General features: G+C 64.8%; 49 protein-coding genes, 1 tRNA gene and 1 pseudogene (1 of these 51 running past the window's edge). 19 read left to right on the top strand and 32 right to left on the bottom strand.

Translation table 11 applies throughout. From position 1 onward, the window contains the following. From VNN77_11480 to VNN77_11465, 4 genes are all read left to right on the top strand, one after another. A protein-coding gene (locus VNN77_11480) for an acetate--CoA ligase family protein (GenBank protein ID HXG52012.1) crosses the window boundary here: on the top strand, window positions 1-94 show its end. The gene continues 2,057 nt to the left of window position 1, outside the view; 94 of the gene's 2,151 nt are visible here — the last part of the coding sequence; its start codon lies off the left edge, out of view; it ends in the stop codon at window positions 92-94. 101 nt (window positions 95-195) lie between these two features. Beyond that, the gene (locus VNN77_11475) at window positions 196-1,215 is read left to right on the top strand and encodes an extracellular solute-binding protein (GenBank protein HXG52011.1); all 1,020 of its coding nucleotides are present in this window, start codon (window positions 196-198) and stop codon (window positions 1,213-1,215) included. 57 nt (window positions 1,216-1,272) lie between these two features. Next, a complete protein-coding gene (locus VNN77_11470) occupies window positions 1,273-2,655 on the top strand; it encodes a CapA family protein (GenBank protein ID HXG52010.1) in 1,383 nt (460 codons plus the stop codon). A 196-nt stretch (window positions 2,656-2,851) separates the two neighbouring features. Further along, a tRNA-Sec gene (locus VNN77_11465) sits at window positions 2,852-2,946 on the top strand. Window positions 2,947-3,803: 857 nt separating this feature from the next. Here VNN77_11465 and VNN77_11460 read toward each other — a convergent pair. The 14 genes from VNN77_11460 to VNN77_11395 all read right to left on the bottom strand — a co-directional run bounded on the left by VNN77_11460 (window position 3,804) and on the right by VNN77_11395 (window position 17,706). Further along, on the bottom strand, window positions 3,804-4,559 hold the full coding sequence (locus tag VNN77_11460; GenBank protein HXG52009.1) for a CoA-transferase: 756 nt from the start codon (window positions 4,557-4,559) through the stop codon (window positions 3,804-3,806). Between the two features lie 11 nt (window positions 4,560-4,570). Continuing rightward, window positions 4,571-5,482 carry a CoA-transferase gene (locus VNN77_11455; protein HXG52008.1) on the bottom strand — a complete coding sequence of 304 codons (912 nt, stop codon included), beginning with the start codon at window positions 5,480-5,482 and terminating at the stop codon, window positions 4,571-4,573. 124 nt (window positions 5,483-5,606) lie between these two features. Next, on the bottom strand, window positions 5,607-5,927 hold the full coding sequence (locus tag VNN77_11450) for a hypothetical protein (GenBank protein HXG52007.1): 321 nt from the start codon (window positions 5,925-5,927) through the stop codon (window positions 5,607-5,609). Beyond that, window positions 5,911-7,341, bottom strand: a complete 1,431-nt coding sequence (locus VNN77_11445) for a UbiD family decarboxylase (GenBank protein ID HXG52006.1) — start codon at window positions 7,339-7,341, stop codon at window positions 5,911-5,913. The genes VNN77_11450 and VNN77_11445 overlap by 17 nt, the downstream gene beginning before the upstream one ends. Next, window positions 7,334-8,674, bottom strand: a complete 1,341-nt coding sequence (locus tag VNN77_11440) for an AMP-binding protein (protein HXG52005.1) — start codon at window positions 8,672-8,674, stop codon at window positions 7,334-7,336. Before VNN77_11440 ends, VNN77_11445 begins: the two co-directional genes overlap by 8 nt. A 40-nt stretch (window positions 8,675-8,714) precedes the next feature. After that, window positions 8,715-10,388, bottom strand: a complete 1,674-nt coding sequence (locus tag VNN77_11435; protein ID HXG52004.1) for an FAD-binding protein — start codon at window positions 10,386-10,388, stop codon at window positions 8,715-8,717. Window positions 10,389-10,395: 7 nt separating this feature from the next. Beyond that, a complete protein-coding gene (locus tag VNN77_11430; GenBank protein HXG52003.1) occupies window positions 10,396-10,614 on the bottom strand; it encodes a 4Fe-4S dicluster domain-containing protein in 219 nt (72 codons plus the stop codon). A gap of 12 nt (window positions 10,615-10,626) precedes the next feature. After that, on the bottom strand, window positions 10,627-11,592 hold the full coding sequence (locus VNN77_11425; GenBank protein HXG52002.1) for an amidohydrolase family protein: 966 nt from the start codon (window positions 11,590-11,592) through the stop codon (window positions 10,627-10,629). A gap of 25 nt (window positions 11,593-11,617) precedes the next feature. Continuing rightward, entirely contained in the window at window positions 11,618-12,604 is a 987-nt protein-coding gene (locus tag VNN77_11420) for an ABC transporter substrate-binding protein (GenBank protein HXG52001.1), read from the bottom strand. 29 nt (window positions 12,605-12,633) lie between these two features. After that, on the bottom strand, window positions 12,634-13,578 hold the full coding sequence (locus tag VNN77_11415) for an ABC transporter substrate-binding protein (GenBank protein ID HXG52000.1): 945 nt from the start codon (window positions 13,576-13,578) through the stop codon (window positions 12,634-12,636). Next, the gene (locus VNN77_11410) at window positions 13,575-14,273 is read right to left on the bottom strand and encodes a GntR family transcriptional regulator (GenBank protein ID HXG51999.1); all 699 of its coding nucleotides are present in this window, start codon (window positions 14,271-14,273) and stop codon (window positions 13,575-13,577) included. Before VNN77_11410 ends, VNN77_11415 begins: the two co-directional genes overlap by 4 nt. Window positions 14,274-14,337: 64 nt before the next feature. Beyond that, entirely contained in the window at window positions 14,338-15,426 is a 1,089-nt protein-coding gene (locus tag VNN77_11405; protein HXG51998.1) for an ornithine cyclodeaminase family protein, read from the bottom strand. Window positions 15,427-15,482: 56 nt separating this feature from the next. Then, the gene (locus VNN77_11400) at window positions 15,483-16,574 is read right to left on the bottom strand and encodes an ornithine cyclodeaminase family protein (GenBank protein HXG51997.1); all 1,092 of its coding nucleotides are present in this window, start codon (window positions 16,572-16,574) and stop codon (window positions 15,483-15,485) included. 31 nt (window positions 16,575-16,605) lie between these two features. Beyond that, window positions 16,606-17,706, bottom strand: a complete 1,101-nt coding sequence (locus VNN77_11395; protein HXG51996.1) for an ornithine cyclodeaminase family protein — start codon at window positions 17,704-17,706, stop codon at window positions 16,606-16,608. A gap of 429 nt (window positions 17,707-18,135) precedes the next feature. Here VNN77_11395 and VNN77_11390 point away from each other — a divergent pair, with 429 nt between their 5' ends. Both VNN77_11390 and VNN77_11385 read left to right on the top strand, forming a co-directional pair. Next, window positions 18,136-18,930 (top strand): VOC family protein, encoded by a 795-nt coding sequence (locus VNN77_11390; protein HXG51995.1) that lies wholly within the window; start codon window positions 18,136-18,138, stop codon window positions 18,928-18,930. 67 nt (window positions 18,931-18,997) lie between these two features. Then, window positions 18,998-19,993 (top strand): ABC transporter substrate-binding protein, encoded by a 996-nt coding sequence (locus VNN77_11385; protein ID HXG51994.1) that lies wholly within the window; start codon window positions 18,998-19,000, stop codon window positions 19,991-19,993. Window positions 19,994-20,003: 10 nt separating this feature from the next. On the opposite strand, the gene VNN77_11380 is transcribed toward VNN77_11385, so the two are convergent. Next, a complete protein-coding gene (locus tag VNN77_11380) occupies window positions 20,004-21,095 on the bottom strand; it encodes an amidohydrolase family protein (GenBank protein HXG51993.1) in 1,092 nt (363 codons plus the stop codon). Between the two features lie 38 nt (window positions 21,096-21,133). Then, the gene (locus tag VNN77_11375) at window positions 21,134-22,225 is read right to left on the bottom strand and encodes an amidohydrolase family protein (GenBank protein HXG51992.1); all 1,092 of its coding nucleotides are present in this window, start codon (window positions 22,223-22,225) and stop codon (window positions 21,134-21,136) included. A gap of 554 nt (window positions 22,226-22,779) precedes the next feature. Between VNN77_11375 and VNN77_11370 the strand changes: the two genes are divergently transcribed. Both VNN77_11370 and VNN77_11365 read left to right on the top strand, forming a co-directional pair. Further along, window positions 22,780-24,024 (top strand): M24 family metallopeptidase, encoded by a 1,245-nt coding sequence (locus VNN77_11370; GenBank protein ID HXG51991.1) that lies wholly within the window; start codon window positions 22,780-22,782, stop codon window positions 24,022-24,024. A gap of 25 nt (window positions 24,025-24,049) precedes the next feature. Next, on the top strand, window positions 24,050-25,177 hold the full coding sequence (locus VNN77_11365) for an amidohydrolase family protein (protein ID HXG51990.1): 1,128 nt from the start codon (window positions 24,050-24,052) through the stop codon (window positions 25,175-25,177). A gap of 236 nt (window positions 25,178-25,413) precedes the next feature. Here the strand turns inward: VNN77_11365 and VNN77_11360 are convergent, their stop codons facing one another. The 15 genes from VNN77_11360 to VNN77_11290 form a co-directional block, all read right to left on the bottom strand. After that, entirely contained in the window at window positions 25,414-26,589 is a 1,176-nt protein-coding gene (locus tag VNN77_11360; GenBank protein ID HXG51989.1) for an aminotransferase class V-fold PLP-dependent enzyme, read from the bottom strand. Window positions 26,590-26,617: 28 nt separating this feature from the next. Next, complete coding sequence (locus VNN77_11355) at window positions 26,618-26,977, bottom strand: pentapeptide repeat-containing protein (GenBank protein HXG51988.1); 360 nt, start codon at window positions 26,975-26,977, stop codon at window positions 26,618-26,620. A gap of 20 nt (window positions 26,978-26,997) precedes the next feature. Then, on the bottom strand, window positions 26,998-27,579 hold the full coding sequence (gene pal / locus VNN77_11350; protein HXG51987.1) for a peptidoglycan-associated lipoprotein Pal: 582 nt from the start codon (window positions 27,577-27,579) through the stop codon (window positions 26,998-27,000). A 136-nt stretch (window positions 27,580-27,715) separates the two neighbouring features. Next, a complete protein-coding gene (locus VNN77_11345; GenBank protein ID HXG51986.1) occupies window positions 27,716-27,892 on the bottom strand; it encodes a hypothetical protein in 177 nt (58 codons plus the stop codon). 82 nt (window positions 27,893-27,974) lie between these two features. Beyond that, a complete protein-coding gene (locus VNN77_11340; GenBank protein ID HXG51985.1) occupies window positions 27,975-28,214 on the bottom strand; it encodes a hypothetical protein in 240 nt (79 codons plus the stop codon). A gap of 199 nt (window positions 28,215-28,413) precedes the next feature. Beyond that, window positions 28,414-28,797, bottom strand: a complete 384-nt coding sequence (locus VNN77_11335; protein ID HXG51984.1) for a hypothetical protein — start codon at window positions 28,795-28,797, stop codon at window positions 28,414-28,416. A gap of 793 nt (window positions 28,798-29,590) precedes the next feature. Beyond that, window positions 29,591-30,673 carry a sigma-54 dependent transcriptional regulator gene (locus tag VNN77_11330; protein ID HXG51983.1) on the bottom strand — a complete coding sequence of 361 codons (1,083 nt, stop codon included), beginning with the start codon at window positions 30,671-30,673 and terminating at the stop codon, window positions 29,591-29,593. A 296-nt stretch (window positions 30,674-30,969) separates the two neighbouring features. Continuing rightward, complete coding sequence (locus VNN77_11325) at window positions 30,970-31,647, bottom strand: HAMP domain-containing sensor histidine kinase (protein HXG51982.1); 678 nt, start codon at window positions 31,645-31,647, stop codon at window positions 30,970-30,972. A gap of 277 nt (window positions 31,648-31,924) precedes the next feature. Beyond that, complete coding sequence (locus tag VNN77_11320) at window positions 31,925-33,505, bottom strand: NADH-quinone oxidoreductase subunit C (protein ID HXG51981.1); 1,581 nt, start codon at window positions 33,503-33,505, stop codon at window positions 31,925-31,927. Then, complete coding sequence (locus tag VNN77_11315) at window positions 33,502-34,959, bottom strand: proton-conducting transporter membrane subunit (GenBank protein HXG51980.1); 1,458 nt, start codon at window positions 34,957-34,959, stop codon at window positions 33,502-33,504. Before VNN77_11315 ends, VNN77_11320 begins: the two co-directional genes overlap by 4 nt. A gap of 21 nt (window positions 34,960-34,980) precedes the next feature. Further along, complete coding sequence (locus VNN77_11310) at window positions 34,981-35,640, bottom strand: hypothetical protein (protein ID HXG51979.1); 660 nt, start codon at window positions 35,638-35,640, stop codon at window positions 34,981-34,983. Window positions 35,641-35,646: 6 nt separating this feature from the next. Further along, complete coding sequence (locus VNN77_11305) at window positions 35,647-36,585, bottom strand: NADH-quinone oxidoreductase subunit H (GenBank protein HXG51978.1); 939 nt, start codon at window positions 36,583-36,585, stop codon at window positions 35,647-35,649. Window positions 36,586-36,587: 2 nt separating this feature from the next. Next, on the bottom strand, window positions 36,588-38,621 hold the full coding sequence (gene hyfB / locus VNN77_11300; protein ID HXG51977.1) for a hydrogenase 4 subunit B: 2,034 nt from the start codon (window positions 38,619-38,621) through the stop codon (window positions 36,588-36,590). A 27-nt stretch (window positions 38,622-38,648) separates the two neighbouring features. Beyond that, complete coding sequence (gene nuoB / locus VNN77_11295) at window positions 38,649-39,164, bottom strand: NADH-quinone oxidoreductase subunit NuoB (protein HXG51976.1); 516 nt, start codon at window positions 39,162-39,164, stop codon at window positions 38,649-38,651. Then, window positions 39,164-39,505 carry a metalloregulator ArsR/SmtB family transcription factor gene (locus VNN77_11290; GenBank protein ID HXG51975.1) on the bottom strand — a complete coding sequence of 114 codons (342 nt, stop codon included), beginning with the start codon at window positions 39,503-39,505 and terminating at the stop codon, window positions 39,164-39,166. The genes nuoB and VNN77_11290 overlap by 1 nt, the downstream gene beginning before the upstream one ends. A 203-nt stretch (window positions 39,506-39,708) precedes the next feature. Here VNN77_11290 and VNN77_11285 point away from each other — a divergent pair, with 203 nt between their 5' ends. After that, window positions 39,709-40,068: an energy transducer TonB gene (locus tag VNN77_11285; GenBank protein HXG51974.1), complete on the top strand. Its 360-nt coding sequence runs from the start codon at window positions 39,709-39,711 to the stop codon at window positions 40,066-40,068. 21 nt (window positions 40,069-40,089) lie between these two features. Here VNN77_11285 and VNN77_11280 read toward each other — a convergent pair whose 3' ends face one another. Then, window positions 40,090-40,479: a VOC family protein gene (locus VNN77_11280; GenBank protein HXG51973.1), complete on the bottom strand. Its 390-nt coding sequence runs from the start codon at window positions 40,477-40,479 to the stop codon at window positions 40,090-40,092. A 152-nt stretch (window positions 40,480-40,631) separates the two neighbouring features. On the opposite strand from VNN77_11280, the gene VNN77_11275 reads away from it, so the two are divergent. The 10 genes and pseudogenes from VNN77_11275 to VNN77_11230 form a co-directional block, all read left to right on the top strand. Beyond that, the gene (locus VNN77_11275; protein HXG51972.1) at window positions 40,632-41,822 is read left to right on the top strand and encodes a diadenylate cyclase; all 1,191 of its coding nucleotides are present in this window, start codon (window positions 40,632-40,634) and stop codon (window positions 41,820-41,822) included. Between the two features lie 219 nt (window positions 41,823-42,041). Beyond that, window positions 42,042-43,997: an alpha-1,4-glucan--maltose-1-phosphate maltosyltransferase gene (locus VNN77_11270; protein HXG51971.1), complete on the top strand. Its 1,956-nt coding sequence runs from the start codon at window positions 42,042-42,044 to the stop codon at window positions 43,995-43,997. A gap of 4 nt (window positions 43,998-44,001) precedes the next feature. Then, window positions 44,002-47,370 (top strand): maltose alpha-D-glucosyltransferase, encoded by a 3,369-nt coding sequence (treS, locus tag VNN77_11265; GenBank protein HXG51970.1) that lies wholly within the window; start codon window positions 44,002-44,004, stop codon window positions 47,368-47,370. Beyond that, window positions 47,367-49,484 (top strand): 4-alpha-glucanotransferase, encoded by a 2,118-nt coding sequence (malQ, locus tag VNN77_11260; protein HXG51969.1) that lies wholly within the window; start codon window positions 47,367-47,369, stop codon window positions 49,482-49,484. Before treS ends, malQ begins: the two co-directional genes overlap by 4 nt. Beyond that, the gene (gene glgB, locus VNN77_11255; GenBank protein HXG51968.1) at window positions 49,481-51,379 is read left to right on the top strand and encodes a 1,4-alpha-glucan branching protein GlgB; all 1,899 of its coding nucleotides are present in this window, start codon (window positions 49,481-49,483) and stop codon (window positions 51,377-51,379) included. Before malQ ends, glgB begins: the two co-directional genes overlap by 4 nt. Window positions 51,380-51,391: 12 nt before the next feature. Next, window positions 51,392-51,565: pseudogene (locus VNN77_11250) on the top strand (hypothetical protein). Window positions 51,566-51,697: 132 nt separating this feature from the next. Further along, entirely contained in the window at window positions 51,698-53,149 is a 1,452-nt protein-coding gene (gene glgA, locus VNN77_11245; GenBank protein HXG51967.1) for a glycogen synthase GlgA, read from the top strand. Window positions 53,150-53,159: 10 nt separating this feature from the next. Next, on the top strand, window positions 53,160-54,404 hold the full coding sequence (glgC, locus tag VNN77_11240; protein ID HXG51966.1) for a glucose-1-phosphate adenylyltransferase: 1,245 nt from the start codon (window positions 53,160-53,162) through the stop codon (window positions 54,402-54,404). A 25-nt stretch (window positions 54,405-54,429) separates the two neighbouring features. Then, entirely contained in the window at window positions 54,430-56,259 is a 1,830-nt protein-coding gene (gene treZ / locus VNN77_11235; protein ID HXG51965.1) for a malto-oligosyltrehalose trehalohydrolase, read from the top strand. A gap of 5 nt (window positions 56,260-56,264) precedes the next feature. Beyond that, window positions 56,265-57,671 (top strand): DUF3536 domain-containing protein (locus VNN77_11230; protein HXG51964.1); only part of this gene is annotated, 1,407 nt, incomplete at its 3' end.

Below are 57,671 nucleotides of genomic sequence, written 5' to 3'. Positions count from 1 at the left end.
GGAGATCAATCCGTTGCTCGTCACCGACGACCGGCGGACCTGTGTCGCCGTCGACGTTTTGTCGCTCAGGAGGAGGGACGTCCCGATGGCATGATCCTCACCGGTTCTGACCTCCGGTTCCGCGGGCGAGCCCGGACGACGAACGCGCTTGCAGCCAAGAAACCGGGATTTGGGCAACCGAAAGGAGAAGCTCCCATGAAAGCTCGAAACAGAATCGCTGCCTTCCTGCTTCAGGCCCTTTGCTGTTTCGCTCTCGCGATCTCCTCGCCCGAGGTGCGGGGAGCCGATGTCCTGGAGGCCGCGAAGAAGGAGGGCGAGGTCGTCTTCTACGCGTCGATGGAGGTGCAAAACTCCCAGGCGCTCGCCGGCGCCTTCGAGAGGAAATATCCCTTCATCAAGGTCACCGTGACGCGCATCGGCTCCGAGCGGATGGCCACCCGCATCGTCGCCGAGGCGCGCAGCGGAAAGGTCAGGGCCGACGTCATCCACCAGTCGGGCTTCGATTTTTACGGCGTGCTGCAGAAAGGCTTGCTGGAAGCCTACGATTCTCCGGAGCGGGCGTTCTTTCCTGCGGACCACAAGGACGAGCAGGGGTTGTGGACGGCGGACAGCAGCACGCTGAACGTCATCGCCTACAACACCCGCATGGTTCCCGCCGCGGAGGCGCCCAGGAGCTTTTGGGACCTGACTCAGCCCAGATGGAAAGGCCAGCTGCTGATGGACGAGAACGAAAGCAAGTGGATGGCCGGCGTTTTCCACCACTATGGCGAGGCCAAAGGCACCGAGCTCATGCGCAAGCTGGCGGCGCAGAATCTCCAGTTCCGCACCGGTCACTCCCTGATCGCCACTCTCGTCGCCGCGGGCGAACGGCCCGTCGGCGTCGTCGCCTTCGCAAACGGCGTCGAACGGTTGAAGAAGGAAGGCGCGCCGATCGAGTGGGTGGCGGCCGAGCCGCTGATCGGGCTCACCTTCGGCCTGGGTATTCTGAAGAACGCGCCGCACCCCAACGCGGCCAGGCTGTTCGTCGACTTCGTGCTCTCCCGGCCCGGGCAGGAGGTGATCGCGGCGGCCAACTACTACGTCGCGCGAAAGGATGTCCAGTCGCCGATCCTCAAGCGGGTGCCGGGGGCGAAAGTGATCCCCCTGCCGATGGAGATGGCGAAGAAGTACAACGACTACTTTCAGACGTACCGGCGACTGATGGGGCTGAAGTGAGGGCGGCGCGCCAAAGGCGCGCCCTGCGGTGCCGAGCGGCGTCCAGGGGAGGAAAAAATGATTTACGATTCGGAGAGCGGCGATTTCACCATTGCGCTGACCGGTGACAGCATGCTCACCCGGCGCCTGTCCGTGTTTCGCGAGCAAAGCTATCTCGCTCTCGCGAACCTTTTGCGCGCCGCCGACGCGGCCTTCACCAATCTCGAGACGACCGTCCGCAGGTGGGACGAAGGCGCTCCGGGGATAACGCAGGGAACTTTCATGACCACGGACCCTTGCCTGCTCGAGGAGCTGTCCTGGGCGGGGATCAAGATCGTCTCCTGCGCCAACAACCATGCTTTCGATTACGGCGAAGGCGGAGTCCTGGCGACCATCGACCATCTGGACCGGGCGGGACTGGCGCACGCGGGAAGCGGGAAGAATCTCGCGGAAGCCAGGGCGCCCGGTTACCTCGACACGCCGCGCGGGCGGCTCGGGCTGGTCGCCGCCACCGCAACGTTCAGGCCATGGAATCGCGCCGGCGAACAACGCCCCGACGTCAAAGGCCGCCCCGGGATCAACCCGCTCGGCTTTGAAACCGTTTATTCGGTCGACCCCTCGGCTTTCCGCGAGCTGCGCCGCATCTCGTCGGCCCTGGGGCTAGATGCGGGGAAGGAGAGAAACCGAAGGCACTTCTACAGCTCCAAGGAGATTCCGCAGGAAAAGGAAAACGACATCGATTTTCTCCGCCAGCGATTTGTTCTTTCGGACCGCTTTTCCGTGTCGACCCGGCTGAATCCGAGGGACCTCGAGGAGAACCTTCGATCGATCCGCGAGGCGCGGCGCCAGGCCGACTGGGTCCTTGCGAGCCTGCATTGCCACGAGTTCGGCGGCGAAAGCCTCCTCAAGGCGAGGCGGCGGAGCGAGCTCGAAGAGCCGGCGGACTTCGTCAAGACCTTCGCCCGCGAGGCTCTCGATGCCGGAGCCGACGTTTTCGTCGGCCACGGCTCTCATTTCCCTCTCGGCATCGAGATCTACAAAGGCAAGCCGATTTTCTACAGCCTGGGGAACTTTATCTTTCAGAACGAGACGGTCCCTTTCTTCCCGGCCGAAGCCTACGAACGTTTCGACCTCGACAGCAAGGCGACGCCGGCCGACTTCCTGGACGTGCGCACCGACGGAGACAGGAAAGGCCACCCGAGCGAGCCCGCCTATTGGGAAAACGTCGTGGCCGTGTGCGATTTCGCGGGGAAAAAACTTCGCGAGGTCAGGCTCTACCCGATCGATCAGGGCCATGGGAGGCCGCGCCCTCAACGAGGAAGGCCGGTTATGGCCTCTGCGGAGGTCGGCGCCCGAATTCTCGATCGCCTGCGCCGCCTTTGCCGCCTCCACGGCACCGAGTTGACGATCAGGGACGGAGTCGGCGTGATCCGGCCGGAGAGCTCCACGAGCGAAAGATAGTGCGCGGCTCGCCGCCCCTTGCGCCTTCTTTACCCCGGTTCGTGGCCGTGCTAACGATTTAACTCTACGACGCGGGTGCCGTAAACTGCGACCGCGTTTCTGGAGGGCATGCGCGTTCGGCGTTCGTGGACGCTGAGCGCCCTGGTCTTCCCCGCCGCATCCCGCGGCACAACGCGTCACGGTTCCGGCTCGATGCGGAGAAGGAAGGTGCCCGGTGGCGCCGCTGGTCTTCAAAACCAGTCTGGGAGCCGTAAGGTTCCCGGAGGGTTCGACTCCCTCCCTTCTCCGCCACCTCATTCGCCTGATTCAGAAAGACACCGGCGCAAGCCCGGCCTGATTTCCGGCCAGGACCGCGAAAAGCTGGGCCAAGGCTCATTTCGATTTCTTCCAGCGAACCTCCATCCTCTGGCTCGTTCTTGACCGCTTTTTCAAACCCGGGACCTCCACCCGGCAGCGCCGAAAAAGAATCGCCGACCTTCGTTCATTTCTTGCGCAGAGTTTCGATTTCGAGAACCACCCGCGGTCTCGAAACGTGGCGTGTAAACCCCCGCCTCGCTCTCCAGCCCGCGCTCGGAAAAAACAACCCCGCTGCTCTTCCACGTTTCGAGAATTCTCGAAACATGGAAGTGGCTAATCAAGCCAAAGTTTTCCTGCTTGCCCTCGGCCGACCAGGCCGAAGGAGGATCAGGCTGCTGCTGCTGATTGCGGGGGAGAACTAGGTGGCGGTTCTCTTGTTAACGTTTCCGGGCAACAACTTGACCGCTCTGCCGGAGACAGGTATGCGCGCAGGCACGAGCGGTCCTACGGGGCGGCCTTCGCTGCTCGACGCAAGACGCCGACGGTCCCAGGCAACTCGTCAGGTGTTCTCCCTTTGGCGGTTCGCTTCGCCGGCCTCGCTCCAACAAACGTGGTCTTCTCGAAACGGCGGTTTGTGGCGCTCCGGTTTTTCCGGAGAGCCGACGCCCGCGTCAAGGGAGCCTGCCGAGGCGCTCGGTCACGTTTCCGGCGATTTTACCCGGCGCTGACAGGCCGATTGGAGTCCCGGAGCTAGTTTCGTTCGCCGGTTCCCGCAGCCCCATGCGCCTGGACGAGAAGCACGTGCTTGACGCTGAAGGCGCCGAACGGGATCCCTGCTGCAAGTCCCGGCATCACCGGGTCCAGACGCCCTGAGGGTCGTATTTTCTCACCGCGGCGAGCTCATCCGCCGAGGGCGGCCGGGTTTCCCCGGCGTCGGCGGCTACCTTGAGCTCCCAGCCGGTTTCCTGCCGGATCTTTTCGACCGAAACGCCCGGGTGATACGAGTCGAGAACCATCTCGCGGGTTTCGGGATCGAAGGAAAAAATTCCGAGGCTCGTGATCACCCGCGCCGGGCCCCTGCCTTTGAGCTTTTTCATCTCGCGCCAGCCTTTTCCCTCGCCATGCCCGGGCGACGTGATGAAGCGCGCCTTTTCCGGAAAGCGCCGCCGCTCGTGGTTCATGATCACGACGCAGCGGCCGGCCAGGCTCGCGATGTCCGCCGCTCCGCCGCTCCCGGGAAGCCGCACGCGGCGGCCGCCTTCCTCGACCCAGTGCGTGTTCAGGTTCCCGTAGCGGTCGATCTCCGCCCCGCCGATGAAGCCGAGCTCGACGCGGCCGCTCTGCAGAAGCGCCATCACGTCCAGCAGGCCGCAGCAGCAAAGCGCGCGGCTTACGTTCGGCGGGTCGCTCATGGTGAAGATCGGCGCCAGCGCCGGCCAGTCGCGAATGACGCCGTTCTCGAAAAGGCCGATCGCGTTGGGCGCGTGGAGCTCCTTGGCGACGGCGAAGCCCAGGAGCGGAAGCCTCATGCCGACGAACACCCGCTCGCCGTCGCGGATCTCGCGCGCCGCGGCCGCCACCATCAGCTCCTTGAGCGTATAGTCCATGCTGCAATCCCCTAGACGCTGAAACTGACGGCGGGCGAGCAAAGCTCTTTTCCCGGGATGAGCTTCTCGCGCCGTTCGCGGCCGAGAAGCTCCAGGTAGCCCCGGTGGTCGCGCGCGCCGAAGACCCACTTTTCGAGCCATTCCTCGAATCCTTCGCGGCTGCGGGTCCGGCGATGGTATTCGAAGTAAAACTCGTCGTCGCGCCGCGCGTAGCCCTGCGTGGGCGAAGGATGCGAGCCCAGGGGCGCCAGCACCACGTGAGAAACGAGAAACCCGGGAACCAGCGTGCGGTTGGGGTCGGCGAGAATCATCTCGTGGTCGACGATCTCCTCGCAGGTCAGGATCACCCGCTTGGCCGCGTGGGCCGCTTCGCGCACCACACCGAGATTGCCCCAGAAGTGAGCGTTGCCGTCGCTGTCGGCGCGCTGGACGTGGAGGATCGCCACGTCCGGCGCGATCGCCCGCACCGCGAGCAGCGTTTCGCCGGTGAACGGGCAGGTGACCCGCTGAAAATGCGGCTGCAGGCTGAAGTCGCTTCCGAGCGCCGTGCGCGTGGGCAGATAGGGCAGCCCCATCGCCGCCGCCTGGAGGCCGAGGCCGATCGTGAAGTTCGAATGTTCCTCGATCTCGATCGCCCGAGGGATCCCCTCTTCTACTGCGCGGCGGAAGTTATGCCCCAATCCGGCGGCCACGTTCCCTACCCACGCGGCGACGATTTTCTTCGCGCAGCCCGCGCCGACGAGCTGGTCGAACTGGATGTCGGAGATCGGGGCAACCAGCGTCAGATCGCGCTTCTTCTGCCGGATAATCTCGTAACCGGCGGCAAAAGGGATCACGGACTCGAGCCCGCATCCCATGACAACTGTCGCGCCGTCCCGAACGCCGTCGCGAATCGCTTCCTCGAGGCTGCAGACTTTGCTCATGCCGATGTCTTTCTCTCCGGATTGCTCGTTCCGCCCGCTTGCAGTTTTTTTGCTGAAACCCTTGAACCTTGGAACTCTCGAGCCGCCGCGAAGCGACCGCCGCTTCGCGGCAGGGCTTGAACAGTCACTTTTCGGCCGCGGCCTTGAGCGCCTCGTAGAAATCGTGGTACGGCCGGCCGGGCAGCTCGATCGGCAGCTCGCGGAGGATCTCGATACGCCAGCTTTCCGGCAGCTCGACGCCGACGACGGTGCGCACCCGGAGCCGGTCCTTGAAGCCCGCGCCTGCGCCTTCGCGCGCGACGACGGCGACCACGTGGCGCATGCTATACTTCGTTCTTCCCGGCGTGAGGTCGCGCAGCACCATCGGCGTCGCCTCTCCTTCTTTCAGGTCGCCGGGGCGGCGCACGAAGGTTTCCCATACCCGCTCTTCACTCTTTGAAGCCATACGATTTCCACCTTGCGAGCACTTTTTCCCGGATCGAGCGGGGAAAGATGGTCTCGAAGGTCGCCTTGACCGGAATCTCCCACTCGGCCGACCACTCGCCCGGCCACGTGCAATCGTAGAGCACCGTGGCTCCCTTCTGCGCCGCCCGCTCCCCCTGGCTGTAACAGGGCGTCAGCGTGTTGGCCCGGCCCTCGTAGTGCACGACGTGGATCCCGTGGGCGGGATGGCATTTCGTGGAAAAGGCGTGCAGCACCTGCCCGATGTCGTAGACGTCGACGTCGGCTTCTACCAGAAAAATCTTCGAGATCAGCGCCCGGCGCGAGGTGAGGATCTCGAGGATCTCCCGCGCCACCTGTTTGCCGCCGTGCCGGACGGCGATGACCGCGGCGTGGACCGCCCCCTCGCGCGGGATGTTGACGGCGAGAACCGGCAGTCCGTGACGTTCGAGCCTCCGCTTGATCGCCACCGCTCCCGTGAGCGCGGTAATGGTGGAGCTGTCGTCCCGGTAACCGGTCGCGTCCACGGTGAGGACGGGATTTTCGCGGCGCGTGATTGCGTTCACGCGACAGAGAACTCCGTTTCCCATCTCGCCGGTCCGATAGCCCGGATACTCGCCGTAGGGCCCTTCCAGCCCGACGTAATCCGGCAGCGCCTCGCACTCGATAACGATTTCCGCGTTGGCCGGGACCAGGAGATCGCTGGTCTCGCAGCGCACCAGCTCCACAGGGGCGCCGCGCAGCCCGCCTGCGAGCGCCGCCTCTTCCCCTCCGATGTGATAGGTGGCGGACGCAGTGAAGTGCGATATCGGATCCGCGCCGATCACGAGCGCCACCGGCATCGGCTTGTTGCGCGCGACGTAATGGTCCTGGAACACCTTGCCGAAGTGGCTGGTCGGCCTGGGGAAGCCGCTGAGGTGGCGCGAATCGTAAACCATGAAGCGATACATCCCCCAGTTCACCCATTTCGTCTCGGGATCGTAGGAGACCACGATATCCCAGGTGCCCAGGTACCGGCCGCCGTCGCCGTCGTGGAGCATCGGCGCGGGAAGATCGTAAACGTCGGCGTCGTCCGCGAGCTTCACGTTCTCCTTGCATGGGCCGTCTTTGACCGTGCGGGGCGGGATGGGGCTCCCCTCGCGCTTCTCGTACTCGGAGTGGATTTCCTCGAGGGTGGCATCCGGCCGCAGGCCGAAGGCCACGGCGACCCTGCGCCACGTCGCCATCGGATTGGCGAGTGCGGTCATCGCCGGCGGATAGTCGGCGATCCGCTTGAACCAGAGCGCCGGGCCGTCCTTTTCGCACGCGAGCCGGCTCACGGCGCCGAGCTCGAGATCCCAGTGGACCTCTTTGTCGATCTCGAGGAGATCTCCGCTCGCGCGCAGGGCTTCGATGAAGTCTCGGGTGTCGTTAAACATCCTCGCTTCCTCTCCGATCCCAGACGCGCTTCACCTTGACCCGGCCCTCCACCTCGAGGGCGCGGCCGAGCGCACCCGGCGCCAGCAGCTCCGCGTCGATCGAAAGACCGATCGCCACCTTCAGTGCCCGCTCGAGCCGTTCGCGAAGCGAGTCGTCCCCGCCCGCGTTCGAGCGCCGCTCCGCCTGCACCAGCACGCGGTCCTGTCCGCCCGCCCGGTCGAGGACCAGGCGATACTCCCGCGTGAGCTCCGGAAACCCTTCCAGCACCGCTTCCACCGCCGACGGATAGAACGGCACCCCGCGCACCTTCAGCATCTCGCTCGTGCGTCCCTTGATCTTCGCCAGCCGGCGAAAGCTCCTCCCGCACCGGCACGGCGCGTCGATCATGGAGCTCACGTCCTCGAGGTTGTAGCGAATCACGGGAGCCGCCTCTTTGAACAGGCTCGTCACCACGACCACTCCTTCTTCCCCTGCACCGACCGGCGCCAGCGTGTCACGGTCGAGGACCTCGAAGAGGTAGGCGTCCTCGTTGACGTGGTAGCCGTCGCGCTCCTCGCATTCGAACGTCGGCGCTCCGGTCTCCACGCTGCCGAAGTTGTCGTAGGCCCTCACGCCCCAGCGCGCTTCGATCGACCTCCGCGCCGCCTCGCTCATCGGCTCGGCCGTGTGGACGGCGATGCGCAGCTTGAAATCGCGTCGCAGGTCCATTCCCGCCCGTTCGGCAACGTCGGCGAGGTGCAGGACGTACGACGGCGTGCCGGCCACCACCGCGGCTCCCCATTCCGAGAGCAGTCTTACCTGCCGCTCGCTGGGCGTGACCGCGCCGCTGCCCGCCGGGACAACCACGGCGCCGAGCTTCATGGCGCCCTCGGTGCAGGTGAAGCCCGCGATGAACAACGAATAGGTGAACGCCACCTGGAGAACGTCGCCCGGCCGGACTCCCTGCGCGTACAGACGGCGCGACCAGAGATTGGCGATCGCCTCCCAGTCGCGACGCGTGTGGAAAAAGGGCTTGGGATTTCCCGAGCTGCCGGAGCTTGCCTGGACCCGGACGGCAGGAAAGTCCCCCTGGTAACTGCCGAACGGCGGATGGTCTCGCAAGTCGGCCTCGAAATCGCTCTTGCCGACGACGGGGAGCCTCGCAAGATCGCCCATGGTGCGAACGGAGCCGGCATCGAGCCCCGCTTCCTGCCAGCGCTTGCGGTAGAAAGGGACGTGCTCCCAGGCGCGCCGGTAAAGCGCGACGAGCCTTTCCTCCTGCCACCGCCGGATCTCGGCCCGCGTCGCCCGCTCGACGGCCGCGCTTTCGGGCGCTGGGAGACAATGGGTCATGGTCGGGGTCCCGTCGCCGGCAGCTTAGCCGAAAGAGGTCCTACGGGGAAGCCTCCCTCGGCGGCGGTACCAGGGGAGTGGCGATCGGCTCGGTCGACACCTCGGCTTCGCCGCCGCGCCGGCGCAACAGCACCCAGCGGAGCCAGTTGCGGTCGTCGCGTTTCGGGAAGTCTTCCCGGATATGGCTGAGGCGGCTTTCCTGCCGGGCGCGCGAGGCGATGAAGATGAGCTTTGCCGCCTCCACCATCGCCTCGGTCTCGCGCAGCCGCACGAAGCCGTGCGTGTGGCCCGCTTTGGTCGCGGCCAGCTTCTCCTCGATACCCGCCAGAGCCCCGACCGCTTCGGACAAGCGCTCCTCGGTTTTCAGGATCGACAGATCGTAACGGAAGATCAGCTTTTGCAGCTCGAACAACAGCTCGTCTTCCGCCCGGTCATGGCCCTCGCCGAAGCCCCTCCGGATCTTGTCCTTCAGCGACGCCGCCCCGGCCTCGCTGACCGCAGGCGCCTGCACCTCCCTCGCCAGAGCCGCCGCGCTTCGGCCGGCGATCCAGCCGGTCCCGTTGCACGCGCCGATGTGAAAGCCCGCAAAGTGGGTCGCGCAGCTCGCCTGCGCCAGCCCCGCGGCGAACAATCCCGGCAGGCTCGCGCGGCATCCCGAGTCCGTTTTGATCGCCATCTTGGTCATTTGATAAAAGGGATAGTATTCGGTTCGCCCGAACATGTCGATCCGGGCTCTCTCCCCGAGCTTCTTGTAGAAATAGTCCATCCAGGCGACCGTGCTGTGCAGGTAGTCTTCCCGTTTCTCCTCGGGCACGAGCGACATGTCGAGGTAGAGCGGCGCCTTTCCCGCCCGCTTCTCCATCACCATCGCTTTGCTGATGAGCTGCACGTCCGCCTGATCGGCCCAGTCCGGCTCGTATTTTTCCATGAACGGCTCGCCCGCCGCGTTGACGAACTTCGCGCCGTCCTGGATCGCGAAGGTGATGCCTTCGAAATAGAACTTGGGCGTGGCCGGGCGGAGATAACCGAACTCGGCGTTCGTGATCGCCGCCCCCGCGCGATAGGCGAGAACCGGGCCGGTTCCGGTGAGGTCCCGCACGAAGCCGGCGCGAAAGGTAACGCTGTTGGTGGCGAGAACCGTCGCTTTCGCGCGCAGAACGCAGAATTCCCCGCTCCGCCCGTCGATTCCGGCGGCGCCCGCGATCCAGCCGTGATCGTCCTGGAGCAGATCGGTAACGAAGATCCTCTCGACGATGCGGATCCCCTCGCTCTCCAGCGCCTTGCGCAGGACCCAGCAGAATTCCAGGCCGCCGCCGACGGGCTTGAGCACTTTCGTGACGCGCAGGCCGCGCGTCGGTCGCCGCACGAACTGCCCGCCCTCCCGCGCGAACCGAAGCCCCATCCTTTCGAGATCCAGCACCTGCCCGTACGACAGGGAAAGGACCTCCCGGATCAGCTCCTGCTCCGCGATCCATTCGTTCCCCTCGACGATGTCGCGGACGCACGCGTCGAGATCGTCCTCCGGCGAGACCATCACCATCCAGGCGTTCGAGAAAGCGGTGTGTCCGGTCCGCCCTACCATGTGGGCGTCGACGAGCGTGATTCGTCCCTCGGGAAAATGGCGCTTGGCGCTCAAGGCCGCCCAGAGGCCTCCCGCGCCGCCTCCGACGACGAGAACATCCGAGTCGATCAATCGACCGATCTTTTCCAGCATCGCAACATCACCATGGCAGCGGCCGGCGCCGGACGATCGGATGGACGTCGATGCACTGCGTGGGACAGAAGATCTCGCAGTTGAAGCACGTCACGCAGTGCTCGGGATACTTGATGGCCGGGAACTCCCGGTCTCCGTTGCGCTCCATGTGGATCACGTCCGCCGGGCAGATCGGATCGCAAAGCCCGCAACTCGTGCACTTGTCCAGCTCGATGTCGACGATCATGGCCGGAATCGATTACAGCTTGAGCAGCCCGGACGCCGTCTTTCCGAGAATCCCCTCTTTGAGATCCTCGCTGAGATCGAGCGCCCTGATCGCCTGGATGTACTCCCGCAACGCCTTCATGCCGCGGCCCGTGGCGGTGCTGACGCCGGTGAAGTCCTGGGGATAGTCGGTGGCGAAAACCAGCCGCTCGGGCTTGATTCCAAGGAGCGCGCAGCGAAGCGCCGCAAGCCCGCCCTCGAATCCCGCAAGATCGAAGTAAAGCATGTCGAAATACTCCTCGAACGGCTTCTTGAGCGTCCCGAACCGATAGGCCTTGGCGACGAGCCGGTCCTTGACGGAGGAGATCCCTCCGCCGAAGTGGCCGATCACGAATTTGAGGCCCGGAAAGCGGTCGAGAACCCCGCCTGCGATGATCCGCGTCGCGGCGAGGGCGAGATCCATCTCCCGCCCGAGGATGCGCGCCAGATCGTAGTCGTTGATCAGCTCGTACCCTTTCGGGACCATCGCGGGGTGGACGAAGATCGGGACGTCGAGCTCGCTCACCTTGCCGTAGAAAGCGTCGAGGTTCGGCGAATCCAGCGGCAGACCCTGGATCTGGGACGTCACGGTGACGCCCTTGAGACCGAGTTTGCGAACCGCGCGGTCCAGCTCGTCCAGCGCCGCCTTCCCTTCGAGCACCGGCGCCTGCGCCAGGCCGACGAAACGCCCCGGGTACTTCGCCTGCAGCTCGGCGAGCTTTTCGTTGATGAAGCGGCAATCCTCCAGAGGCGCCGACCAGCCGAGCAGGCAGGAGATGACCGACACGTCGACACCGGCCTCGTCCATGTCTGCGAGCTGGGCCTCGGGATCGTACAGCTTCGAGTGCATGGTGAGGCTCGGGACCGCTCCGTCCTTCGCGAAGACCACCTGTTCGGAATAGAGGCCGCGTTTTTTCGCCAGGTCCGCCGGCACGTAGTGGTGCTGAAAGTCGACAATCATGGTTGGGCTCCTTTTCGTCGTCGGCTTACCGCCGGTAGAGTTTCTGAATAAAGCCGCTGCTTTCGAGCTCCTGCACCCAGCGGAGATCGACGAACTCGGTTGCGCTTCGGGCGCGGGCTTTTTCGTCGGCAGCGGCGAATTCGGCGAGCTTGCGCCGCACGGCCTCGACGCTCGGGTAGGGAACCTCCGGGAGGTAGTTCAACGCAAAGATCCGGTAGGCTTCCTCCAGGATCTCGGGATCGTCGATCTTGCTGTACTTGCCGAGAATGCGCTGCGCGAAGGGTTTGTCGGTCTTGATTTTGTGGATCGCCTCGACGATCGACCGCGTCACCGCCTTCATCGCTTCCGGGCTCTTTCGGATCCACTCCTGCCGCGCCACGAAGGTCGTCTGCTGGTACGGAATCCGCAGCGTGCCGACGTCCAGCAGCTCCTTCAGCCCGAGCTTTTTAGCCTTGATGTTGATCGGCGGCGACAGAACGCCTCCGGCGATCGCCCCCTTTTCGATCCCGGCCATGATCTGCGGGATTCCTCCCATTTGGAGAACCGTAACCTCGTTCGCTCCGATCCCGAAATGGGCCAGGGCGGCGACGAGCGCGGCGTGCGTTGCGGTCCCGAAGCGGGTGATGCCGAGGCGCTTGCCCCGCAACTCGGCCGCACCGGCGATTTCCGGTCGGGCCATCAGGGAGAAAACCAGGGTCGAGGTGGTGTCGGCGAACGAAACCATGTCCGAACCCTGAAGCCGGCTCCGCACGACCACCTCGCCGTTAGCGAGCATGATCTGGATGTCCCCGCCGAGGAGAGCGGCGGCCGTGGCCGACCCTCCGGCTATGTAGACCAGCTCGACCGCCAGGTTGTTCCTCCCGAAAATGCCCGACTCCCGCGCCACCCATGGGGTGAGCATCGCGCCGCTGATCGCGGAATAGGCGAGACGGAGCCGCTCCTGCGCCGGGGCCTCGGCGCAAAGAAAGAGCCCCAGCAACCCGATGCCGGCGCGAACAGAGTTCTTGCTCATCCGTGCCTCCCGGCGCGTTCGCCCGCGCGCTACTTTCCGGCGAAGCGGAGGTCGACCAGATCTTCCGCCTTGATGCCCTTGCTTTCCTGCGGGGTCAATTCCTCGGCGATGATGGTCCGGATACCGGCGAGATTGATCTCTCCCTTGTCGGGCACGTTCAACCTGTAGGTCTCGTACACGTCCGCCAGCGCATCCTTGTCGTTGACCTTCAGGTACTTCTCGAGGACTTGGAAAGCCTTTCCCTTGTTCGCCTTGAAATCCGCTATGCTTTCACGGTACGCCGCCATGAGATTTTTCATGAGAGGCTCGTTTTTCTGCGCGAACGTCCGGGTCGTCGCCAGGGAGAGAAACTGGTACTGGATGCCGGTGTCGGGGATGTCGACGAGCTTCTTGAACCCGCGTTTTCTCAGGATCGTCGGACCCGGCGGCTCGATCACCGTCGCCATGGCGCTCCCCTTCTCCAGGGCGGACACGGTGGACGGGACGTCTCCGACCTGGACCAGCGGTACATCCCTCACCGGCTCCAGCCCCGAGCGTTTCAGGAACCAGCGCATCAGGAAATCGACGGACCCCCCGAAGCGGGTGATCGCCACCGGTTTCCCCCGCAGGTCCTCCGCTCTGCCGATGCTGGGATGGACCATCACCGAGAAGGTGGGGTTGTTCACCACCCCGCCGATCAATACCAGGTCGGCGGCACCTCTCCCGTAGGCGCGAACGATCGCCGTCGTGCCGAGAACGGCCAGCTGGATCTCGCCCGAGAGCAAGCCGGCCGTCACCGAGCGAGCGCCCGCGACGTAAACCAGATCGACGGGGATGCCGCGGCTTGCGAGCCTTCCGGATTCCTTGAGCATCCATACCGGCGCCTGAGACCCGGCGATCGCCGCATAAGCGATGCGCAGCGGTTTCGTGTCGGCCCTGCCGTCGACGGCGACCGGAATCAGGACGACGGCGAGCAGGAGAACGCGCGCTTTCATGAGGCTCCTTTCCGTCGGACCCGGGAATCCACCGGCTCCTCGAACATCTCGAGAAGGACCTTCTTGCTCTTGGCCAGATGATGCTGGAGCAGCCTTTGGGCCTTGGCGGGCGTCCGACTTTCCAGCGCCCGGACGAGCGAGACGAAATCCGCAACCAGCTCCCGAATCCTCCCCGGCGGCGCCGACGCGTAATGCCGCGCCGTCTCCACCTGATCGTTTACCGAGGCCAGGATCTTTTCCACGCGCTCGTTGTCCGCTGCGGCGATCGCCATCCGGCGCAACGCCTCCCACGCGTCTCGCACCTCCCGGTAGCCCAGCCCGGGCGCACGCTGTTCCAGATGCCGGGCCAGGCGAACGAGGGATCCGATCTGCTTCGCCGAAAGGCGGACCGCCGCCTGCGCCGCCGCGAAGCCCTCCAGCGCCTGCCGGACCTCGTAAATTTCACGGATGTCGCGCGGCGTGAGGACCCGCACGAACGCCCCCTTGTTGGGCACGATCCGCACCAGCCCTTCGTGATTGAGCCTTCGGAGCGCTTCCCGGACCGGCGTGCGGCTCACCCGGAGCCTTTTCGCCAGATCCTCCTCGAGAAGCGGTTCCCCGGGATGAAGCCGCGCCCAGACGATATCCTGCTTGATCCGGTCGTAAACCGTGAGAGAGAGGGGCCCGCCGGCGCGATTCGATGCTGGTGTGCGCACAAGCCGTGCGTGTATACAATCACGAATGCAATGTCAAGCGCCCGCGGCCCCCGCCGCGCGACGATCACGGGGAAGGCATGAAGCCCCTGTCCATCCACTCGCTGAGGTCGGCTCCGAACCATTCGGACGGCAGCTCGCGCCCGAGGCCCCGCTTCTTGCAGTTCTCGTAGATCAGCGCCCCGGCCGCCGCGAACTGGATGCCGACGCCCGTATTGCTCTTGTAGTAAACGATCTGCCGGTCGCTCGTCCTTCCCGGATGGCGCCCGATCAGCACCTCGCCCAGCTCGCAAACCTTCTCCCAGCCGACCCTTCCCTCGTCGATCAGGTCGAGAAGCTCCCGCTGCTGGTTCGCGACGGCGGTTTCCCTGTCGTTCAGCACGATGAAGTCGCTGCGGATCATGGTCGTGGCGTCGGCCTCGGTACGGCGATGAACGCCGTCCGTGTTGGCGATCGTCGTCACCATCTGCCCGGGCTCGAGCCAGCCGCCGTCGAAGACCGGCTCGCTCGAGTTCGTCGCGCACATCACGATGTCCGATCCCTTGATCACGGCCTCGGGGCTGGCGACCGGCTGCACCTCGACGTTCAGCCGCTCCGTCATCTCCTCGGCGAACCGTTCCCGGTGCTCCTTGGTGACGCTGTACACCTTGACCCGCTCGATCGACCGGACGCAGCAGATCGCCTCCAGGTTGGTCCTGGCCTCGTTGCCCGAGCCGAACAGGCCCACGATCTTCGCGTCCTTTTTCGCCAGCGCCCGATGGGCGACTCCGGTCGTCGCCCCGACGCGAATTCCGGAGAGACTGAAATCGTGGACGAGCGCCAGCGGCTCCCCCGTCTGCAGGCTGAAGAGCAGGACGAAGCCCCAGCTCCGCTTGAGCGGCGAAGGAAAATCCATCCGCCTGGCTCGCCCCACGACCCGCTCCTGGACGATCGTCGAATCGTAGCGCAGCGCCGCCACGCCGGAGCTCGGCACCGCGCCGGGAATGATGTTCGCCATGTACCCGGGCTTGTCGAGATCGGGCGGAACCTTGTAACGCGTGCGCGGACGGTTTACCGCGATCCCCTTCGCTTCCTCGGCAAACGCGCGCTCCATCGCCTCGATGCAGTCCCGCATGTCGAGAACCTGGCGCACCTCGGGATCCGTGATCAAAAGCATGGCTTCCTCGGCCCCCTCTCGGGTTTCCTTTTTTCCGGCTTAACGAGGTTCCCCTCTCAGGGATGCACGTCCTGCGTGAACCAGTCGATCGGCAGCTCGCGCCCGAGCCCCCTGGCCCTGGCGGTCTCGTACACCTTGGCGCCGACGGCGGCAAACTGCGCTCCGAGGCCGATGTTGTTGACGAACCCGGTGATCTGATCGTCGCGGCTGCGCCCTTCGATCCGGCCGGTGACCAGATCGGGCAAGGTTGGAAGCGACTTCCAGTCGATCCGCCACGCCGCCGGATGATCGCGGATCTCGAACCCCTCCTTGTTGTATACCTCGAGATCGGAGGAAGTCGCGTTGTTCTCCGTGAGGTGCGTGTGCAGCACGAGCGGCCTGCACCGCCGCAACGCATCCGGTTCGGCCTCGTCGCGCTGCATGCAGCTGAGATGGACCCCTTCGGACAGCGCTGCCGGTCCGAGAAACGGCTTGCGCGAGTTGGTGGCGGTGATGACGATGTCCGCGCCTCGAACCGCCTCCGCCTGCGAATCGACGGGCACGATCTCGACGCCGACGCTTGCGCTCATTTCCTTGGCAAACCTCTCGCGGTTGGCCCGGGTCGGGCTGTAGACCTTGATTTTCTTGATCCGCCTGGCCTCGCAAACCGCCATCACCTGGGACCCGGCCTGCCAGCCCGACCCGATGAGCCCGACGTTCTCCGCGTCGCGCCGGGCCAGGTACTTCGTCGCAACCCCGTTGGCCCCGCCCACGCGCATCCGCTGCAGGACCCCGTCCTTCATGATCGCCAGCAGCTCCCCGTTGGCCGAGCTGAAGAGCATGACGATGCCGAGCCAGCGGTTGCCCGGCAAGGCGGGCAGCTTCTCCCGCCTCAAGCCGCCGCCCGAATCCCGCCATGCCACGATGTCGGAAGAAAACCTCAGCGCCGCGGTGCCGAAGTGCGGCGAGGCGCCGCTCATGCTCTTCAGATAGTGCGCCATCGGCCCTTCGGCGCTCTGCGCCGCGGCGGTGGGCGTGTGAATGTCGGAGCGGGGCGAGGCGACTGCCCTTCCCTCGCCCAGCTCGCGATAGAGAGTCTCGAGCGCCTCCATGCAGTCCTTCATCGTGAGCGACTGCTCGACGTCGGAGTTGTCCAAGAAAAGCGGCATGCGGCTCACCTCGGATGGTTTTTTATTCTCTTCAATCGCGAATGTCCTGGAGCAGCCAGTCGGTCGGTATCTCGCGGCCGAGCCCCCTGGCTTTCGCGAGCTCGTAAACCTTGCCGGCTACGGCGTAGAACTGCGCGCCCTGGATATTGCCTCGTTCCGAGTAGGTAATCTGGCGGTCCGAGGTTCGCCCTTTTTTCCGGCCCGACAAGAGGTCCGACAGCAACACGGCCCGGTCCCCGGCGATCGCGCCGTGCGCCCGCTTTCCCGCTCGCTTCATCCGGAACCCGGCGCTCCGCTCCGCCATCGCGGCGTACGTCACGTACTCGTCGGCAAGCGCGAGCTGGGGCAGACCCCACGGAGCCGGCGCGTTCCCGAGCCTCAGCGAGACGTCGATCCGCGCGAGTGTGTCCTCGTCCGGCTTCCCTCCGACGCAGGTGACGTGAGTTCCTTCTTCGAGCCACCTGCCCGTGATGACCGGCAGGGCCGAATCGGTGCAGCCGGCGACGATGTGCGCTCCCCTGTAGACGTCCCGAGGGTTTTCCACCGGCACCGCCTCGACGCCGAACCGCTCGGTGATCTCTCGCGCGTACTCCAGCCGGTGCGCGCGCGTCGGGCTGTAGACCTGGACCCGATCGATCTTTCGCGCCAGGAGAAAGGCCTCGATGTGCGTACGGGCCATGCCGCCCGAGCCGAGCATGCCGACGACGCGCGCGTCCTCGCGCGCCATGTACCTGACGCCGATCCCGGAGTCGGCGCCGACCCGCATGTGCTGCAGGTATCCGTCGTTGATGAGCGCCAGGGGCTCGCCGCTCTGGATGTCGATCAGCAGGATCAAGCCGCAGAACTTGCCCGGCCGCACGCAGTATTTCTCCTGGGTCCGCGTCCCCTGGTACTCCTCCTCGTAAACCACGTCCGACTTCATCCGGATGGCGAAATACCCCGAAACCGAGCCGCCCTCCATCGTGCCCCACTGGTAGAGCTTCTCCGGGTCCCGCGTCGGGATCTGGATGTCGATGCGCGGCCGGCAGACCGCTTCGCTGCGCGCGAGCTCGCGGTACGCCTCCTCGAGCGCGGTCATGGTGATCTCCATCGTGAGCACGCTCTTCACGTCGTCGTTGTTGAGCATCAACATCGCGCTTCTTCCTTCGCCCGCCGTATTTCGAGCGGCAATCTTATGCCGTAACCGCCCGGCTGGCAAGCCGGTTGCGTCGAGGACGAACCTGCGGCGGGGAGAATCCACCCTCGTCTTGGCGGTTCCATCCGCTCTGATTCCGGAGGAGCGCAATCACCTGGTCAACCCCGTCCTTCGGGGCTCCAGGCGAATTCGCATCAACAGGACCGCTCCGTTTCGTTTCCACCCGCGGACGTGAAAACAAAGATCGAGGCGTGACGCTTCCTCGGGACAGTCCGTAGAGCGCGCGGATTCTCGCGGAGGACGCTTTCCGCCACGGCGGCCTATAGCAGCGGGCAGGATCGCCTGTCTAGGAACGCAGCCGCTTCGGCCTTTGATTTCCCGTCCTTCTGGAGTATATGAAGTGCTGAGCGAACGGAGGACGCCGCCATGGCCAAGCTTCGCTACATCGCTTTCATCAGCGAGAACCCCGAGAAGATCGCGGACTTCTACAACCGCTACCTCGGCACCAGGGAGCTCGGCCGCTCGCCCGAGGGCGACGTCTCGATTACCGACGGCTTCTTCAACCTGACGTTCCTCAGGAAGCGCGCCTCGCTCGGCGAGCCGATCGCCGAGATCGGGCTGCACCACGTCGGCGTTCAGGTGGAAAGCGTCGAGGAGGCGAAAGGCCGTTATCTCAGGTTCAACCCGCGCGGCGTGATCGTCCGCGAGCCGGACGACTTGCATCACGGCGAGATCCGGATCTACGACCCGGAATGCCACCCGGTCGCCGTCTCCGAGAAAAGCTTCGGCGTGGCAGCCGCCGACGAAAAGCGGTTTCCGCGAGTGCGCCACATCGCTTACAACGCCCTCGATCCCGAGACGATGCTGCGCTTTTATTCCGAGGTCTTCGGCTTCCGGGAGATCCCGACCAGCTACGTCCGCCGCCAGCAAGGGCTCGGGAACCGCTTCGCCGGCGACGGCTTCACCAATCTCGCCATCCATCCTTTTTACAGCCGCGCCGAAGGCCACGAGGTGAGGTTCGGGCTCAACCACATCGGCTTCCTGGTCGACCGCATGGAAGCGACCATGGCGGAGCTGAGCGCGGTGCTGAAGATCGCCCCGCGTCCCTCTACCCGGCCGTACGCGGAGTTTCGCTTCCGCGACCCCGAGGGCAACGCGCTCGACCTTTCGCAGAGCAAAGGCTGGGAGGTGGACGTCGACAAGTGGGAACGGGCGGCGTGACGCGGCGGCTTACGGGCTCCGGCGGGCTGCGGACGGCCGTGCCGGAGACGGCTTTGGCGGAGGCTTTATGACCTGTCGATTCCTGCGCGCGGCTTCGCTCGTCACGGCGGCCCTGTTCTGCATGCCGGCCGCGGCGAGCGACAAGCTCACGATCGGTTGGAGCGCGATCGCGGGCTCGCACGCGCCCCTCTGGATCACCAAGGAAGCGGGGCTCTTCGAGCGCAACGGCCTCGACGTGACGATGATCTACATCGACGGCGGCTCCAGGGCGACGCAGGCGTTGATGTCGGGGGACGTCCCGATCGTGCAGGTGGGCGGGAACGCGCCGGTGGTGGCGCGTCTGCGCGGCGCCGACGTCACCTTGATCGCCGGCCTCCTCAACATCCTCGCCTACAGCATGGTCGTCGCTCCGGAGATCAAGAAGCCCGAGGACCTCAAGGGGAAAAAGCTCTCCGTGAGCCGATTCGGGTCGAACTCCGACTACGCCACCCGAAAGATCCTGCTCAAGTGGGGGCTCCGGCCGGACCTCGACGTGGCCGTCCTCCAGATTCCCGGCGGGCAGCCGGCGCGGCTGGCGGCGATCCAGACGAAACAAGTGCACGGGATGGTCGCCCAGCCGCCCGTGACCAACCTCGCCCGCAAGATGAACCTCAACATCCTCGCCGAGCCCGAGGACTTCGGCGGCGCCTACCCGACCACGCCGGTGGCGTCGCGCGTCTCGTACCTGCGGGCGAATCGCGACATCGCCCGCCGCTTCGTTCGCGCCCTGCTCGAGGGAATCCACCTGTACAAAACCGACAGGGAGTTCAGCAAGCAGGTGATCGCGAAGTACGTCAAGACCAGCGACGCCGACGCCCTGGAGGACAGCTACCGCTTCTTCTCGCGCCTGGTCCCGGCCAAGCCCTATCCTTCGCTGGATGCGATCAAGGAGGCGCTCGACGAGCTGGGCGAGAAGGACCCCAAGGCGCGCAGCGCCAGGCCGCAGGACTTTGCGGACCCCAGCCTCGTCAGGGAATTCGACGAAAGCGGTTTTATCGACCGGCTGTACAGGACGAAGCGGTGAAAGCGCCGCGCTACAGGCGGAAGAGCCGTCTCGCGTTCCCGCCGAGCACGCGCTCCTTGTCCTCGTCCGAGAGATCTTTCATCGCCTTGATCGTGGAGACTGTTTTGGGCCAGGTCGCCACGGCATCGCCGTGGTCGAAGTCGCTGCCGATGATGATGTTGTGGTCGGGCCAGCCCTTGACGGTCTCCGCGAGATAGCTCTCCCACGATACCGCCGCCACGTAGAACTGATCGAAGTATTCGCTCGGCCGCTTCTCGATTCCCGCCTTGCCTTCGAAGAACTGCCGCACGGCGACCGAGATTCCCGCTTCTCCCGGCGTGTGGGCGTCGAGGGTGTGCATGAGCCACGGTACCCAGCCCACGCCGCCCTCGAAGAAGGCGAACCTGAGCGTCGGGAACCGGTCGAGCACTCCGCTGAAGATCAGCCGCGCGATGCTCACCATGTAGGTCAGCGGAAAGCCGAGCGCCGTGGGGAAGTGCGGGTAGCCCCCGAAGCGCTCGGCGCCGATCAGCCACGGATGGCTGTGTTGCAGCTCGAAGACCCGCGCCGCCGGGTGGAGCAGGATGGGAATGTCGAGATCGGCGATCTCCTCGTAAAGCGGCCACAAGGCCTCGTTGTCGAGATCGCCGTCGGCCCATCCGCCGTTGAGCTTCACCGCCTTGAGGCCGAGATCCCTCACCGCGCGCCTGATCTCGCGGATCGACTCCCGGATGTCCGGCAGATAGATCCAGGCGACTCCGATGAAGCGCGGGTCGCCGGCGATGTCCTCGGCCACCGTGTCGTTGTAGGCCCGGGCGAGCTGCCGGCCAAGCTCGGCGTCCACCTCGTAGATCAACGGCCGGTTGTCCGGGATCAGCACCTGGACATCGAATCCGTCCTTCCGCATGAACTCGGAGCGCAACGGAATGCTCCAGCGCCCCTCCTTGAAGGAATGCACCTTCTTGCCGTCGCGGTAATAGGTCGCCACCCTGCCCGGCACGACCTCGCCGAAACGGATCATGTCGCCCCGGTCCTCTGCCAGCTCGAGATGGCCGCGGCCGGGATGCCTCACCCTGTCGATGAAACGAAGCGGCCAGTAGTGGGTGTCGCCGTCGATGTACATCGGAATCCCCCTTGCGCGCCGTCGTCCGGCCGCCGCCGTCAGAGGCCGAGTTCCAGGAGCTGGATCGCGTTTTCCCCCAGCACCTTTCTCTTGTTCTCGGGCGAGATCTTCGTGCTCCGCGCGATCGGGCCGGTCACCTGCCCGGGCTGAGAAGAATCCCAGTGCGGCGAGTCGGTGGCCAGCACGAGGCGGTCGCCGCCGAGGTATTCGACCGCCCATTCGAAGAGGCCGTCCTCGAAGGGCTCGCAGCCGACCCAGACGCTCCGGTTGAAGATGTCGGTCGGGCGCCGCTTCAGCCAAGGGACGAGGTGGGGCAGCTTCTCCCAATGCTCGTCCATGCGGGAAAGCCACCACGGCATCTGCGAGGCCCCGGTCTCCAGGCAGATGATCTTCAGGTCGGGAAACTTTTCCAGAATCCCGCCGCAGATGTAGACCATGAGGCAGACCATGGTTTCGAGCGTCCGGCCCACCATGTGCGAGAAGAAAAAATTTTCCGCGAAGCGCTCGTGGCCCAAAGAGCCGGTCTTGGTGTCGTGGAAAATGATCGGGGTGCGCGTCTTCTCCAGCTCGGCGAAAATCGGATCGAAATAGGGATCCCACCATTCCCTGCCGGGGATCGGCGTCGCCTTGACGTTCAGCGCCTTGCTCCCCATCTCGCGCGTCCGGTGGAGCTCCCGCACGGCCTCTTTGGGATCCTGGAGCGGAATCACGCCCGCCCACATCAGCCGGCCGGGCTGCTGCGAGGCATACCAGCTCATGTAGTTGTTCTGCGCCCGGGCATAAGCCGCTCCGAGCTCGGGATCGTCGACGAACCAGAGAATGTCCAGGGCGGGAGAGTTGGGCGAGAGCACGGCGACGTCGATACCGTCGAGGTCCATGTTGCGCACGCGCCCCTGAGGCGTAAGGTCTTCCGGCTTGACCCACTCTTGCTTTTCGGCCTTGTGGCGGCCCAGCTCCGATCCGACCATGATGCGGTTGCCGACCAGCGTTTTGCGCCGCTCGTTGTCCCTGGTCGGAAGCCTTCGGGGAAGATACGGTTTCCACCGTTCCTCGATCGTCTGCTCCCAGCTTTCGAGGTCGCCGACCAGGTGACTGTCGAGATCGACCACCTTCATCCCGTCGATCGCCATGGCGCCTTCCCTCCTTTTTTCCCTACATCTTCATAACGCAAACGCCTGCCTCGCGCATTCGCCGAGATTTGATATGGAGCTGGACGCCGTACGGAACGGTCCGGTCCGCCCGTTCCGCCTCCTCGGGCTTCTCCCGTCCACTGGCTGGATCGCTCTGCCCTTGGGATTTGACCCGACCGCCACAGTTGCCATCTCGAGGACAGCGCCTCGTTCCAAACATCGGGAGACGGCTCTGTTTTGCCCGCGCGGGCCGTCAGGCCCTCGCGACCTCAGCCGGATAACACTCCCCCGGACTCGTGTCAAGGAAGACACATTCCGACTTGACAAAAAACTTGCACCTCGATAGCTAGCCGAACAAAGTTCCATGAACCCCTGCCACCCCATCTTCCCCGAGACCGGGCCATCCGACCGCTCGGGCCACAACGGGAGCTTTACGTTCCCGTGCCCGTGCTCCGCGGGTCCCGGCTCTCTTTCGACGGGTGATGCTTATCAGTCAATGAAGTCCCTGGTACGTCGCGTAAGCAAACCGCGCGTTTCAAGATTACGGAGGCGTCATGCTGATCGGTGAAGAAGAGCTCGCGCGAATGCATAAACGTTTTCCTTACCCGAGATTTTCCAGGGCCGAATACGAGCGCAGACACCGCAACATCAGGAGCATGATGCGCGAGCTGGGGCTCGATTGCTTGCTGATCATCGGCGGTTCGGCCGCCTACGGCCGGTTGTGGTTTAACATCCGCTATGTGACGAACATGATGGGAAAGGCCGAGATGGCCAACTACTGCTTTTTCCCCAAGGAAGGCGACCCGTGCCTGATCGTACGGCCGGGACACTCGCTGGCCGAGGGGATGCTGGCCAGAACTGCAGTGCGAGAAGTCATCGTCGGCGAGCCGAACGTTCTGAGCGCTATAGTGAGAACCGTACAGGAAAGGGGCTACGACCGGGGCCGGGTGGGAATCGTCGAATACGATCCTTTCACCTCCATTCCCAAGAACCATTGGGATTTCTTCACGTCGAAGCTGCCCCAGGCCGAATTCGTTTTCGTGACCAGGGAATTCATCAAGCTCCGCCTGCTCAAGAGCGAGGAAGAGATCGCCGCCATTGAACGCTCCGCGGAGTTGGGAGACATCGCGATCAATGCGATCGCCGAGAAAACGAAGGTCGGAATGACCGAGGGAGAGGTTTTTGGAATCGCGCACCGGGCGGTTCTGGAAGCCGGCGGTGAAATGGGAATGATCCAGCTCGCATCGGCGCCGATGGACGATCCGGACATCAATGACCAGCGGCCGCGACCCGTGGATCGCGTGATCGGCCCGCGCGACTTCATCAATAACGAAGTCGGCATCTTCTACAACGGCTATGAGGCGCAAACCGGCAAGCCGATGGTGACCGGACAGCCGACCAGGGAAATCGAAGAGATGTTCGATATCGCACTGGAAGGCTACAAACGCCTTATACCCACGCTGGCTCCGGGCAAGAGCAGCCTGGATTCCCTGGCGGCCGCGAGCTTTGTTCATGAGCAGGGATACGAGTTTTACGGAAGCTTTCTGCAGGGCATGCTCGGCGCCAACCCGCGCCATGAGCCCCAGATCGGTTTCGGGAGATCGACGAACGCCGAGGACCGCTTCCTTTTCGATGACGGAGACAAGCTGGTTTACAAACCCGGCATGATGTTCACGCTGCAGATGCACCTCGTCGACAAGAAGAAAACGAGGAGCCTTTTCCTGGCCGACACGTTCGTGATTACGGAGAGCGGCTCGCGGAACCTCAATAAAATTCCCCCGCAGCTTATCCGGATCTAACCGGTTGCCGGAAGGAGACACTCCAATGGCTAAAAACGGTTTCAGGGCTTTTGACAGCGATATGCACGTCTACGACGCTCCGGACCTCTACGTCAGGTACATGAACCCCGTTTGGGGAGAGCGTATCCCGGTGGCCGAAGGCTGGACCCGGCACGGCCGCCCGCAATTCAAGATCGGAGGCACCAGGTTGCTCCGACCGCGCAGGCAATTGCTGGAGTACGGGGAGCAACTTGTCGAGAGCCGGTACGGCTTTGCCCTTCAGCGTAACTACGACGCCGTCTCACAGATCCAGGCCATGGACATGGAGGGATTGGACGTGGCCGTGCTCTTCCGGACCTCGCCTCTGCATTGCGACGAGACTTTTGAGGCGCAGTACGCCAACGATCTCTGCCGGGCCTGGAACGACTGGATCGCCGATTTTTGCAAAGCCAGCCCCAAGCGGCTCAAGGCTTCAGCCCTCATCACGCTTCACGACGTCGATCTCGCGGTCGACGAGGTTCGGCGCGCGGTAAACGAGCTCGGGGCCGTCGGGCTTTCCCTCTGTCCCGAGCCGATCAACGGGAAGCGAATCCACGACCGTCTCTTTGACCCCTTATGGGCGGAGATCGAAAAACTCGGCGTCGCCCTTTGTTTTCATCCACCGGCGCGCCCCAATCAGGACCAGGTCGCGAACAAGTTTTACGACCATCCCAACGGCAACATCATCGGCCTGGCGCTCAGAAACCCGGTCGAGCTGATTCTGGCGGTCTCGAGCTTCTGTGCAGGGGGCGTGCTGGAAAAATTCCCGAAGCTGCGCGTGGCGTTTCTTGAAGGCAACTGCGCCTGGCTTCCGTGGCTGCTCTATCGCCTGGACGAGCGAGCCAAGCTTCATGGCCCGCTTGCAGACGTCCCTTTGTCAAAAAAACCGAGCGACTATTTCTTGCAGCAGTGCTTTGTCTCCGTCGACCCGGATGAGTACCTCGTCGTCGATGTCGTCAAGCGGATCGGCGACGATAATATCGTGATATCCACCGACTATCCGCATATCGACGCCCATTTTCCGCACGCGCTGGACGAGTTCTTGGAAATCGAGGATCTCCCGGATTCCTCGCGCCGAAAGATTCTGTGGGACAACTGCGTCAGGCTTTACGGGGTAAACGACGCCGACGTGTAGCAACGGCCGACCGGAGCGCGAAGCAACGGGATTCGAAGGCGCCGTCGCGGGCCGCCATAATGCGATGTTGATATACTTACGCGCTCGCTAGTAAACGGGGAACGAGGAGATTGCTGGAGGAATCGTCTCGCCGGCGACCAGGAGAAAAGGAGCCGCAGGCTCGACCATCCTGATATGGGTTCTTCGCGTCGTTTCCGATCTCAGGCTAGCCGCTCTAGACTCACGTCGTGGCGGCTTCAAACGCCGGTGGCCGACGGTGAACTGGCGGCGACGTCGGCTTTCAGGTTCCTGGCACTGGCGGCGACGACACTTGTAGCATAGTCGATTTCCTCCTCCGTATTGAAGCGGCTGAGCGCGAAGCGAATCGAGGAAAGGGCTTCCCGCGGAGTCAGTCCCATGGCCGTGAGAACATGGGAAGGACTGCCTCTCCCCGAGGACGCCGCGCCGGACGATGCGTAGATCCCGCGCCGTTCGATCTCTCTTAACAGACGCTCCGCCTCAAGGCCGCAGAAGGTCACGTTGGTTGTGTTAGGAAGACGGCAGGCTGGGTTACCGTTGATTTTCGTCCCCGGAACTCGCTCGCGGATCCCTTTCTCGAGCTTGTCCCTGAGGCGTCGAACGCGAGTGTTTTCCTCCTCGAGGTGGATCGAGGCGAGCTCGGCTGCCTTTCCCATCCCGATGATCGCGGCGACGTTTTCGGTCCCGGCGCGCCGCAATCCTTCCTGCGGCCCGCCGGCAATGAGGGAACGAAGCTTCGTCCCACGCCGGACGAATAACGCCCCGACCCCTTTCGGGCCGTGGAACTTGTGCGCGGACAGAGAAAGGAGATCGATCTGGGCAAGCTTCCGCAGGTTTATCGGAACCCGCCCGACAGCCTGAACCGCATCTACATGGAATGCGATCCCCCGCTCTTTGACCATCTCGCCGATTTCTTCGACAGGGAAGATGACGCCGGTCTCGTTGTTCGCCCACATCACGGAGACTATCGCGGTGTCGTCCGTGAGCGACTGTCTCAGCTCGTCGATGTCCAGCATTCCTTCTCGATCCACTCGCAAATACGTGACGCGACGGTGTCGGCCTCGCTCCCGCTCGCAGACCGCGATGACGGCAACGTGCTCCACCCTGGTGGTTACGATGTGGTTTCGCGTCGGCAACACGGACAGGACCCCTTGGATTGCGGTGTTGATACTCTCGGTGCCTCCGCTGGTGAAAACGACCTCGTCGGGGTGCGCGGTGCCGAGCAAGGCGGCTACGGAATCCCGGGCCTGCTCCATTTTTTGTCGCACGCGCGCTCCAAGGGAATGCATGCTGGATGGATGCGCAAAATGGCTGGTGAGGTAAGGTCGCATAGCCACGAAGACTCTGTCGTCGATCTTCGTCGTGGCGTTATTGTCCAGATAAATGTCTTCCATTCAACGCCTCGAATCCCTCGCGGCACCCTCACAACCCTGTGGCTCCCTTGGCCTTCAGGTAATTGACGACGTCGGGATTCAACCCTTGCGCTTCCGAAAAATCGGCTCCGGCAACGATCGCGTCGCGAAAAACGGCGCCCGTGAGATTAGCTTTTTTGAAGCTCGCGTTGACCAACGTTGCGTCCGTGAGATCGGCATTGGTCAGATCGCTCGAGATGAGTTTGCCGTGGTTCAGGCGGCAACCCTTGAAATTGGCGCCTCTCAGGTCCAGGTTGGAAAGGTCCATGCCCGACAGATACAGGTTCCTGAGATCGACGCCCGCCAGACTCTCTTGTTTTTGGATCTTCCGTAGAATATGCCTGAAATCACCGTTTCTTTCGCCGGCCATTGGCCTACCTCCCCGGATGGTCAGGCTGCCGGAGCCGTCTTGACGACAAAGCGCGCGCGGCGATTTTTTGCCCAGCAGGCCTCGCTTTGCTCCTTGCAGAGGGGTAGCTCTTCCCCGTAGCTGATCGTCGACAAGCGGTCCGCCGAGATGCCGAGGTCGACGAGATACCGTTTCACGGTCTCCGCCCTCCGCGCGCCCAACGCGAGATTGTATTCGTTGGTGCCGCGCTCGTCGCAGTGTCCTTCGATTTCCACCCGAACGCCGGGGTTCGCCTTGAGCCACGCCGCGTGTCCCTTGAGAATCTCCCTGGCATCGGGGCGAAGGTCGTAACGATCGAAGTCGAAGTTGACGTCCCGAAGCGGGCCTGAGTCCTTGCCCTCGCCCAAAGTTCCCTTCTGCAGGGCCTCGAGGCTCGACAGCTGCGAAGACTTCGACGGCGCGGCCGCGGCTCGCTCCGGAGCGGTTGTCGCCTTTTGCGGCACGCCGCCCGGAGGAGTCTTGGTCGCGGCCTCCGGCGAGCAACCAGCGAAAAGAAACAACATCACGAGAACAAGCGCACACCTTCCCGGCACCTGTGGAACCCCGGTCTGTTCGCGGTACATTTCTCCAACCTCCTGAGCCAAACCTATTTCCTTCGGGACATGCCCGGCGGCGCCTTCGGGCATGTTTCGTCCAAAGATTGAAATAGCCTTGCGCCGCCTCATCTGCGTGGGCAATGACGCGAATCCTTCCCGTTCGTCACGCTCCCGCAAATCCACGGATCCGTTCCATGACCTCCTTTTGGGTATCACCGTCTAATTTGTGGACATATCGCTTGAATTCCTCTTTGGCGTCCTCGACGACTTTCGAGGATGGCCCCTCGTGAGCACCGATGATATCCGCAAGTTCCAAAATCCTCTCTCTTACCCTGTCCATGACCGCCTCTCCTCGTTCTTTCACGTACGGTGTTTCGCTTTTCGAGAACCCCCGGCCGGCCAGCCGCTCCCGCTTTCCCTTTCTATGGCTTGCCGGCGCGATCGACGTCGAGGATCTCGATCTCGAACGGGAACGCGTACTCCGTCACACCGTGATCCCACGCCACGCTGAACAGGCATCGCCCACAATTTTCAACAACGTACAAAATAGTCCCCTCCGCGGACCGCATGACTCGCCCCTGATGGCTTCTGATCTCTCTCGTGGCCCGGCAGCGCTTGCCGGTGAGGTCCGTGCTGACACCCGGCGACGCCTTCGCCTTCATTGAAGATTCGCGGAACCGCGGCTCGTGGCCCAGACCTTCGAATCCTGCCGCTCCGTGCGGTTCAAATGGTTCCACGGTTCAATGTGAAAACCAGAAACCGGAAACCAGAAACCGTTATTCTCCAGGTCTCGGCCCACTTCCAATGGACGTCTACCCGCCGATGAGCTTCTCGGTAAACGACAACGCCAAATCGTCCCGATCACGTTCGCCCGCGGCCGGCCACCAAGCCGCCGACGATTCTTTTGACCTTCGCCCCCTCGATCGGAAGGGACAGAAAAGACGTGGCGCCCTCCTCCAGAGCGCGGAGCGTCGTTTCGTGACCGGGAACCGAGACCGCCGCGAGCACCGGAGCGCCGCGTGCGGCAGCGCGGCATTTCCGTAACGTCGCCATGTCGATCCGATTCTGATGCCGTACGTGGACGATGATCAAATGAGGCCTGAACGAGGAAACCAAAAGCTCGGTGTCGTCCGACGACCCGCTGACCGCCGTCTCGTAACCTTGCTCGCGAAGAGCGGCGAAAAGACACAAGTCGACGTTCTCGCCGATCAGCAGAACCCTGATCCTTGCTCTCTTCCTCTTCACCGTTCGGTGCGCTGTCCCGGCCACTGCCGTTTCTTTTGCGCAATCGACGCCGACCCGGGCACGGTTTACAACGCCCTTTTTCTGCGCCCGGACCCGGCGTGGTTATTGCCACGCGGGCATTGCAAGCCGTCGAAAACTTCCGCGAGAGCGTCGGGTTCCAGCGGGAGATGAAGAAACCGGTGTCCCGAATCTCCGAGGCGCGTCGCAAACTCTTCGCGTTGCGCGCGCCGGACGGCTAATATGAGCGGGACGCCGGCGGCCAGAGCGCGGCACTCCTGTACCGCGCAAACGCTCCCGTGGTCGGGCTCGTCCAGCCGGAGAATGATGAGATGCGGCCGTACGGGATAGACGAATCCCCACGCCTTTTGAGGCGACTCACAGATCGTGACCTCACACCCTTCCCGCTCCAGCGCAGACTGAAGCGAAGTGTCCGAGCGACCGTTGACCAAAAGCACTTTCCTTCGATTTTCCGGATTTCCTTCGCGCATGTGCCCTCTTCGACCTCGCAGGGTTGGGGTTCGTCGACGCCGAGGACCAAGGACGTCCACTACCGGTCCCTACCCGCAAAATCGAGGCCGTTCGCCCAGGGCAGCTAACTACCTGAAATAACGCAGGATTTTCAGCGGCCAGAGATCGATGAAGGATAGCAATGCAATTTTTGCATCCAGAAGACCTTGGCACGATACCGTTAGTGCCAAAATTGCAATCCAAGGCATCTCTGTCGATTTAAACGTGCAATTTTTGCATCTAAAGATTTGATACGGTCCGCCCGTGCGACCGAAGGCCTTGCGAGCTATGCCTGGCGGGTGGTCTCGGAAGCCAACAACCGGGAGCGTCTCAACTTATGATAAAGAGTGCGCAGCCCCATTTTCAGGGCACGGGCGGCTTCTTTCTTGGTCGGAAAGTATTCCAGATATCGACGGATAATTTCTCTTTCTGCTTCTTCCATGGTTATGCCGACCGGCAGTCTGATCTCCGGGCAGTTGGCGCATCCGCGGATGTTCTGCGGAAGATCCTCCACATCCAAAATATCCCCGTCCGCCATCAAAGCCATGCTCTCCACAACGTTCTTGAGCTCCCGAACATTGCCCGGCCAGGGATAGCGTTGCAATCGCGCCACCGCCTCGGCTGTAATCCGGAGATTGGATTTCCCGGTGGTTTTCGCCAATTCGGCCAGAAAAGCCTTGATCAGGTACGGGATGTCATCCGTCCGTTCTCGCAGCGGCGGAACGGTCAGTGCGATCACTTTGATCCGGTAGTACAGGTCCTCGCGAAATCTTTTCGCCTTGACCTCGTCTTCCAGGTTGACATTGGTGGCCGAAATCAGCCGCAGGTCGGTTTTTACTTTTCTGGTGCCCCCGAGCCGGCGAAACTCCTTGCGTTCCAGGGCGCGCAGTAACTTCGCCTGCGCTTTCAGCCCCATCTCGTTAATCTCGTCGAGGAACAAGGTGCCCTCGTTCGCCGTTTCGAAAACTCCCAGTTTTTTTTCGGTGGCGCCGGTGAACGCCCCTTTTTCGTGGCCGAAAAGCTCGTTTTCCAGGAGCTCGTCCGACACCGACGCGCAGTTTACCGGGACGAACGGTCGGTTCCGCCGCGGGCTCAAACGGTGAATTTCGCGAGCGACGATTTCCTTACCCGACCCGCTTTCGCCGCAGATGAGCACGTTGCCCCCGTAAGGTGCGATCCGTTCGACCAGCGAGAAAAGCTCCCTCATTCCGCGCGAGACGCCCACGACCACGTTCGGCGGTTGTCCTCCCGGAACCGGATGCTCCCCGCCCCGGCCATCCCGCCATTCCCACGCCCGCGCGGCGTTCCTCACGGCTTCCGTCAGATCGCGGCCGGTAACGGGTTTGGTCAAGAAATCTACGGCTCCCATCTTCAAAGCCTGAATCGCGGAGCTCATCGTGCCAAAGGCGGTCACGACGACGACTGCGCACGGCAACCGGTTTTCTTTGACGTAGCTGAGAAGGCCGAGGCCGTCCCCGTCCGGGAGCTTCAGCTCCGTGACGACGGCGGCAATCTGGCCGTCGGCGAGCATCGCCAGCGCGCTGTTCAGGGAAGCGGTCTCCAGCACTTCAAAACGCGCTCGCCGTAGAACCGCGGCCAAGCTTTCGCGACTCTCCGGATGATCCTCGACGATCAAGACCTTTCGCGTCTCCATGGGCCCTTCGGTTACGGTTTCACCGGCAAAGAAACGATAAAACTGGCACCCTTGCCGACCTCGGAGCTGACGACGATTTGTCCCCCGTGGAGTCTCACGATTTCCCGCGCCAGCGTAAGCCCCAGGCCGGCTCGCCCTTCCTTGGTCGAGAAGAAAGCGTCAAAGATACGATCCCGCTCAGCCGGGGAGATGCCTCCGCCCCGGTCTTCGATCTTTATCGCTACGCTGTTCTCCCTGCTTTCCGTGGCAAGCGTGATCGCGCCTCCGGGCCGCGAGCTCTCGATCGCGTTCAGGAGAATGTTCAAGATCGCTTGTTTGATCTGAATCGGGTCGCCCTGGACCATCGGAACGCCGTTTTCGACCCTGACCGCTACCGTCAAGTCTTTTTTCGTCGCTTCCGGTCTGGCAAAGGTCTCCACCTCCTTCAGGAGCGCGTTGAGGTCGATCGCCGTGATTCCAGAGCTCGGCAGTTCGATGACCCGCAGGACCTCGCAGAGAAAAGCATCCAGCTCGGTGATTACGTCTCGCATCTTTTCGAGCCGCTCCCGGACGGCGTCGCGCGCGACTTCCGAAATCTCGTCTTCCAGACTGTCTATGTGGAGCAGCAGCGCGTTCAGGGGGTTGCGGATCCTTCGAACGAATGCGTCGATCAGGGTATTTCCAGGCGGCGCTCGCCTCGCCCTTCGCATAACAACAATGTAGTTCCGCTTCGAGGCGCAAACAAGCCACGGCCTGTCATCCCGCGGCAAGCAAAACCCTTACCGCCCTTCAACGGCGGTCGCCTCAGCCCGGTGTATCGCACCCTTCACCTCCCGCCGGAGCGCCGAAAGCCCGCCGTCACGTCGGGAAACCCGCTGTATCTGAACATTTGAACCACACGAAGCAGCAGGATTCCAAGGTCTCCCACGGCCCGCCGCGATGCGATCTCCACGCTTGCGAACCCGCTGACAATAGGACGACAAACCGTCATAAATCGTTTCCCGCATAGGACTGGTTAAACGACTTGTTGCAAAGCGGAAAATCGGGGACGATGTTCTTGAGGAGCGCGAACGAGAGCGCCGGCCAGTTGACGAACGAGGGATCCTTTACCTTCACGCGGAACAGCTTGCCCTCCCGGTCGGCCATCAGCCAGTGGATGATGGCGCCGCGCCAGCCTTCCACGATGGCAAACGCGGGCTCGTGGGCGGGCAGCGTCCCGAGGGGAACGGCAAGCGGCCCGTCGGCCGCCCGGGCGAGCGCCTGCTTGATCAGCTCCACGGACTGGCGTGCCTCCTCCACCCGCACGAGCGTCCGGGCGTAGACATCGCCGGTATCGAAGACCGGCACCTTGAAGCTCAGCCGATCATAGGGCGCGAAGGGATGATCGCGCCGCGCGTCCGCGTCGATGCCGGAAGCCCGCGCGACGTAACCCGAGACGCCGAGGTCCCTTGCCGTCCGGTTCGCCAGCCTTCCCGTCCCCTCGAGCCGGTCCTTCACCATGGCGTTGTCGAGGCTGATCGCAACGACGTCGTTGAAGTCGGCTAGAACCGCGTCGAGCTCGGCGGCCAGGTCAAGGTCCCGCAGAAAGTCCCGGGCGACGCCTCCCGGGACTACGGCACCGCGCAGGAGGCGGTTTCCCGTAAGACGCTTGTTCAACCGCAGCAGCCGCTCGCGGATGCGAAAACAGTGCGAATGGGCGACGGCGAACCCCGTGTCGTTGCAGATCATCCCGAAGTCGCCCACGTGGTTGTACAGCCGCTCCATCTCCAGGAAAACCAGCCGCAACCACTGCGCCCGTGCGGGAACTTCCACGTCCGCCAGCGCCTCCAGAGCCCGACAATATGCCAGCGCGTGCCCCACGGTGGTGTCGCCCGAGATCCGTTCGGCCAGCTCGACGCCCTCGACCGGCGTCCTCCCCTCGAACAGCTTCTCCGTCCCTTTGTGGGTAAAGTACAGGCGAATCTTGAGATCGATCACCGTTTCTCCGACCACGCTGAAGCGGAAGTGGCCGGGCTCGATGATGCCGGCGTGCACGGGCCCCACCGGGATCTCGTAGACTCCTTCGCCCCCCACCGGGAGAAACGGAAACGGGGTGCCGTCGTCCTGGAACCTCGCCGGCGGCGGCGCGTCCTTGCGCAGCGGAAAATAATCCGCCGGCCAGAAGGCATGGCGCACCAACGGCCGGGGGTCCGGATGACCGACGGCTTCGATGCCGAAGAGGTCCCGGACCTCGCGCTCGAAGCGCGAGGCGGGATAGTGAAAGGTCGCCAACGAGGGAAAAGCCGATCGCTCCGGAGGCAGGTCGAGCGTCGCGTGCAGAAACCAGTCTTGCCGGTCGTTGCCGAAGAGGTAGTTGATCTCGAACGCCCCCTTGTCGCCCCGACGATCGTTGGCTGCAAGGAGCGCCAGCTCCGCGCCGAAGTCCCGACGCAGCAAGGCAGCGAGCCCGCGCACATCGTCGCGGTCGATCCGGACGTGCAGCTCGTTTCGCCGACGAGCCCGGACGTCTTTCACGCCGCCTCCGAGCTCCCGTTCGAGCGCCGATCGCAGTCGGGAAAAATCGGTCATCTCGCCACCACCTCGGCGGCGCGGCGGAACAGCGCCTCGATCGGCGGCGGGAGCATGAGCCCGAGAAACAGCAGCACGCCCACGCTCACGAACAGCGGTGCCAGCCGCCATCGGCCGCCTTCTCCCGCGACGACGCCCTCGGGGAACGCCCCGTAGAGCATTCGATTCGCATGGCGGAGGACTGCGATGAAGCCCACGCCGAGCAGCGCAAGCACAGCGCCCATGAGTCCCGGCCGTCCGGCGGCGAAGCCGGCCCGGATCAGCGCGAACTCGGAAACGAACAGGCCGAAAGGCGGCAGCCCCACGATCGCGAGTACGCCCGTCAGGAAGAGAGCGCCCGTCCACGGCATGACTTGAAGCATTCCCGAAACCCCTCCCAGCTCGGTCGTGCCGTAGCGATGCAGCACTCGGCCGGACAGCAAGAACAGCATGGATTTCGCCGCTGCGTGACAGATCAGGTGCAGGAGCGCGGCGAACGCCCCCGCCGGCCCCAGGCCCAGGCCGATGCAGATCAAGCCGGTGTGCTCGATGCTGGAGTAGGCCAGCATGCGCTTGTAATTGCGCTGGATGACCAGGCTGAAGGCCGCCACCGCCACCGAGAACAGCCCCAGCCCGAGGAGCAACTGGCCGGAGAAGGCCGGCCCGAGAGCCGCGTCCGCGACCACTTTCCAGCGGGCGATGGCATAGAGGGCGACCGCCAGGAGAACGCCGGACATCATCGCCGAAAGCGCCGGCGGCGCCTCGGAATGGGCGTCGGGAAGCCACGTGTGCATCGGCGCGATTCCTGCCTTGGTGCCGAAGCCCACGACGATGAAGACGAAAGCGAGCCGCATCACCTCCGGGTGCAGGCGCGGCGCAGCCGCCACGAGAACCGGCCAGTTGAGCGCGTTCTCGACCCGTCCCGACAGCGCAACGAAATCGAAATAGGCCAGCACCGTGCCGACGAAAGCCAGCGTGATGCCCACCGAGCTGAGGAGGATATATTTCCACGAAGCCTCGACCGAGCCCCGCGTGAGCGACAGCGGGATCAGCACCGCGGAAAAGATCGTGGTGGCCTCCAGGGCGATCCACAGGACGCCGACGTTGTTGGCGGAGACCGCGAGCAACATGGCGAAGGCGAACAGGTTGACGAAGACGTGATAGCGCCGCCGTTGCGCCGGGTTTTCCCCGCTTTCCGCGCCCATGCCCGGACCGAAAAACCCCGCCAGAGACCAGACCGCGGCTACGCAGATGGCCAGCAGCGCGGAAAGACCGTCGATGCGCAGCAGCTCGCCCGGCCCGAAGGTCGGCGCTTCGCCCCCGCTCACGATCACCCGCGCAAAAGCCAGCGCCGCCCCGAGGGAGACCAGCGACAGCGCGGCCCCGGTCCAACGCACGGTGCGGTGGCAGGGGCGCGCGAGGAAGGCGAGCAGCGCCGCAAGAAGCGGGGGAGAGAGCAAGAAAAGAAACTTCATGACGATCGGCTCACCTTCCGGTCAGTGTCGGAGCTGATTCAGCTGTTCGACGTCGATCGATTCGAATGTGCCGTGAATCTGATAGACGAACACCTGCATCACGAGAAAGCCCATCAAGAGGTCGAGGAAGACGCCCAGCTCGATGATCAGCGGAATCCCGAAAGTCCCGAGCAGGGCGAGCAATGCCACGCCGTTCTCCAGCACCAGGAAGCCCACGATCTGGCTGAGCGCCTTCTTGCGGCTGACCAGCACGAAGAGCCCGACGAAGACCACGCCCATCGCCAGGGGCAGGCCGCCGCGGGTGGGCAGCCCGCTCGCGAGCACGACCGGCCGCATCACGGCGTAGGCCAGGAGCACCAGCAGCCCGGCGACGACCAGCGAGCTGGTGATGTTGACGTAGGGCTGGGACTCGCTCTCCGCCCCGACCCGTTGCGCCAGCCGTTCGAGGTAGCGGGGAATCAACAGGGCCTTGAGGACGAAGAAAACCGCGGCGGCGATGTAGAGCTCCGTAACGCCGCCAAAGGCGCCGACCACGGCCAGGAGGATGGCCAGAACCGCCGACTGCCAGCGAAAGACCTCGACGTACGCACGCAAGCTGCGCCGGCACAACAGCACGACACCGAACAGCAGCGCCACGCTCGAGCCGAGCGTGGCCAGTTGCGAGAAAAGAGCGACGTTCATGGACGATCACCTCAGCAAAAACGACGAAGTCACGGCCAGCAGCGCCAGCACGAAGGAAACGCCGAGCAGCTCGGGAACGCGAAACAGTCGCAGCTTGGCCACCCGGGTCTCCAGCCCGGCGATCACCAGGCCGAGCAGCCCGAGCTTGAGCGCGAGCGAGACGACGGCGACGGCGAGCGCGCCCGGCGCGACCTCGGTCGCGAGGCCCCATGGAGCGAAGAGGTTCGCGAGCAGCGTCAAAAAAATCGTCAGCTTCAGCGACGCGGCCCACTCGATCAGCGCGAGATAGCGGCCCGAGTACTCCAGGACCATCGCCTCGTGGATCATGGTGAGTTCCAGGTGCGTGGCCGGATTGTCGACCGGCAGACGGCCGGTTTCCGCCAGGGCCACGATCAGGAGAGCGGCGAAAGCGAGGAGGTGGCCGGGGCTTATTGCCGCGGCGGGGTTGCCCAGCGCCTGTGTGACGATCCGTCCGAGATTGGTCGATCCTGCTCCCAGAGCGAGGCTGAAGATCGCAAGCGCGATGGTCGGCTCGGCGATCGCGGCCACGGTCATCTCGCGGCTGGACCCCATGCCGCCGAAGGCCGTCCCGGGATCCAATCCGGCCAGGGCCAGAAAGAACGTCGCGAGCACCAACAGGTAGACCAGAGCCAGCAGGTCCCCTACCCCGTCCATCGGTCCGGGAACCAGGATAAACGGCACGAGAAACGCCGCGGCGAGTGTGCTGGCGAAAACGACGTAGGGCGCGCAGCGAAAGAGCCAGGAGGCCTGGCCGGAAACGATCACTTCCTTGGCGAACAGCTTGCGAAGCTCGAAGTAGGGCTGCCACGGCGGCGCGCCGCGGCGGTTTTGCAGGCGGGCCTTCAGCCAGCGCACGAAGCCGGCGACAAGCGGCGCGAGCGCAAGCGCAAGCACGGCTTGCAGTCCCCCGACGACGTATTCCACGGTCAGAGCCACCTTGCGAGAATCAGCAGCAGCGCCAGGACCGCCGCCATATAAAGGAGATAGAGATGAAGCGACCCGGCCTGCAACCGCCTGACCCGTTCCGCAACAAAGGTCGCGCTCTGCAGAAACGGTCGATAGAGAAACTGCTCGAACCAGGGTGTGACGCCGCTTCGATACTCGATCGATTGCACGAAGTAGCGGGAGCCGGGATGAAAATCGACCGAGAGCTGCCTCATCGGACGGTAGATCTCGGCGAAAACGCGGCTCAGGGGCTCGGCGAAGGCGGTCGCGGTGTATTCCATGCGCGCGGTCTGGCCGACGCGGCCGCAGCCCCACGCGTCGCCCGGTCGCGGGCGCGAGGCCAGCCTCAGGACCCGGAGCGCCAGCGGAATCGCTCCCACCAGCAGCGCCAGGCCGAGCGCCATGAGCGCCGGCGACATCCGCCCGAAGGCCGCAGGCGCTTGCAACGACAGGCCCGCCGCTAACTCCGCGCGCGTATCGGGGAGCCCCGCGAGCGCCGCCACGGCTGCGCTGAGCAGCGGAACGACGGCGAACGGAGCAACGCCGAGCGCGACGCATGCCAACGCGAGCAAACCCATCGCTAGCCGCATCGAGAACGGAGATTCGTGGGCGCGCTCCGCCTCGGGGGAGCGGGGAAGCGCCAGGAAGGCGATGCCGAAGGCCTTGACGAAGCAGGCCGCCGCGAGCCCGCTCGTAAGCGCCAGCGCCGCGACGGCGACCGGCATGACGATCGCCACTTCCGGAACCGGAACGGCGACGCCGCCGAGGAGCGCTTGGAACACCAGCCACTCGGAGACAAAGCCGTTCAACGGCGGCAGTGCGGAAATCGCCATCGCCCCGACCAGGAAGAACGCCCCGGTCCACGGCATGCGCTTGATGAGCCCCCCCATCCGTTCCATGTCGCGCGTCCCCGCAGCGTGCAGCACGGAACCGGCGCCGAGAAACAACAGCCCTTTGAAGCTCGCGTGGTTGAGCACGTGATAGAGGCCGCCGATGAGACCGAGCGCGGCGAGGGAAGCCAAGCCGTAATGATGAAACATCAAGCCGGCGCCGGTTCCTATGAGGATGATGCCGACGTTCTCGACCGAATGGAACGCGAGCAGGCGCTTGAGGTCGTGCTCCATCAGCGCGTAGAGCACGCCCAGGAGCGCGGAGACGACGCCGACGCCGAGGACCAGGCCACCCCACCAGGCGGGCCCGCCGCCCATGAGGTCGAGGGCGACCCGAAGGATGCCGTAGATTCCCATCTTGATCATCACACCGGACATCAGGGCCGACACGTGGCTGGGCGCGGCGGGATGGGCCCTCGGCAGCCAGACGTGGAGCGGTACGATTCCCGCCTTCGAGCCGAAACCGAGAAAGGCGAGGATGAAGACGACGTCGCGAATCCCGGGGCCGAGCCCGGCCGCGCGCTCCCGCAGGTCGGCGAACGCGCCGGCCCCCGTTCCGCCCGAAAGCAGCAGCAGCGCGGACGCCAGCAGGAGCAAGCCGACGTGGGTCATGCCGGCGTACCACAGGCCGGCATTCCTCGCACGCTCCTCTCCCGCGTCGGTCATGACGAGGAAGTACGATGTCAGGGACATGCCCTCCCACATGACCAGGAAAGTGAGCACGTTGTCGGCGAGGGGAACCAGGCTCATGGTGAGAAGAAAAAGATGGAACATCAGCCCGAGCAGCCGCAGCGAAGCTGGCCGGTCTTCGTAGGCAGCCGAATAGCTCGCGCCGTAGATCGCGGCGGGAATCGCGCCGAAGCCGATCACGACGAGGAAAAACGCTCCCAGCGGATCGACGCGCAGCGCAAGCCCGCCGCCGACCGGCAACAGCCCGGGGAGCGAGAGCGCCAGCGGCGCGCGGCTGACGAGCGCCGTCAAGCCGAGAGCGAGGCCGGCCGCCGCGCCGGCCGCTGCGGCGAAGGCGACCAGGCCGCGCCCGAACCGGCCGCGCGCTCCCGCCAGCGCGGAAAGCGCGCCCACGCCGTAGGACGCCGCCATTGCTATCAGGAAGGAGACTGTCATGGAGCCGGGTCGCGAGCGGCCGTGGTTTCAGCCTTTCCGCGGCAGCCGCCCGACCGCTGCCAGGATCGCTCGCAGAATTTGGGCGGGTTCGGGGGGGCAGCCCGGGACCTGAACGTCCACGGGGATCACGTCCGCGACGCTGCCGACCACGCCGTAGCCGCCGCCGAAGACACCGCAGTTCGCGGCGCAGTCCCCGACCGCGACGACGAGCTTGGGCGCCGGCGTCGCCTCGTAAGTCTTGCGCAGCGGCACTTCCATGTTGCGCGTGACCGGTCCGGTCACAAGCAGCAGGTCCGCATGCCGCGGAGAGGCGACGAAGTGAATGCCAAAGCGTTCGCTGTCGTAAACCGGCCCCGTCAATCCGGCGATCTCGATCTCGCAACCGTTGCACGAGCCCGCGTCGACCTCCCGCACCGCCAACGAGCGCCCGAGCCGGCGCCGGATATCCGCCCCGGCCTGGTGGAAAAACTGCAGGAGCTCCCCCGATTCGTCGTCGAGCGGCTCGGTCACGATGCCCGTGCGCAGGATTTTCGAGAGCAGCATTAGCGGCCGCTCTCCCTGCGGAGCTCGCGCAGCATGTTCTGGGTGTCCTTCAGACGTTTCTCGAAAATGAGGCGGGCGACTTTCAGCAGCTCGCCGACGAGCGGGTCCCGGACCGAGTACTTGACGGTGGTTCCGAGCTTGCGCGCCACGACGATGTTCTTCGCGCGCAACACCGCAAGCTGCTGGGAGACGAGCGGCTGCTCCACCTGAAGCGCGTCCTGCAGCTCCTGGACACTGCGATCGCCGCCGCAAAGAATCTCCAGGATGCGGATCCGAACCGGGTGAGCCAGGGCGCGAAAAAACTCGGCCTTGAAAATTTGCAGCTCTCCGGAATTCGGCATATTCGAATATTACGATATACTGGCAATGATTCAAGAGGCCGGCCCGTCCGCGAATGCGCGGCCGAACGCAGGGAAGGCCCGGCGAAACGCGGACCGTCCTTGACAGTCCTGTGGAGTGCGTTTAGCTTAGGGCGCACGACTGGCGCCCGGCGGGGCGAAAAGCGGGTCGGGAGGCTGAGGTCGACGAGAGAGGTGAGCGTGCCATGCTGTTGAGCTTGAGTTTCGCCCTGGTTTTCGCGGCTACGCCGCAGACTTTCGAGGGCTATCTGGGACAGGTCCAGAAGCGCGTCCAGTCGGCGTGGAAAATGCCGGCCAAGTCCGAAAAGCTGCAGGCCACGGTCGCCTTCACGATCGACCGGGCAGGACGCGTGACGGAGCTGCGCGTCGCGAAGTCTTCCGGCCGCAAGGACTTCGACGGCTCCGCGCTGGAAGCGGTGCGCTCGGTAACTCCCTTTCCGCCGCTGATCTCGATACTGAAGCGATCCGAGACACGGGACGTGGAAATCCGCTTTCGCCCCAATTCGGTCGTCGCTCTCGAGGCGAAAGCGCCCCCGGGGAAGTAACGGGACTCCCGAAGAATCCCCCTAAGCTTCGCCCGGCTTCCTGTAGCGATTTGCGGGGACGATCTCGGCCACGGTGCCGCCGGGAGCCCGGAACTTGACGGGAACCACCCCGGGATCGCTGATGATCTCGCAGCCGAAGCGGACGAGCTCCGCAGCGGCTTCCTCCATGTCGTCGACCTCGATCCCGAAGTGATGGATGCACGGCCCTTTTCCCGAGGCGAGCGATTCGGCGGACGCCTCGCGGTCGTACCTGATCAGGGCCAGATCGATGGTGCCGTCCGAAAGATGGAGGGACGTGTGGTCCCGGACCCTGCTTTCCTCGACCGGCACGAAGCCGAAGACCTTTTCGTAGAACTCGGCGCTTCTGTCCAGATCGTCGACCTTGAGCGCTAAATGAACGATGCGTGCCATAGCGGCCCTCCCGGATCCAGAGTTCGATTCGACATTACCCTTTTTCGGGCCGCCGGATCAAACGGCGGGCGCAGGCCCGAAAGATCGCGGCGGGAATTCCCTGCAACGGCCGGGCGTGCTATTTTTCGATTGAGGGGTTCCGTCGCCTGGCTATGAACGACATCTCCATGTTCAATCCGTTCCGCGTGATTTCGCTGGCGGAGGTCATCGACATCGTCTTCGTCGCCGTCCTGCTCTACACGGCGATCGTCTGGGCACGGCAGACCCGCGCGGCTTTCGTCGTGCGCGGCATCGTGATCCTCGGGGCGGTTTACATCATCGCGCGCCAGCTCGATCTGCAAATGACCGCCTGGATCTTCCAGGGCTTCTTCGCGGTCTTCCTGATCATGATCGTGGTCATCTTCCAGGAGGAGCTGCGCCAGATCTTCGAGCGCATCGCGGTATGGAGTCTCGGGCGGAAAAGCGTGGCCCCGCCGAACGACACCGTGGACATCCTCGCCCGCAACCTCGCCGATCTCGCCAAGGACAGGATCGGAGCCCTCGTCGTCATTCGCGGCAACGACCCGCTCGAGCGCCACATCACCGGGGGCATCCCGATCGACGGCAAGCTGAGCGGGCCCCTGCTGAAGAGCATCTTCGATCCCCATTCGCCGGGCCACGATGGCGCAGTGGTGATCGAAAACGACCGGGTCACCCGTTTCGCCGTTCACCTGCCGCTGTCCAAGGACCTCGCCCAGCTCGCCAACGTCGGCACCCGCCACGGCGCCGCGCTCGGTCTCGCCGAGCTCACGGACGTCTTGTGCCTGGTGGTCTCGGAGGAGCGCGGAACCGTTTCGGTCGCGCGCGACGGCCGTCTGCGCCAGCTCGGCACCGCTCAGGAGCTGGGCACCGTCATCCAGGAGTTCTACAGCGAGAAATTCCCGACCAACGACCATCGCAGCCTTCCGGCCGACCTCCTGCGCGAGAACTGGATCGCCAAGGCCGTCGCCCTCTCGCTGGCGATCGGCTTCTGGTACATTTTCGTCCCGGGCTCGAAAACCGTGGAGACCACCTTCAAGGTTCCCGTGGTGGTGGAGAACCTTCCGGCCGACTTGCGTCTGGAGGAAATCCAGCCCCCCGAGGTCGCCGCGACTTTCACCGGGCCGAGAAGGGCGTTTTACCTTTTCGACAGGCGCAAGCTGCGCTTCACCGTGGACGGCTCACTGGCCGAGCTGGGGCGGCGCACCTTCAACCTTTCCGAGAGAAACATCCGCGTGCCGAAAGACATGAATCTCCAGGAAATCAACCCGGCCGCGGTGAGGCTTTCGCTCAAGCGGGCTTCTTCGGACAGCTCGCCCAAGTGAAGCGCCCACCGTCCGCGACCGTTCCTAGAATCCTCCGGCTTCGCGGCTTGAACATCCCGGGCGCCGGGGTGCTAGAATAAAAGCGTCGGTTGCTTTCCGGCTTACGTGAGGCTCCTGGCTTTGTCGCAACCTCCTTCAAATTCGATACGACGGGACCGGACCGGCCGCCGGCACAAAAGCCCTGGCGGCGCAGGGGGCTTGGAGGGGCGGAGGCGGGTGGTGATCGAAGCGGTTGAGCCCGAGGTCGACGGCGGCCGCTTTGCCGCCAAGCGCGTCGTCGGCGACACGGTCACGGTGGAAGCGGACATTTTCGCCGACGGTCACGACGCCGTTTGCGCGGCTCTGCTCTATCGCCGCCGCGAAGATCCCCAATGGACGGAAGTCGCGATGGAGCCGCTGGTCAACGATCGCTGGCGCGGGCGTTTTCCCGTCCGCGAGCTCACGGAATACCGCTACACGATCGTCGCGTGGGTCGATCGCTTCCAGTCGTGGCGTCAGGCGCTGGCCAAGAAAGTGGAAGCGGGGCAGGAGGTGGGCGCGGACCTTGCGGCGGGCGCGGAGCTCGTCCGCCGGGCGGCCGAGCGCGCCGGCGACGCGGACGGCCGCAAGCTCCGCGACCACGCGGCGGTACTCGAGAAAGGCGACGGAGCGGCCATAGCCGCCGCCCTGGCGCCCGAGCTGGCGGCGCTGACGGCCCGGTACCCGGATCGTTCCCTGGCGACCACTTACGACAAAGAGCTTCGGATCAGCGTCGACCCGCCGCTGGCGGGCTTCGGGGCCTGGTACGAGATGTTTCCCCGTTCCTGCGCGGCCGAACCGGGCCGACACGGAACGCTCGCCGACTGCGCCGCGATGCTGCCGTATGTCGCCGCGATGGGCTTCGACGTGCTCTATCTGCCCCCGATTCATCCCATCGGCAAATCGTTTCGCAAGGGAAAAAACAACGCGCTCGACGCCGGCCCCGACGATCCGGGCAGTCCCTGGGCGATCGGGTCGGAGGAAGGCGGCCACAAGTCGGTCCATCCGCAGCTCGGCACGCTCGACGACTTCCGTGCGCTGGTGCGGCGGGCGCGGGAGCACGGCATCGAGATCGCCCTCGACATCGCGTTCCAGTGCACCCCCGACCACCCCTACGTGCGGGAGCATCCCGAGTGGTTCCGCCGGCGGCCCGACGGAACCATGCAGTACGCGGAGAATCCGCCCAAAAAGTACCAGGACATCGTCCCGTTCGATTTCGAGACCGAGCGCTGGCGCGAGCTGTGGGAGGAGCTGAAGAGCGTTTTTCTCTTCTGGTCCGAGCAGGGAGTCCACGTTTTCCGCGTCGACAACCCGCACACCAAGCCGTTTACTTTCTGGGAGTGGGTGATCGCCGAGGTGAAGAAAGCCTATCCGCAGACCATTTTCCTGTCCGAAGCATTCACGCGCCCCAAGGTCATGTACCGGCTCGCCAAGCTCGGTTTCAGCCAGTCCTATACCTACTTCGCCTGGCGCAATACCAAATGGGAGCTGACCCGTTATTTCACCGAGCTGACCGCGCCGGCCGTCCGTGATTTCTTCCGCCCCAACCTCTGGCCCAACACCCCGGACATCCTGACCGAATACCTCCAGGCCGGCGGCCGCCCCGCCTTCATGGCGCGCCTGGTGCTGGCGGCGACGCTCGGCGCGAGCTACGGCATCTACGGCCCGGCCTTCGAGTTGTGCGAGCGGGCGGCGCGCGAGCCGGGAAGCGAGGAATATCTCGACTCGGAGAAGTACGAGATCCGGCACTGGAATCGCGACGACCCCGCCAGCCTCAAGGACTTCATCGCGCTGGTGAACCGCATCCGCCGGGAAAACGCCGCCCTGCAGCGCGACGCGGGCCTGCGCTTTCATCCGGTCGACAACGAGGATCTCCTGTGCTTCAGCAAGTCCACCGACGACCTAGACAACGTGGTTCTGGTCGTGGTCAACCTGGACCCGCACCACACGCGGTCGGGCTGGGTGGAGCTACCGCTCGAGGAACTCGGGCTTCCCGCGGAGGAGCCGTTCCAGGTTCACGATCTCTTGAGCGGCGCCCGCTATCTCTGGCACGGCCCGCGCAACTACGTGCAGCTCGACCCACATGGCGTACCCGCGCATCTCTTCCGCGTCCGGCGCCGCGTGCGCCGCGAGGGCGATTTCGACTACTTCATGTGACGGAGTGTCCGTGAGCCGCAAAGCCAAGACCGCGCTGTCGCCCCTGGAGGACAACCCGCAGTGGTACAAGGACGCGGTGATCTACGAGCTGCACGTGCGCGCGTTCTGCGACAGCAACGCCGACGGGATCGGCGATTTCATCGGGTTGACGAGCAAGCTCGACTACCTCCAGGACCTCGGCGTCACCGCGCTGTGGCTGCTGCCCTTCTATCCCTCGCCGCTGCGCGACGACGGCTACGACATCGCGGACTACAGCTCGATCCACCCCGACTACGGCACGCTCCACGACTTCAAGGTATTCCTGAACGAGGCCCACGAGCGCGGGATGCGGGTGATCACGGAGCTGGTCATCAACCACACCTCGGACCAGCACCCGTGGTTCCGCCGCGCGCGCGAAGCAAAGCCGGGCACGAGCGCGCGCGACTTCTACGTCTGGAGCGACAGCCAGGAAAGGTACCGGGACAGCCGCGTGATCTTTAAGGATTTCGAGCCGTCGAACTGGTCCTGGGACCCGGTCGCCAAGGCTTACTACTGGCATCGGTTCTACTCGCACCAGCCCGACCTGAACTTCGACAATCCGGACGTCCGCAAGGCGGTGATCAACGTGCTCGACTTCTGGCTCGATCTGGGGGTCGACGGCCTGCGACTCGACGCGGTCCCGTATCTCTACGAGCGCGAGGGGACCAACTGCGAGAATCTCCCGGAGACCCACGCCTTTCTCAAGCAGCTGCGGCAGCACATCGACCTCAAGTACAAGAACCGCATGCTGCTCGCCGAAGCCAACCAGTGGCCGGAGGACGCGGTCGCCTATTTCGGCGCAGGCGACGAATGCCACATGGCGTTTCACTTCCCGGTCATGCCCCGGCTCTTCATGGCGATCCACATGGAAGACCGTTTTCCGATCATCGACATCCTCGAGCAAACGCCGCCGATTCCGGAGACCAGCCAGTGGGCGCTGTTCCTCCGCAACCACGACGAGCTGACGCTGGAAATGGTCACTGACGAGGATCGCGACTACATGTACAAGGTTTACGCCAACGACCCGCGCGCCCGGATCAATCTCGGCATCCGCCGCCGGCTGGCGCCGCTCCTCGCCAACAACCGCCGCAAGATGGAGCTGCTCAACTGCCTGCTGTTCTCGCTCCCCGGGACGCCGGTGGTCTACTACGGCGACGAGATCGGCATGGGGGACAACATCTACCTGGGCGACCGCAACGGCGTGCGCACCCCGATGCAGTGGAGCGCCGACAAGAACGCGGGGTTTTCCCGGGCCAACCCGCAACAGCTCTATCTCCCGGTGATCATCGACCCGGAGCACCACTACGAGACCGTCAACGTCGAAGCCCAGCAGCAGAACCTGAGCTCTTTCTTGTGGTGGATGAAGCGGCTCATCCTCCTGCGCAAGAACTATCGCGCCTTCGGCCGCGGCTCGATCGAGTTCGTGCTGCCCGAGAACCGCAAGGTGCTCGTCTTCCTGCGCCGCTACGAGTCGGAGATCATCCTGGTCGCAGCCAACCTCTCGCGCTTCGTCAACTTCGTCGAGCTGGACCTCTCGGCCTACAAGGGAATGACCCCGGTCGAGCTGTTCGGCCACACCCGCTTTCCCGCCATCGGGGACCTGCCCTATTTCCTGACGCTCGGCCCCCACAGTTTCTACTGGTTCAAGCTCCAGCCGGCGGAGGTCTCGGAGGTGCGGGCTGCGGCGGCGGACTTCGCGCCGGCGACGCTGGAGGTCTCGGCGTCGTGGAGCGATCTTCTGCTCGGCAAATCCCGGCCAATGCTCGAGCGCATCCTCCCCGCGTTCCTGCTCACCTGCCGCTGGTTCGGGGGCAAGGCGCGCTATATCCGCTCCGTCAGGCGGCTCGACGCCGTGCCGCTCTCGTTCGACTCCGGGACCGCCTACTGGACGACCTGGGAGGTGCAGTACCTGGGAGGGGCGCCCGAAGTCTACCTGCTCCCGCTCGCCTTCGCCACGGGGGACCGCGCCTTCGAGATCCGCCAGGCCTATCCCCAATCCGTGGTCGCGCAGGTCAAGATCAGGCGCGCCGGGGAGGAAAGCGAGGGCATCCTCTACGACGCGCTCTACGACCCGCGCTTCTGCAAGTCGCTGCTGCGCGCCATCGAGCGCGGGCGGCGTTTCGACGGCGACACGATCGAGCTGGCCGCGCACCCCACAAAGGCATTTCGCGCGCTGCGCGGCGGTCCCGAAGCTTCCCTCGAGCCTTCGCTGATCAAGCGCGAGCAGAGCAACACCTCGGTCCTCTTCGGCGACCGTTTCATCCTGAAGGTGTTCCGGCGCGTCGGCGAAGGGCTCAACCCGGATCTCGAGATCGGCCGCTTCATCACCGAAAGGACATCGTTCGCCCACGTCCCGCCGCTCGCCGGCTTTCTCGAGATGCGCAGGGGACGCGCCGAGCCCGCCACCGCAGGAGTGCTGCAGGGGTGGATCGCCAACGAGGGCGACGCCTGGCGCTACACGCTGGACTGCCTCGGCCGCTTTTTCGAGGAGATCTTGACGCGGCGGCCCGAGGCCGCGGAGGCGGCCGTGCCGCGCGCGCGGCTCCTCGATCTAGCCTCGGGGGAGATCCCGACCCGGGTGAGCGACGCCATCGGTTCTTATCTTCCTTTGGCCGAACTTCTCGGCCGCCGCTGCGGCGAGCTGCACGCGGCGCTGGCCTCCGACGAGAAGGACCCCGCGTTCGCGCCCGAGCCCTTTTCGCCGTTCTACCGACGCTCGCTCTTTCACAGCATGCGGACCCTCGCCGAGCAGACGTTCTCGCTGCTCGAAAAACGGCTGAAGGAGGTGCCGGAAGCGGTCCGGCCCGCGGCGGAGAAAGTGCTCGCCCTGAAGAGCGCCATCATCGGACGTTTCCGGGCGATCGTCGACACCAAGATCAGTGGCTATCGCCTGCGCTGCCACGGCGATCTTCACCTCGGCCAGGTACTCTTCACCGGCAAGGACTTCGTGATCATCGACTTCGAGGGGGAACCGGCTCGCCCGCTGAGCGAGCGGCGGCTCAAGCGCTCCCCGCTGCGCGACGTCGCCAGCATGCTGCGCTCGTTCAACTATGCCGCCGTCACGCAGCTCCGTGCGGGCGACATACGTCCCGACGACGCCGTGCAGCTGCGTCCGTGGGCGGGCTACTGGACCTTCTGGGTCTCGGTGGGATACCTGAAGGGTTATTTCGCGGCCGTAAGCCAGCAGCCGTTTCTGCCCAGGCCCGGCCCCGAGACCGAGCTGCTGCTCGACCTTTACCTGCTGGAGAAGGCGATCTACGAGCTCGGCTACGAGCTCAACAACCGCCCGGATTGGGTTGCCGTGCCGCTGGAGGGCATCCTCGGGTTGATGCAGACGGAAGGCCGGACCGCGTGACCACAGAGCTCGGCCCGCTGCGCCGGCTGGCGCGTCTCTACGGCGTCCAGACCGGCTACCGCGATGTCTTCGGCCGCCGTCGGTCGGCTGCGCCCGAAGCGATCCTCGCGGTGCTCCGGGCGTTGGGTGCGCCCGTCGATCGACTCGACCAGGTGCCCGACGCCCTGAGAGAGCGCCGCCGCAGCCTGTGGCGGCGGGGCATCGACCCTGTCGCGGTGGCTTGGGACGGAGCACCGCTGAGCTTGTCCGTGAGGCTTCCGGCGACGACGGCCGACGCCGTACTCCGCTACTCCATCGTCTTGGAAAACGGCGATCGTCTCGAGGGAGAGGCCCGTTCCGACGCCGCCCCGGCGCTCGTGCGGGAAGTCGACGGCATAACCTGCGTCAGACGCCGGGTAGTCGTCGCCGACCGGCTCCCGCTCGGCTACCACCGGCTCGAGCTTTCGGCGGCCGGCCGGTCGATGGCATGCCGGATCATTTGCGCCCCTTTTCGCGCCTTCGGCCCGTCCGAGGCTGAGCGCGTGTGGGGGCTGTTCGCGCCGACTTACGCGCTGGCGGGCGCTCGCAGCCTGGGGCTCGGCGACCTCGGCGATCTCGAGGAGCTGCTCACGCTCACCGCCGAGCTCGGCGGCTCGGTCGTGGCCACGCTTCCGCTCCTCGCCGCCTTTCTCGACGAGCCGTTCAACCCGAGCCCGTACGCGCCGGTCAGCCGGCTGTTCTGGAACGAGATTTACCTCGACCTCCGCCGCGTGCCCGAGCTTGAACGATGTCCGGTTGCCCGCGCGATCCTGAATTCGTCCGGGCTGCAGGCGGAGGTCGCGTCGCTGCGCGCCGCCGACCTGGTCGATTACCGGCGCGCCATGGCCGTCAAGCGGCGCGTGCTGGAGGAGCTGGCGCGCTGCGGATGGCGGGAATCGACGGAGCGGATGTCGAGCTTTCGCGGGTTTCTCGAGAGGCGGCCGCTGGCCGAGGACTACGCCGAGTTTCGCGCCAAGACCGAACGCGCGCGCACGGTCTGGTCGCTCTGGCCGGCCGCCCAGCGGGACGGTCGGCTCACGCGGCGCGACTACGACGAGTCGGTGAAGCAATACCATCTTTACGTCCAGTGGCAGGCCGACGAACAGATGCGCTGGCTGGCGGAGCGGGCGAAGAGCGAAGGCGTCGCCCTTTACCTCGACTTTCCCGCGGGAACGAACCGCGACGGCTACGACGTCTGGCGCGAGCGCGCCATCTTCGCGCTGGAGGCGAGCGGCGGCGCACCTCCGGACGAGTTCTTCACCGCAGGGCAGGATTGGGGCTTTCCGCCCCTTCGCCCCGAAGCATCGCGCGCGCAAGGGCACAGCTACTATATCCGGGCGCTGCGCCATCACCTCGAATGTGCCGGGATCCTGCGCATCGATCACGTCATGGGACTGCACCGCAGCTTCTGGGTTCCCGCGGGCTTCGCGGCAGCCGAAGGGGTCTACGTCCGCTATCCGGCCGAGGAGCTTTACGCGATCCTGAGCCTGGAATCGCACCGCCACCGCGCGCGCATCGTCGGCGAGAACCTGGGAACGGTCCCGCCCTACGTCAACGTCTCGATGGCGCGCCATAACATCGCCGGCCTCCACGTCGGCCAGTTCTGCGTCGGCGCCGAACCGGGCGCGGTCGAGGAGCCGCGGGACGGCGCCGTGGTGGCGAGCCTGAACACCCATGACACGCCGACCTTCGCCTCGTTCTGGAGCGGAGCGGACATCGAAGACCGGCTGGCGCTCGGCTTGCTCGATCCCGAGCAGGCCCGGGCGGAGGCCGAGCGTCGCGCTCGCCAGCGCGAGTCGTTGGTCCGGTTTTTGCGCTCCCACGGTATCGCCGTCGACGGCGGCGATGCCCGAGGGGTGCTGCGCGCATGGCTGGAGCGCCTCGCCGGGAGTCCGGCGTTCCTGGTCCTGGTGAATCTGGAGGACCTCTGGCTCGAGCCGCGACCCCAGAACGTGCCCGGAACCTGGGAGGAACGGCCCAACTGGAGGCGCAAGGCGCGTGTGACGATGGGCGAGCTGCGCGGGCGCAGCGATCTTCTGGAGATCTTGAGAGCGGTCGGCGCCGCGCGCGCCCGGCCGGAGGTCTGGCAGCGATGATGAACCGGCAAACCGCGCCTTTTCTCAGCGACGACGACGTCTACCTCTTCAACGAAGGGAGCCACTTCCACCTCTACGAGAAGCTCGGCGCTCATCCGCTCGGCAACGGCGCCACCTACTTCGCCGTGTGGGCGCCGAACGCCGAACGCGTTTCGGTCATCGGCGACTTCAACGGATGGGACAAGCGCCGCCATCCGCTGGCGCCGCGGGGCCAATCCGGCATCTGGGAAGGCGTGCTGGAAGGGGTCGACAAGGGGGCGCTCTACAAGTACCACGTCGCGTCGCGCTACAACGCCTACCGCGTCGACAAGGCGGACCCCTTTTCCTTTTTCAACGAGATTCCCCCGAAGAGCGCCTCGATCGTGTGGGATCTCGAATACGACTGGGGCGACGGCGAATGGATGGCGGGCCGCGCAAAACGCAACGCCCTCGACCGGCCGATCGCGATCTACGAGATGCACCTCGGCTCGTGGCGGCGCATCGCCGAAGAGGGCAACCGCTCGCTCTCGTACCGCGAGCTGGCGCCGCGCCTCGCCGACTACCTCGAGGAGATGGGCTTCACGCACGTGGAGTTCCTGCCGGTGATGGATCACCCGTTTTTCGGTTCCTGGGGGTACCAGATCACCGGCTACTTCGCCCCCTCCGGCAACTACGGCACGCCTCAGGACCTGATGTACCTGATCGACACGCTGCATCAGAGGGGCATCGGCGTTTTCCTCGACTGGGTCCCTTCCCACTTTCCCACCGACGAGCACGGGCTGGGGTTTTTCGACGGCACGCATCTCTATGAGCACGCCGACCCGCGCCAGGGCTACCACCCCGAGTGGAACAGCTACATCTTCAACTACGGCCGCCGCGAGGTGCAGAGCTTTCTCATCAGCAACGCCCTGTTCTGGCTCGACCGCTACCACGCCGACGGCCTGCGCGTCGACGCCGTCGCTTCGATGCTCTACCTCGATTACGCGCGGGCGGCCGGAGAATGGGTCCCGAACAAGTACGGCGGCCGCGAAAACCTCGAGGCGATCGCATTGTTGCGCCGCCTGAACGAGACGGTCTACCGCGAGCATCCGGACGTCCAGACGATCGCGGAAGAATCGACCGCGTGGCCGATGGTGTCGCGCCCCGCTTACGTCGGCGGGCTCGGCTTCGGTCTGAAGTGGGATATGGGCTGGATGCACGACACGCTGGAGTACATGAGCCTCGACCCGGTCTTCCGGCGCTACCACCAGGACAAGCTCACATTCCGGATGCTCTACGCCTTTCACGAGAATTTCGTGCTGCCCCTGTCGCACGACGAGGTCGTCTACGGCAAGGGCTCGCTGCTGGCCAAGATGCCGGGCGACGCGTGGCAGAAGTTCGCCAACCTCCGCGCCCTGTTCGGCTACATGATCGCGCAGCCGGCGAAAAAGCTGCTGTTCATGGGAGCGGAGTTCGGCCAGGGGCGCGAGTGGGCGCACGACGCCCAGCTCGACTGGGAGCTGCTCGGGATCTCCTGGCACGCCGGGGTGCAGCGCTGGGTGCGGGACCTGCTCCGGCTCTACCGCGACGAGCCGGCGCTCCACGAGTGCGACTGCGATCCGGCCGGTTTCGAGTGGATCGACTGCACGGACGCTGACAGCAGCGTGGTGAGCCTGATCCGCAAGGGGCGCTCGACCCCGACGTTGATCCTCGTGGTCTGCAACTTCACGCCGGTCCTGCGGGAGAACTACCGCGTCGGCGTGCCGCGCGCCGGCTACTGGCGCGAGGTGCTGAACAGCGACGCGGAGGTCTACGGCGGCAGCGGCAAGGGCAACCTCGGCGGCGCGGAAAGCTATCCGGTGCCGTGCCACGGGCGGATGCAATTGCTCAATCTGCAACTGCCCCCGCTCGGCGTGCTTTTTTTCAGGCACGGCTGAGAGGGAAGCGCGATGGAGATCTGGCCGGGAAACCCTTACCCTCCCGCAGCGACATGGGACGGGTCCGGAGTGGACTTCGCGCTCTTTTCGGAAAACGCCGAGGCGGTCGAGCTGTGCCTGTTCGAGGTTTCGGCCCCCCGGCGGGAAACGGCACGAATCCGGCGGACCGAGCAAACCGATCAGGTGTGAGCAGCCGCTCGCCGCCGTGAGGTGGGCGATCGTCGAGTTTGCATTTTCGGACCCGCGCGGTTATTTCCAGACTTGCCGCTCTTGCCCGGCGGGTCCGGAGTGGAGGCTGCGCACGGGGCGGTGGCATCGATGCGCATTGCAATGTTTTCTCCGGAGATCGCCCCGTTCGCCAAGACCGGCGGCCTGGGCGACGTGGTCGGCACCCTTGCGGCGGCCCTGGAACGTCAAGGCCACCAGCTCTACCTGGTCCTGCCGGCTTACCGCGTCGTCCTGGCGGGCGGTTTTTCGCTCGCCGAAACCGGAGAGCGTGTCTCTGGCAGCGTTTCCGGCCGAGCCGTCCAGGGCGAGGTTCTCAAGACCGCTCTCGGGGAACGCACGGAAGTTTTCCTGATCCGTGCCGACCGTTATTTCGACCGGGAGGCGCTCTACGGCACGGCTGGCGGCGATTATCCCGACAACGCCGAACGCTTCGTTTTTTTTTGCCGCGCGGCGCTCGAGCTGCTCCGCCGACGCCCGGTCGACCTTCTCCACTGCCATGACTGGCAGGCGGCGCTGGGTATCGTTTTTCTGCGAGCGCAGCCAGAGCGCTATCCGGAGCTCGCGCCCGTCAAGACGGTCTTCACGATTCACAACCTCGGATTTCAGGGAATCTTCCCGGAAACCGACTGGCCCCTGCTCGAGCTCGACCGTCGTTTCTTTTCCCCGCGCGCCCTGGAGTTCTACGGCCGGATCAACTTTCTGAAAGGCGCGCTCGTCTTTGCCGACAAGATCACGACCGTGAGCCCGAGCTACGCGCGCGAGATCATGGAGACGGAGCAAGGGTTCGGGCTGCAGGGAGTGCTGCGGGAGCGGGCCGCCGATCTCACGGGAATCCTGAACGGCGTGGATTACGGGCAGTGGAACCCCGAAACCGATCCCTTCATCGCGGCCCCTTACGGTCCCGCGAGACTCGAGGGCAAGCGGCGCTGCAAGGAGAGCCTCGCGCGCGAGCTCGGGCTGCCCTACCGGCCCGACCGCCCGCTGATCGGGATGATCTCGCGGCTGACGTCGCAAAAGGGCTTCGATCTCGTCCAGAGCGCGCTCGAGCGGCTGCTCGACCGGGAGCTGCAGCTGGTCCTGCTGGGAAGCGGCGAGGAGCGCTACGAGCGGTTCTTCGTACGCGCCGCGGAGCGGTTTCCGGAAAAGCTCGCCGTGCGGATCGGGTTCGACGAAGCGCTGGCTCACCGCATCGAAGCGGGAGCGGACCTCTTCCTCATGCCGTCGCTTTACGAGCCTTGCGGGCTCAATCAGATGTTCAGCCTGAAATATGGTACACTTCCGATCGTGCGCGCGGTCGGCGGGTTGCGGGACACGGTGTCGGACTACGACCCGAGCCGCCGGACCGGCACGGGCTTCGTGTTCGAGCCGTACGAGCCGGAGGCGCTGCTCGGGGCAGTGGACCGGGCGCTGCGGGCCTTCGCCGATCCCGAGGAGTGGGCTGCGCTGCAGCGGCGCGCCATGAGCGCGGATTTTTCCTGGGAACGTTCCTCCCGGGCCTACAGCGCCCTTTATCGGGAGCTGGTCGGCCTGAAAAGCGGTTGAGGAGTGCAGCATGGACGTGCTGGGCATCGTGCTGGCGGGCGGCAGGGGCGAGCGCCTGGCTCCGCTGACGGACCACCGGGCCAAACCGGCGGTCCCTTTCGGCGGCAGGTACCGGATCATCGACTTCGTCCTTTCGAATTTCGTCAATTCCGGCATCCTGTCGATCTACGTGCTCACGCAGTTCAAGGCGCAGTCGCTGCTCGAACATCTGGAGAAGGGCTGGCGCACGACCGACTATCTCGGCGAGCATTTCATCACCGCCGTCCCCGCCCAGATGCGACTCGGCGGGGAGTGGTACCAGGGCACGGCGGATTCCGTTTACCAGAACCTTTACCTGATCGAGCGGCACCATCCCAGGCTCGTCGCCGTCTTCGGCGCCGACCACATCTACCGGATGAACATCCGCCAGATGATCGAGGAGCACGAGCGCAGGAGCGCCGACGTCACGGTCGCAGCGCTGCCGGTGAAGATCGAGGAAGCGAGCGCCTTCGGGGTCATGGAGATCGATTCCGATTGGCGCGTGATCGGCTTCGAGGAAAAGCCGGAGCGGCCCAAGTCCATTCCCGGAGAGCCCGGCACCGCTCTGGTTTCGATGGGGAATTACGTCTTCAACGCGGACGTGCTGATCGAGGCGCTCACGGCCGAGGGAAAGGAGCGCAGGCACGATTTCGGCCGCGACCACATTCCGGCTCTTATCAGGGTCAAGAACGTGTACGCCTATGATTTCCGGAAGAACCGGGTGCCGGTGCCGTTCAAGGGCGAGGAAGCGAGCTACTGGCGCGACCTCGGCACGATCGAGGCCTATTACGAAGCGAACATGGATCTCTGCTCGGTCGACCCGTCCTTCAACCTGTACAACCGCAGCTGGCCGCTCCGCACCGTGGGCTACGGCGATCCGCCGGCGAAGTTCGTTTTCGACTGGCCCGACCGCCAGGGCATGGCCATCAACTCGCTCGTCGCCGAAGGCACGATCATCAGCGGCAGCGTGGTGCGCAACTGCGTGGTGGGCCGCAACGTGAGGATCCACAGCTACAGCCTGATCCAGGACTCGGTGATCATGGACTGGGTGGAAATCGCCCGCGGCTGCAGGATCCGCCGCGCGATCATCGACAAGTCCAACGTGATCCCTCCTGGAACCGAGATCGGCTACGATCTCGAAAAAGACCGGCGGCGCTATTTCGTTTCCGAAACCGGGATCGTCGTGATCCCGCGGGCGCAGCCGAAGACCGCCTGGATAACCACCGGCCACCCCTAGGCCCCCTTCCCTCGAGGCATCGAGAGTGCGTCCGACCATCGGAGCCGACGATCTGGGAAACGACCGGTGCTCCTTCCGGGTGTGGGCGCCGAATGCCGGCCGGGTCGACCTGCACGTTCTCCGGCCGCAAGAGCGCGTGGTGCCGCTGACCGCCGACGACGGCGGCTACTTTCACGCCGAGGTGGACGGCGTGGGGCCGGGGGCGCTCTACCTCTATCGCCTGGACGAACGGGTGGAGAGGCCCGATCCGGCCTCGCGCCTGCAGCCCGAGGGCGTGCACGGCCCATCGCAGGTTCTCGAGCGTCGCTTCCCGTGGAGCGACGCCGGCTGGGACGGCCTGCCGCTCGAGCGCTACCTCATCTACGAGCTCCACGTCGGAACGTTCACCCCGGAGGGGACCTTCGACGCGATCATCCCGGTCCTCGCCGAGCTGCGCGACCTCGGCATCACCGCCGTCGAGCTGATGCCGGTGGCGCAGTTTCCGGGAGACCGGAACTGGGGCTACGACGGCGTGCAGCCCTTCGCGGTCCAGAACTCTTATGGCGGCCCCCAGGCGTTGAAGCGGCTGGTCGACGCCTGCCACAACCTCGGCCTCGCAGCGGTTCTCGACGTCGTTTACAATCACCTCGGCCCCGAAGGAAACTACCTCGCCGATTTCGGTCCCTACTTCACGGACCGCTATCGCACTCCCTGGGGTCCCGCCCTGAACTTCGACGGGCCGGACAGCGATCCCGTACGGTGGTTCTTCATCGAGAACGCGCTCTACTGGATCACCGAGTTCCATTTCGACGCGCTGCGGCTGGACGCGGTCCACGCGATCCGCGACCACTCTCCGCTGACGTTCCTCGAGGAGCTGGTGCTCGCGGTCCGCGAGTGCGCCCGTGAGCTCCACCGGCGGGTCTACCTGTTCGCGGAGAGCACGGCAAATGATTCGCGCCTGGTCCGCGGGCGCGAGGCGGGAGGCTACGGCGTGGACGCGCAGTGGAACGACGATTTTCACCACGCGCTCCACGCCCTGGTCACGGGAGAACGAAGCGGCTACTATGCCGACTACGGCGGCCTGGGCCAGCTCGTCAAGGCCTATCGCGAAGGGTTCGTCTATTCGGGGGAGCACTCCCGTTTCTACCGGCGCAGGCACGGGACGCCGAGCCGCGACATCCCCGCCGAACGCTTCATCGTGTTCGCGCAGAATCATGATCAGGTCGGCAACCGCCGGCTCGGCGACCGCCTGACCCGCCTGCTTTCCTTCGAGGAGCTGAAGGTGGTCGCCGGAGCGGTTCTCCTCTCGCCTTTCATTCCGCTGCTCTTCATGGGCGAGGAGTACGGGGAAGAGGCGCCGTTTCCCTATTTCGTCAGCCATTCGGACCCTGAGCTCGTCGAGAGCGTGCGCCGCGGGCGGGACGCGGAGTTCCGCTCCTTCGGCTGGTCCCAGGCCCCCCCCGACCCGCAGGCCGAAGAGACCTTTCTCGGCGCGAAGCTGAACCGCAATCTCCGGTACGCGGGCCGGCACCGCGTGTTGTGGGAATTCTACCGGGAGCTCATCCGGTTGCGCCGGAGATCGGCGGCGCTCGCGCTTCCGAGCAAGGCCCGCTGCGACGTGGCCGCTCTCGAGGCCGAGCGGGTCCTGGTCCTGCGCCGCTGGCACGGAAGCGAGCAGGCGTTTGCGGTCTTCAACTTCGGCGACGTTGAAGCTTCGGTCCGCCTGCCGGAGGTTTGCGGCTCCTGGATCAAAGCCCTGGATTCCGCCGACGCGCGCTGGCTCGGGGAGGGCAGCCGCTTGCCGCCCCAGGCGCGTGGCGGAGGGGCCGCGGAGCTGAGGCCGAAATCGCTGGCCGTCTTTACCGCCGCCCTCTGACGCGGATGGAACGATACGTCTGCATTCACGGGCACTTTTACCAGCCGCCGCGCGAAAACCCGTGGCTGGAGGCCGTCGAGCTGCAGGACTCGGCCTATCCCTATCACGACTGGAACGAGCGCGTCACCGCCGAGTGCTACGCCCCGAACTCCGTCTCCCGCATCCTCGACGAACGGAATCGGATCGTGCGCCTGGTCAACAATTACGCCCGCATCAGCTTCGATTTCGGCCCGACTCTGCTGTCCTGGCTGGAGATTCACGCAGCCGACGTCTACGAGGCGATCCTCGAGGCCGATCGCGAAAGCCGCAAGCGCTTCTCCGGCCACGGCTCCGCGCTCGCGCAGCCCTACAACCACGCCATCCTCCCCCTCGCCAACCGGCGCGACCGCGAAACGCAGATCCTCTGGGGCATCGCGGACTTCGAGCACCGCTTCGGGCGTCCGCCCGAGGGGATGTGGCTTCCGGAGACCGCGGTCGACGTCGACACGCTCGAGCTGCTCGCGCAGTCCGGAATCCGCTTCACGATTCTGGCGCCCCATCAGGCGGCCCGTGTCCGCCGCCTGGGCGAGCACGCCTGGCGCGAGCTGAACCGCGAGGGCATCGACCCGTCGCAGGCCTACGAGCAATGCCTGCCATCGGGCCGCAGGATCGCTCTGTTTTTCTACGACGGGCCGATTTCCCGCGCGGTCGCCTTCGAAGGGCTGCTTTCGCGGGGGGAAAATTTCGCTCACCGGCTCGTGGCCGGCTTCTCGGATGAAAGGGACTGGGCGCAGCTCGTTCATATCGCCACCGACGGCGAGAGCTACGGCCATCACCACCGTTTCGGCGACATGGCCCTGGCCTACGCCTTGAACTATCTCGAAGCCAGGGGACTGGCGCGGCTGACCAATTACGGGGAGTACCTGGCGAAACATCCGCCCACGCACCAGGTGGAGATCGTCGAGAAGAGCTCGTGGAGTTGCTTTCACGGCGTGGAGCGCTGGCGGAGCGACTGCGGCTGCAACACCGGGGCGCACCCCGGCTGGAATCAGGCCTGGCGGACGCCGCTGCGCAACTCGCTCGACTGGCTCCGGGATACGCTCGTGCCCGCTTTCGAGCGGGAGGGCCGAAAGCTTTTCCGAAATCCCTGGGTCGCCCGCAACGACTACATCCGCGTGATCCTCGATCGCTCGCCGGACAATGTCCGCCGCTTCATCGAGCTCCACTCCGCCCGAAGGCTTGGCCCAGCGGAGGTCACGGTCGCCTTGAAGCTGCTCGAGATGCAGCGCCACGCCATGCTGATGTACACGAGCTGCGGCTGGTTCTTCGACGATCTCGGCGGCATCGAAACCGTGCAGATCCTCCAGTACGCCGCCCGCGCCCTGCAGCTGGCGGAGGAGGTCTTCGGCGAGCCGCTCGAGCGCCAATGGCTC

The organism is Candidatus Zixiibacteriota bacterium (assembly GCA_035574315.1).
Taxonomy (GTDB): domain Bacteria; phylum Desulfobacterota; class Binatia; order UBA9968; family UBA9968; genus DATLYW01.
Note: the sequence above shows the minus strand (reverse complement) of the source record. Positions and strands in the feature narration are given on the sequence as shown.

Excerpts from the sequence above, each read along its gene's own strand:
- VNN77_11420 (HXG52001.1), bottom strand. The coding sequence starts at position 12,604 with ATGAGCAAGAACTCTGTTCGCGCCGGCATCGGGTTGCTGGGGCTCTTT.
- VNN77_11380 (HXG51993.1), bottom strand. The coding sequence starts at position 21,095 with ATGTACATCGACGGCGACACCCACTACTGGCCGCTTCGTTTCATCGAC.
- hyfB (HXG51977.1), bottom strand. The coding sequence starts at position 38,621 with ATGACAGTCTCCTTCCTGATAGCAATGGCGGCGTCCTACGGCGTGGGC.
- VNN77_11470 (HXG52010.1), top strand. The coding sequence starts at position 1,273 with ATGATTTACGATTCGGAGAGCGGCGATTTCACCATTGCGCTGACCGGT.
- VNN77_11475 (HXG52011.1), top strand. The coding sequence starts at position 196 with ATGAAAGCTCGAAACAGAATCGCTGCCTTCCTGCTTCAGGCCCTTTGC.
- VNN77_11445 (HXG52006.1), bottom strand. The coding sequence starts at position 7,341 with ATGTTTAACGACACCCGAGACTTCATCGAAGCCCTGCGCGCGAGCGGA.
- VNN77_11365 (HXG51990.1), top strand. The coding sequence starts at position 24,050 with ATGGCTAAAAACGGTTTCAGGGCTTTTGACAGCGATATGCACGTCTAC.
- VNN77_11405 (HXG51998.1), bottom strand. The coding sequence starts at position 15,426 with ATGCTTTTGATCACGGATCCCGAGGTGCGCCAGGTTCTCGACATGCGG.
- VNN77_11315 (HXG51980.1), bottom strand. The coding sequence starts at position 34,959 with ATGAAGTTTCTTTTCTTGCTCTCTCCCCCGCTTCTTGCGGCGCTGCTC.
- VNN77_11385 (HXG51994.1), top strand. The coding sequence starts at position 18,998 with ATGACCTGTCGATTCCTGCGCGCGGCTTCGCTCGTCACGGCGGCCCTG.
- VNN77_11435 (HXG52004.1), bottom strand. The coding sequence starts at position 10,388 with ATGCTGGAAAAGATCGGTCGATTGATCGACTCGGATGTTCTCGTCGTC.
- VNN77_11325 (HXG51982.1), bottom strand. The coding sequence starts at position 31,647 with ATGCGAAGGGCGAGGCGAGCGCCGCCTGGAAATACCCTGATCGACGCA.
- VNN77_11440 (HXG52005.1), bottom strand. The coding sequence starts at position 8,674 with ATGACCCATTGTCTCCCAGCGCCCGAAAGCGCGGCCGTCGAGCGGGCG.
- VNN77_11285 (HXG51974.1), top strand. The coding sequence starts at position 39,709 with ATGCTGTTGAGCTTGAGTTTCGCCCTGGTTTTCGCGGCTACGCCGCAG.
- glgA (HXG51967.1), top strand. The coding sequence starts at position 51,698 with ATGCGCATTGCAATGTTTTCTCCGGAGATCGCCCCGTTCGCCAAGACC.
- VNN77_11340 (HXG51985.1), bottom strand. The coding sequence starts at position 28,214 with ATGAAGGCGAAGGCGTCGCCGGGTGTCAGCACGGACCTCACCGGCAAG.
- VNN77_11360 (HXG51989.1), bottom strand. The coding sequence starts at position 26,589 with ATGGAAGACATTTATCTGGACAATAACGCCACGACGAAGATCGACGAC.
- VNN77_11345 (HXG51986.1), bottom strand. The coding sequence starts at position 27,892 with ATGGACAGGGTAAGAGAGAGGATTTTGGAACTTGCGGATATCATCGGT.
- pal (HXG51987.1), bottom strand. The coding sequence starts at position 27,579 with ATGTACCGCGAACAGACCGGGGTTCCACAGGTGCCGGGAAGGTGTGCG.
- VNN77_11355 (HXG51988.1), bottom strand. The coding sequence starts at position 26,977 with ATGGCCGGCGAAAGAAACGGTGATTTCAGGCATATTCTACGGAAGATC.
- VNN77_11390 (HXG51995.1), top strand. The coding sequence starts at position 18,136 with ATGGCCAAGCTTCGCTACATCGCTTTCATCAGCGAGAACCCCGAGAAG.
- VNN77_11430 (HXG52003.1), bottom strand. The coding sequence starts at position 10,614 with ATGATCGTCGACATCGAGCTGGACAAGTGCACGAGTTGCGGGCTTTGC.
- VNN77_11290 (HXG51975.1), bottom strand. The coding sequence starts at position 39,505 with ATGCCGAATTCCGGAGAGCTGCAAATTTTCAAGGCCGAGTTTTTTCGC.
- glgC (HXG51966.1), top strand. The coding sequence starts at position 53,160 with ATGGACGTGCTGGGCATCGTGCTGGCGGGCGGCAGGGGCGAGCGCCTG.
- VNN77_11455 (HXG52008.1), bottom strand. The coding sequence starts at position 5,482 with ATGAGCAAAGTCTGCAGCCTCGAGGAAGCGATTCGCGACGGCGTTCGG.
- VNN77_11400 (HXG51997.1), bottom strand. The coding sequence starts at position 16,574 with ATGCCGCTTTTCTTGGACAACTCCGACGTCGAGCAGTCGCTCACGATG.
- VNN77_11310 (HXG51979.1), bottom strand. The coding sequence starts at position 35,640 with ATGAACGTCGCTCTTTTCTCGCAACTGGCCACGCTCGGCTCGAGCGTG.
- VNN77_11425 (HXG52002.1), bottom strand. The coding sequence starts at position 11,592 with ATGATTGTCGACTTTCAGCACCACTACGTGCCGGCGGACCTGGCGAAA.
- VNN77_11370 (HXG51991.1), top strand. The coding sequence starts at position 22,780 with ATGCTGATCGGTGAAGAAGAGCTCGCGCGAATGCATAAACGTTTTCCT.
- VNN77_11330 (HXG51983.1), bottom strand. The coding sequence starts at position 30,673 with ATGGGAGCCGTAGATTTCTTGACCAAACCCGTTACCGGCCGCGATCTG.
- VNN77_11275 (HXG51972.1), top strand. The coding sequence starts at position 40,632 with ATGAACGACATCTCCATGTTCAATCCGTTCCGCGTGATTTCGCTGGCG.
- VNN77_11280 (HXG51973.1), bottom strand. The coding sequence starts at position 40,479 with ATGGCACGCATCGTTCATTTAGCGCTCAAGGTCGACGATCTGGACAGA.
- VNN77_11460 (HXG52009.1), bottom strand. The coding sequence starts at position 4,559 with ATGGACTATACGCTCAAGGAGCTGATGGTGGCGGCCGCGGCGCGCGAG.
- glgB (HXG51968.1), top strand. The coding sequence starts at position 49,481 with ATGATGAACCGGCAAACCGCGCCTTTTCTCAGCGACGACGACGTCTAC.
- VNN77_11395 (HXG51996.1), bottom strand. The coding sequence starts at position 17,706 with ATGTTGATGCTCAACAACGACGACGTGAAGAGCGTGCTCACGATGGAG.
- VNN77_11320 (HXG51981.1), bottom strand. The coding sequence starts at position 33,505 with ATGACCGATTTTTCCCGACTGCGATCGGCGCTCGAACGGGAGCTCGGA.
- VNN77_11375 (HXG51992.1), bottom strand. The coding sequence starts at position 22,225 with ATGGCGATCGACGGGATGAAGGTGGTCGATCTCGACAGTCACCTGGTC.
- nuoB (HXG51976.1), bottom strand. The coding sequence starts at position 39,164 with ATGCTGCTCTCGAAAATCCTGCGCACGGGCATCGTGACCGAGCCGCTC.
- VNN77_11415 (HXG52000.1), bottom strand. The coding sequence starts at position 13,578 with ATGAAAGCGCGCGTTCTCCTGCTCGCCGTCGTCCTGATTCCGGTCGCC.
- VNN77_11450 (HXG52007.1), bottom strand. The coding sequence starts at position 5,927 with ATGGCTTCAAAGAGTGAAGAGCGGGTATGGGAAACCTTCGTGCGCCGC.